The following is a 55,692-nucleotide window of genomic DNA, read 5'->3' as shown; positions in this document are numbered from 1 at the left end:
CCATGAGGAAGTGCAGGCCGCCGGGCTGGCCGTCTCGGAATGGCGCATCCTGGCCACGCTCTCGGACGGGCGCGCATGCACCATCAGCGAACTGGCCGACATTGTGCTGGCCAAGCAGCCCACGGTGACCAAGGTGGTCGACCGGCTAGAGAACGCGGGTCTGGTAGTGCGCCAGCCCGGCACCGTCGATCGCCGTCAGTCGCTGGTAAGCGGAACGCCCGCCGGTCGTCGCTTGGCCGCACCGCTGGTGGCCAGCGCAAAGGCGCATGAGGAACGCTTGCTGCAGCACTTCGGCACGGCAGAATCGGCGCAGCTCAAGGCCACGCTGCGTGCGCTGATCGACGAATTGAGCCCGCGCCGATCGTAGCGCCTGCTCAGGCGCGCGCCACGGCCGACAGCAGTTCGGCCGGCACGCCGATTTCATCCTTGAGCTTTTGCAGCACGATGTTCGAGCGGATGTCCATAACGCCGGGCGCCTTGTAGAGTCGCTGCAAAACGAAATCGGAATAGTGCTTCAGGCTCGGCGTGAGCACACGCAGCACATAGTGGCTCTCACCGGTTACCACGAACGCGCCGACAACCTCCGGCCATTCCTGAATGGTGCGCGCGAATTTCTCGTGCCAGCTCTCCAGGTCGTGGCGCAGCGATACGTGCACGAAGGCCTCGAGTTCGAACCCCAGCTTCTCGTGGCTCAGGCATGCCTGATAGCGGGCAATCACCCCCTGCTCTTCGAGCAGGCGCAAGCGCCGCAGACACGCCGACGGCGACAGCGCGATATGCTCGGCCAACTCGAGATTGCTGATCCGGCCGTTGGCCTGGAGCAACGACAAAATCTTGCAGTCCAGCGTGTCGAGAGAAATCGATTGCATATTATTTCTTAAAAATTAATTTAACAAGAATTATATTCTAATCAATCGAATTTAATTAGCGCATTTAGCAAGCACTTTCGAATAATTTTCTTCTATCATGCGCTAACAATTAACTTTCCAGGCAGGTTCGCGCATCGTGAACACCCCCCGCAAAATTTGGGATATCAGCCCGCCCATCAATCCGCAGACGCCAACCTGGCCGGGCGACACGCGCGTCACCGAAGAACGCGTATGGAAGATCGGCCCCGATTGCCCGGTCAACGTCGGCCGAATCATGCTGTCGCCGCATACCGGCGCCCATACCGATGCGCCGCTGCACTACGATGCGGCCGGTGACGCCATCGGCGCGGTCGCGCTGACGCCCTACCTGGGGCCGTGCCGCGTCATCGATTGCACCGGAGCGCAGCCGCGCGTCGAACCCGATCATCTGGACGGGCGCCTGGCTAACGTCCCGCCGCGCGTGCTGCTGCGTACCTACGACCGCAGCCCGGCCGATTGGGACGAAGCTTTCTGCGCGGTGGCGGCAGCCACCGTCGACCTGCTCGCCGCGCATGGCGTGCAACTGATCGGCATCGACACCCCATCACTGGATCCGCAAGCCTCCAAGACCATGGATGCGCACCAGCGCGTGCGCGCCCATCGCATGGCGATCCTCGAGGGCATCGTGCTCGACGACGTCGCGCCTGGCGATTACGAACTGATCGCCCTGCCACTCAAATTCACCAACCTCGACGCCAGTCCGGTCAGAGCCATACTGCGCGCGCTTTGAATTTCTTCGATAAGGAAAATGCCATGACGATAACCCGCCAGGATTGCGAGCAACGAGATCGCCACGACCCGCTGGGCGCGCTGCGCCAGCACTTCGATCTGCCCGAGGGCGTGATCTACCTCGACGGCAATTCGCTGGGCGCCCTGCCACGCCAGGCCGGGGCGCGCGCGCAGCAGGTCATCGCGCAGGAATGGGGGAACGGCCTCATTCGCAGCTGGAACGACGCCGGCTGGTTCGCTCTGCCGCGCCGCCTGGGCGACCAGTTGGCCCCGCTCATCGGCGCGGGCGCCAATGAAGTCGTGGTCACCGATACCACCTCGGCGAATCTGTTCAAGGTACTCGCCGCGGCGCTGCATCATCAGAAGCAGCATGCGCCGCAGCGCAAGATCATCGTCTCCGAACGCAGCAACTTCCCTACCGATCTGTACATCGCGCAGGGGCTGGCGAACCTGCTCGACGATGGCTATGCACTGCGCCTGATCGATACGCCGGAGGAGCTGCCGGCGGCGTTGCGCGAGGACGTCGCCGTGGCGCTGCTCACTCATGTCAACTACCGGACCGGCGCGATGTACGACATGGCCGCGCAAACCTCTCTCATCCAGGCCGCCGGTGCGCTGGCGATCTGGGATCTGAGTCATTCGGCCGGCGCGGTGCCGGTCAATCTGAACGGCGCGGGCGCCGACTATGCGATCGGCTGCACCTACAAATATCTGAACGGCGGACCCGGCGCGCCGGCTTACGTGTGGGTGCATCCGCGCCATCAGGCAACGTTCTGGCAGCCGCTGTCGGGCTGGTGGGGGCATCGCCAGCCGTTCGCGATGTTGCCCGACTATCAGCCCGACGAGGGCATCGGCCGCTATCTGTGCGGCACGCAGCCGATGGTGTCGCTGGCGCTCGTGCAATGCGGTCTCGATATCTTCGGCAAAACCGACATGCAGGCGATCCGGGCCAAATCACTGGCGCTGACCGATCTGTTCATCGAGCTGGTCGAGCAGCACTGCGCAGGCTTCCCGGTGACGCTGGTCACGCCGCGCGCACATGATTCGCGCGGCAGCCAGGTAAGCTTCGAGCATCCCCAGGGGTTCGCCATCGTGCAGGCGCTGATCGCCCGCGGCGTGATCGGCGATTACCGCGAGCCAGGCATCATGCGCTTCGGCTTCACGCCGCTGTACACCCGTTTCGCCGACGTGTGGGACGCGGTCGCCATCCTGCGCGATATTCTCGCCACGGGCAGTTGGGACCGGCCGGAATTTCACCGTCGCGGCGCCGTCACCTGATCGATCGACCGGAAACCTCAACTCTCGCGGAGTAAAAACACCATGAATCACCCGTCCACCCCTCGCGGGGAAGACAAGGCCGCCGAGGGCGGCTGGCACAGTGCAAAACTGGATTTTTCGACGTCGATGAGCTACGGCGACTACCTGTCGCTCGACGCGATTCTATCTGCGCAACATCCGCGCTCGCCCGATCACAACGAGATGCTTTTCATCATTCAGCATCAAACCACCGAGCTCTGGATGAAGCTGGCGCTGTTCGAGCTGCAAGCCGCGCGCGAAGCGGTGCGGCAGGATGACTTGCCGCCCGCTTTCAAAATGCTGGCGCGCGTCTCGCGCATCATGGAGCAATTGGTTCAGGCCTGGAGCGTGCTGGCGACCATGACGCCATCGGAATACTCGGCGATGCGTCCGTACCTGGGCACGTCATCGGGCTTTCAGTCTTACCAGTACCGTGTGCTGGAATTCATACTGGGCAATAAAAACGCCGCCATGCTCAAACCGCACGCGCACCGGCCGGACATACTCACGCACGTGCAGACCGCGCTTCAGACGCCATCGTTCTACGACGAGGTCATTGCGCTGCTTGCCCGGCGAGGCTTTGCGATTGCGCCAACGCGGCTCGAGCGTGACTGGACGCAGCCGACGCCGCATGACGCGTCGGTAGAGGCCGCGTGGCTGGCCGTCTATCGCGACCCCTCGCACCACTGGGATCTCTACGAAATGGCCGAGGAGCTGGTGGATCTGGAAGACGCCTTTCGTCAGTGGCGCTTCCGGCATGTCACCACCGTCGAGCGCATCATCGGCTTCAAGCAGGGCACCGGCGGCACCAGCGGCGCTCCTTACCTGCGCAAGATGCTCGACGTGGTGCTGTTTCCGGAATTGTGGCAAGTACGCACGACGCTGTAAGCCTCAGCGATGGCCGCTCAGGCGCGCGGCCATTGCCTTGAGACGCGGGCCGATCTCGAGACGGAACTTGTCTTCCGGGATCGACGAGGCCGGCCCGCTGCAACTGATCGCCAGCCAGCGCTGCTGGCGCGTGTCGCGCACCGGCACCGCGACCGCATTGACGCCCTCGTGCCATTCACGAAACGAATAGCAGCATCCCTCGCGCTGAAACGTCTCCACCGCGCGCTCGACTCCCGCGCTCAATTGTTCCCAGTTGTCCGGGTGCGCCTTGCGCAGTGCCGCGAGCGTCGCGCTGCGCTCACCGGGCGACATCACCGCCAGGCAGGTGCGCCCCATTGAACTGGTCAGCATCGACAAGCGCGAGCCAGCGGTCAGCCCGAGCGTGAGCGCGGCCTCGCTGCGGATCGTCTCGAGATAGACCATCTCCAGGCCTTCCCGGCAACCCAGCGATACCGCGCTTTGCATCTCGCGGGCCAGCGCACGCATATGAGGCCGCGCCAACGTGAGAATGTCGGCGCCGCCAAGGAACGCATAGCCGAGCGCCAGCACCCCGGCATCGAGCGCATATTTGCCGACGTCGACGTCGTAGCGCAGGTAACCGAGCTCGGTCAGCGTGTACACCAGCCGGCTGATGGTGGCTTTGGGCAAACCGGTGCGATCGGCGATCTCGCGGTTGCCGAGCAAGCCATCCCCGGCTCCGAAGCAGCGCAGCACGTCGAGGCCGCGCGCGAGCGCGGTCACGAATTTACGCTCGTCCACCGCCAAGGCATCGATTTGCGGCAAGCGTGCCAACGATTTCATAATGACTTCCTCCGATAGCCCTACTTTGCGTTTGTCGCACAAATACTTTAGTGTTAAACTAAAACGAATTTCAGAACATTGTTCCGCATTGCGGAACTTCCGTCAAGCCGCAATTTTTCATCTGATGTCGAAGGAAAAAGGAGAGTGGGTATGAGTCAGGCGCAATTTCACTGGGAAGATCCGCTGTTGCTGGACATGCAGCTGACCGACGAGGAGCGGATGGTGCGCGATGCCGCGCAAGCGTACGCACAAGACAAACTGGCCCCCCGCGTGCTGGAGGCATTTCGTCACGAGCAAACCGATCCGGCGATCTTTCGTGAGATGGGTGAGCTCGGCCTGCTCGGCCCGACCATTCCCGAGCAATACGGCGGCCCGGGGTTGAATTACGTCAGCTACGGCCTGATCGCGCGCGAGGTCGAACGCATCGATTCGGGTTACCGCTCAATGATGTCGGTACAGTCCTCGCTGGTGATGGTGCCCATTTATGAATTCGGCAGCGAAGCGCAAAAACAGAAATACCTGCCCAGGCTGGCCACCGGCGAGTGGATCGGCTGCTTCGGCCTGACCGAACCGAATCATGGTTCGGATCCTGCCGGCATGACGACCCGCGCGAAAAAAGTCGCCGGCGGCTTCGAGTTGAGCGGCAGCAAAATGTGGATCAGCAATTCGCCTATCGCCGATGTGTTCGTGGTATGGGCCAAGCTGCAGGGCGACGACGGCAAGGACGCGATCCGCGGGTTCATTCTCGAAAAGGGCTGGAAGGGCTTGAGCGCACCGGCCATTCACGGCAAGGTCGGCCTGCGTGCTTCGATCACCGGTGAAGTGGTGATGGATCAAGTGTTCGTGCCGGAAGAGAACCTGATGCCCGGCGTGAGTGGCCTCAAAGGTCCGTTCACGTGCCTGAATTCAGCGCGCTACGGCATCGCCTGGGGCGCGCTTGGCGCGGCCGAGTCCTGCTGGCACACCGCACGCCAGTATGTGCTCGATCGCCAGCAATTCGGCCGCCCGCTCGCCGCCAACCAACTCATCCAGAAAAAGCTGGCCGACATGCAGACCGAGATCACGCTGGGCCTGCAAGGCTGCCTGCGGCTGGGCCGCATGAAGGACGAAGGCACGGCTGCCGTCGAGATCACCTCGATCATGAAACGCAACTCGTGCGGCAAGGCACTCGACGTGGCCCGCCTGGCGCGCGACATGCTGGGCGGCAATGGCATTTCCGACGAGTTCGGCGTGGCACGCCACCTGGTCAACCTGGAAGTCGTCAACACCTACGAGGGCACCCACGATATCCATGCGCTTATCCTGGGGCGCGCGCAAACCGGCATCCAGGCGTTTTTCTGAAACACAAATAAAAATGGCCCACCGCATGACGCGGTGGGCCCGAAATGCGGCATGGATCACACGCCGCAAAACTCGATACCGAATTACTTGTTGGGTTGCGGTGTCATGCGCAGGTAGGGACGCACAACCTTGTAGCCCTTCGGGAATTTCTGTTTCAGCACTTCCGGATCCTGCAGCGAGGGCACGATCACGACGTCCTCGCCCTCTTTCCAGTTGCCGGGGGTTGCGACCGAGTAGTTATCGGTCAACTGCAACGAATCGATGACGCGCAACACTTCATCGAAATTGCGGCCGGTGCTGGCCGGGTAAGTGATGATCAGGCGCACTTTCTTTTTCGGATCGATCACGAACAGCGAGCGCACCGTCAGCGTTTCATTGGCGTTCGGGTGAATCATGTCGTACAGATTCGACACCTTGCGGTCCTTGTCCGCCAGAATCGGAAAATTCACCGATGTGCTTTGGGTTTCGTTGATGTCGTTGATCCAGCCCTTGTGCGACTCAACGTCATCGACCGACAATGCAATAGCCTTGACGCCACGTTTTTCGAACTCGCCCTTGAGTTTGGCGGTCAGACCGAGCTCGGTCGTGCACACCGGCGTGTAATCGGCCGGATGGGAAAACAGCACGCCCCAGCTATTGCCGAGCCACTCGTGGAATTTGATGCGGCCTTGCGAGGAATCCTGTTCGAAATCGGGAGCGGTATCGCCCAAACGCAAACTCATGACATGGTCTCCTTGAGATGCTTCATTGCGGTGTTGAAAGATTATAGGATGCGGGTGGCGGGCAAAAGGAATATAAAATCAGTAGCAAATAATTTTTTGCTATATGGGCCCGCGCTGGTTGTTGTTTCGTGGCAACGCATGCCAACCCGGGGTAGCATAGGGACTGACGTATTCGTATTCATGCGGGAAAGACCATGTCGCAATCGCAAGTCAATAAGGAGAAGCTCATGACCGATATCAAGGCAGTACTCGCCGACGCGGAAGACCTGCTCAAGCAAGCCACCAACGCCACCGGCGAACGCGCCACCGAATTGCGCGAGAATGCCATGGCGCTGCTCAAGCAGGCCAAGGAAAAAGCCTCCGACGTCCAGGTCGTGGTCGTGGAGAAAAGCAAACAGGCGGCACGCGCCACTGACGACTACGTGCACGATCATCCCTGGCAAGCGGTCAGTATCGCGGCTGGCGTCGGCCTGCTGCTCGGCTTGCTGATCAATCGCAAATAAGGCGGGCCACGCGGCCGACACCGATGACCGATTACGACCGCTCCGCCTCGGGCCGTCCCTCGCTGCGCCGCACGGTCGGCGTAGCGCTCGAGATCGTTCAATCCCGGCTGGAATTGATCGGCATCGAACTGAGCGAGGAAAAGGACCGCCTGCTGACGATTGCCTTTCTCGGGCTCGCCGGCATGCTATTCGGCCTGCTGGCCCTGATCACCTTGACTGCGCTGGTCGCCGTACTGTTCTGGGACACCTATCGCTGGCAAGCCCTGTGTGCGATCGCGCTGGCCTATGTGCTCGCCGGGCTGGCATGCGCGGCGCTGGCGCGGCGCATGCTGCGCGAGGCGCCGCTGCCGTTCGAGGCAACGCTCAACGAATTCCAGAAAGACCGCGATGCGCTGCGCGGAGATTGAACGCCATGGCACCAGACTCGCCCGATCCGTCTCGCTTGCCGCCGCGTCCGCGACGCCCTGCGCGCCGCTCGCGCTACGCCCGGCGCGACTTGCTGGCGCTGCGCAAGGAACTCGTGCTGACCCGCATCACCGTCGAGCGGGCCGAGCTGGGCGAGGCCGTCGACCAATGGCGCCACGCCGCGCGAGGCTTCGGCTGGGTGCGTCTGTTGGCGCGCGGCCGCGGGCAATCCGCCGCACAGAGCCTGTTGTCTCTGAGTGGGCTGCTGCAGCGTTATCCGTACCTGAGCTCGGTGGCCTCGCTCGCCCTGACCGGGTTGACGCGTACGCGGCTAGGTAAAATCGTGCGGCCAGTGGCGAAATGGGGGGCGTTCGGCATGCTCGCCTGGAAAGGCTACACGCTCTGGCAAGCGGCGAGCGCTCGCGGCGACATATCGACGGCGACACGCACGACACCGGACAGCGACGACGACTTCTCGCCGCCGTGAGCGCGGCGGCGACACCCCGCCCCGCTCACGATGGGACGGGGTCGAACGGCAATCAGAATGCCATGCGCTGCAGAATCCGCTTGCCCACCAGCTGATGCTTGAGCACGCCGGCAACATGCAGGAAGACAAAGCCTGCCAGCAGCACATTGGAGTAGAAGTGGATGGATGCCCACATCGCCAGAGCTCGCGGATCGTGCAGCGGCTGGGGAATGTGGATCAGATTGAAGATATTCACCGGCCGCGACATCATCAGCCAACCCGACACAAACGACAGCAACGCCATCGAGTAAATCAAAACCTGCACACTCTTGGCCAGTACGATATTGGGCGTGCTGAGTTGCGTGAGCGGCGGCGCGCGAAAGGTCATCCGGTAAATCACGCGAAAGAAGAACAGCGGCGTGAACAGCGCGGTGGCCGACACGTTGATAAACGAAATCCAGTTGAATACCGCCTGGCTGGGCTTACCGAGCGCAGCGTAAAAGCCGGAGAAAATACCCCAAAGAATCAGAACGGCAAACAGCCAGTGGAGCACGACCGCCAGCGGCGGAAATTTTTGAGTTCTCATGATCGATTGATTCATCCAAAAAATAATTGCCGTCATGAACAACGCCGTAATGGCTGCGATCGCATGCGCGGGCAACAGGTCAGTGATTTCACCGCTCGCATTGTGCTGGCGAGACCGGGACTGCTGAACGAGAAAAGGGGGGAACGGCGGCAGAACGTCGCCGCCCCGCGTTAAGACAATTCCCAACCGCCTACCCAAAAATGCAATCTGGATAAACCGTCCAGCCCGGCGCATGACAAATTGACGGGGTCGCAAACATTCCGAAGCCGGGACCGACAAATTCTTATCTCGCAGGTGACGCCTTCCTGCCGCGACCAGCGGCGCATGTCGGTACATTCGTGGCCGACCCAGTCCCTCCGAATCCGTACCATGTTTGCATCGAAAGCTGCCGAACCGGCCCTCTGGCGCCTCCTGTCGATCGTTACCCTATTGATTATTGCGCTCTGGTGGCTCAGCGCCCCGCGCGATCTATTCTCTGCGCCGCTGAGCGTTACCGAGATCGCGCGCGAAGCGATCCTGCTCAGCGGCGTTTGGGCCTATGTGCTGCTGACGCTTGCGATCGTTGTGGTGATGCGTTGGCGCTGGATCGAAAGGCCGCTGGGCGGACTCGACCGTTGCTATCGACTGCACAAATGGGCCGGCATCGCGACCGGCGCGGTGGTGTTGCTCCATTGCGTCCTGGAATGGCTTCCCGGCGGGCTCGCCCGGGCTCGCTCGCAACCGTCAGCCGACGCGTCGAGACAGCTCGGCCTGGACTGGAACGCAGCGACGCAGGAAATGGCTGAGCTGGCCAACGGCACGATGCTGTGCGCGTTGATCGCCATTGCGCTGTTGCGCAGCATTCCTTACCGCTGGTTCCGCAAGACGCATCGGCTATCGGCCTTGCTTTATTTGGCAACGACCTGGCATGCGCTGCTGTTATTGCCGCCGCAACTGCGATTCACACCGTTGGGCGCCCTGATCGGCCTGAGCGCGCTATTTGGCTGTGCGGCAGCGGTCGTTTCCGTTACCGGCGGGGTCGGGCGGCGCCGGCGCGTGCGCGGAACGATCACCGGGCTTGAAGCCCATAACGGCATACTGGAAGTCGAGTGCACCCTGGCCGCGCGCGGCCTGCCGCATCGCCCCGGCCAATTCGCCTATGTCTGCTTCGATCCCGCCGAGGGCCCCCATCCATTCACAATTGCCGGCGCCGACCCCGGAGCGAGGAAAATCCGCTTTGTCATCAAGGCGCTCGGTGACTACACCGGGCAGCTTGCCAATCGACTGGCCGAGGGACAGCAAGTGACAATCGAAGGGCCCTACGGCGGTTTCGATTTTCGCGGCACCGCCCGGGAGCAAGTCTGGGTGGCCGGCGGCATCGGCTTGACGCCATTTCTGGCACGCCTCGAGTATTTGCGCTGGCTCGGCCGCCGCTCGCCGTCGGTGACATTTTTCTACTGCACACGCAACGCCGCCACGGACCCGTACGTGTCGCGGTTGCGCACGCTTTGCACGCAAACCGGCGTGACGCTCGCACTGGTCGACAGTGCGCGCCAACGGCCACTCGACTTCGATGCGATCGCCGCGGGGCTGCGCGATCCGAGCGGCGCCGAGTTGTGGTTCTGCGGCCCGGCCCGCTTCGGCGCCACGCTGCAGCGCGCCTGGCGCACGACCGGGTTGCCCGGTCGGCGGTTTCACCGTGAATGGTTCGAAATGCGCTGAAGGCGGCTCACGGCGCTCACAACTTGTTTTCGCCAGGCCTCGGGTTGATTGGTGGCGATGCGGGTGCCGTATCGGTCAGTCTGGCGCGACCGAGTGCATTGACCACGACGGCACGAGCTTTGTCGCCGCACGTAAATGTGACCGTTCCCGACAACCAGTTCCAACGGCCCGCACGGGTATAGCCATTGGCCGCATAGGCGATAAAGGGCATCGCCTCACCGCCGCTCTGACGCGATGTCGCGGCAATGCCGCCACGCAGCGCCAACTGGCGTATCAGTATGGCCTCGCCCGGATCGTGCCGGTTGTTCAGGTTATTGTCGACGAACGTCATCCAGCCCGAAGACCAGTCGGCGCCGTCGAGCGGCGCAACCACCACGCGCGCTTGACGAGAAAGCGCGGCCGCGCGCGCGTGGTGCAGCGTCGCCAGAAAATCGTGGGCGGCGCTACGCAGGGCCAGGCGGCCCACCACATTTTGCAGGGAAGGTGTCACGGCCAACGCGAGCAAGCCGACGATGGCCAACACGATCAGCAATTCGACCAGAGTCACGCCGCGCGCCCGGATCCGTGGACATACGCATGCATTGCGCACCGGCATCACCAGCAGCCGGCCGGCCCCGGCAGGCGCCCCGCCGCGCCACGTTGGCCGTCGCTTTGCAACAGCAGTTCCCCGCAGATGCCGTCGTCAAACCCGTGCGGTATCGCGCGCACACGCACGCACAATCGATAAGACGCCTGCTCGCCATTGCCAGCATCGCCCGGGGCTGAGCCGGTGCAAGGTGCCATCGCCACCCGGTAAGCGCTGCGCGTCGGCGTATCGGATGAATAAGCATCGAGGCCCGGCCATGGTTCCTCGGGCTTGTCCCGGCTGTGGCCGTAGGTGCCGCTCACCAAATAGTGCTGCTCGAGCCGCTGCAAATTGCGCAGCAGCGCCGCCTGGCCCTCGGCACGCTTTGCACGCAACACATAGGTCGTGTAACCGCTGTATGCGAACGATGCCAGCGCGGCGACAATCGCCACGGCAATCAGTAATTCGATCAGGGTGAATCCCGCGGTATATCGTTTCATCTCTCGTCGATCTCGTTAATCGGCTGTGCCATCGACTGGCAGCACGACGCGAATCGCATCGGCACGCATCTCGTCCCAGGTGGTGATTTCGCGCCAACTCAAGCGCCCCGTGGGCGGCCGTTGGGTCGCCGAGCCCGCTTCGCTTGGTGCGGCTGGCCGCGCGCGGCGATACACGCTTTGCAGAATCACCGGTTGCCGCAGCGTCGGCCCGTAGCCGGCTGCCGTGATGCGATATAGTCCATCGAGTGACGTCTCGTCCGGCGCGCGCGGGATCGCCGGCAGTGCCTCGATGACATAGCGCGGCAGCCGCGCAACCGGCAGACGCGCCCCGGTGAAGGTGCCATGGGCGACACTTGGCGCGGTCACGGAATCGTCGTCGAAATTTATCGTCAGCCAGATGGGCGGCTGTCCGGGCGCGCTTTGGCACAGCCCCTGGCGCGTGCCGTTGCGCTGACAGATGCCGGGGACGAACGGCTCGCGCGTGTACGCGGCGTCGGTGCGAGCCACCGCTACTGGCGCCGATGCCGGCGGCTGCGCGAACAATGTTGCCCGCGAGCCATGCACGATATCGCGCTGCGCATCGGCCAATGCCGCTTCGGCCGCATAAAATGCGTGCGTGCGTTCACGCTCGGCGTGTGCAATGCGCGTGCTCAGTTGCACGACACGCAGCGCCGACATGCCGAGCATCATCATGCCGGACAACGCCAACAGCGTCACGACCAGCGCCAGGCCGCGCTGTGCGGCGAACGCTCGACACCCTATGCCACGCCTGCTCACGACGGATGGCGCACGGCGTTGCGCAACTGAATCGTGGCAGTCACCAGATGCCGCGGCCGCGTCACGTCAACGTCCGGGCGATAGATGCCGTCGGTCTCGGGGTAATGGCGCCCGAACAGATAAAAGACGCCGGGCGGCTCCACCGAGCCGAGCGCGATCGGACTGCGCAGCACCAGCGCCAGTTGCACCGCTACCACCTGGTGCCATTGCGCGGCCTGCAGCTGGCGCGCCGGCAAGAACCGCTCCGGTACGCCATCGCCATTCGCGTCGATGCCGTAGATCACCTGAAAATTCTCGACTCCTTCGACCAATGCCTCCGCGCGGCTACCGTCCGGCGAGCGGAAATAACGGCAATACAATGCCGGCTCGCCGTTGCTGCTGCGCGTTACGTAAAAGACGCTGCGACCACGCTCATCGGCCGAGGCTGAACCGCCGACACGGGGCCCGGCCACGCGCCGGCCGGCACAATCGAGCACACTGCCGTCGCCCTCCCCCGCGCCACTGCCTTCGTGCCTGACCTCAAGCAAATCGCTGCCGTTCACGCTCGGCCCGCAGGCGGCAAACGCCAGCGCGCAGTTATCCTTGCCGCGAATGGCCGGCACCCGCTCGCGCAATGGCGGCCAGGCGACGCGGCCGGCATCGGGATCCCAGTTGCGATATCCCGCCATGCGCACCACACGCCTGAGAATCGTCAACGCGAACGCGCCGCGCTCGTGCAACGCGGCAAGCTCCATCTGGTACACATACGCCCGCTGCGAGGCGAGCAGCATGGCAGCAGCGGCAAGCAACAGGAGTGATCCCAGGCTCAGCGCGATCATCAATTCGATCAGCGACGCGCCACGCCAACGCTGGTGCTCGAGCGCCCGTGTCATGCGATATCAGGCTGGAAAATAAAAAGGCGCGGGCAGGTGAAATACCCGCAAATGCTCGGCCTGCGTTCCCACCCGCCAACCGATGCCAAGCGAAGGCGCCGGTGCGCCAAGATCGCCGCATTGCCACTGGGCACCCGACACCGCCAATTTGCCATGCGGACAAAGCACGCCATGCGCGGCGCTCAGACGCAAGCGCAGCGCCGCTTGCCACGAGCTCCACTGGGCCGCCGCAAGCACATCGGGCTGGCAAGGGCCGGCATGACATTCAGCCGACGAATCACCGTGACCGCCGAGGGCCGCCGCATGCGCCAGCGCCGGGTTGACGAGCATGGCCTCGGCCAGATCGCCGGCCAGCTCTGCCGCCGCCATATGGTGGGACGCATCGCGGTGAGCGTGCAGCACCAGCGCCTGGAGTTTCGCGGCACCCAGCAGGCCGACCGTCAGGATCGCCATGGCGATCAGGATTTCGATCAGCGAGAACCCATGCATTGACGCGCCTTCTCCGACTGGACTGATTCAGGAAGGCGCATTGTGCGGAGAAGCGGAATCTTCGTCAAAGGTGAAGATTCCGAAATGCAACGGCGTTGTGAGCGACTGGCGCTCATGCAAAAGCAAACGGCAGCCAAAGCTGCCGTTTGCAGTGAGACCGGTAGTGTCGGTATCTCAATGTTTGAGCGATTCGATCAGTTCGATATAACTGGTCATCGCGGCGTCTGGCGTGACCCCTTTGAGCATGGCCCAGGCGTCGAATTTGGCACGCTCGACCATCGCCGTCATGCCAGGACGCTCGCCTGCCGCATCACCCTGGGTCGCCTGTTTGTACAGCGCATAGATGCGCAGCAGCGTGAGATTATCGGGGCGCTCGGGCAGCGTCTTGGACGCGGCCACGGCCTCGTCGAAACGCATTTTCAGATCGCTCATTGGAAGCTTCCTCCATAAAGAATCGACAGGATGTGATGAGCTCGAGCATAGCCGCGATTGCCGCGCGCACCTAGCGCGCGGCTAGATGCATGCCTCTAGTCGGACGCAGCGCGAGCGCCGCCGGATGCGCCGACCTGCACCGGTGCGTCCGCGGGCCGTGGCGCATCGCCGGTATGCGCGATCCAGCCGCCGCCCAGGTACTGGTACAGATCGACCAGATTGGTCAGGCGCTGCATGCGGGCGGTAATCAGCGACTGCTGGGCCGAGTACAGATCGGTTTGTGCCGTCAGCACCGTCAAATAGCTGGCTGCGCCGTTCTTGTAAAGCAGATTGGACAAATCGAGCCGGCGCTGCTGAGACACGACATACTGCTGCAATGCCGCGATCTGGTCGTCATAAGTACCGCGCGCGGCCAGTCCATCCGAGACTTCCCGAAAAGCCGTTTGGATCGCCTTTTGGTACTGGGCAATTGCCACATTCTTCTGCAGATGCGCGAGGTCCAGATTCGCCAGGTTGGTGCCCGCATCGAAGATCGGCAGCGTGATCTGCGGCGCGAACGCCCACGCTGTCGAGCCCGCCTTGAACAACCCGCCGAGCGTGGCGCTCTCGGTGCCATACTGAGCCGTCAGCGCGATCTTCGGAAAGAATGCCGCGCGCGCCGCGCCGATATTCGCGTTGGCTGCGCGCAACCGCTGTTCCGCGGCCATAATGTCGGGCCGGCGCGTGAGCAAATCGGACGGCAGCCCGGCTGGAATGTCGGCCAGGATGTGCTGGTCGTCGAGCGGCAACGGCGCCGGCAGATCTGCCGGCAGCGGCTCGCCGACCAGCAGCGTCAATGCGTTCCCGGCCTGCGCGCGCAAACGTAACTGGCTGGCCAGGCTGGCGCGCGCCTGCTCGACCACGCCCTGGGCTTCGCGCAGGGTCAGCTCCGAACCGGTACCGACATCGAATTGCAGCTTGGCCAACTGGTAGGAAGCCTGAGCATTGCGCAGCGTCTCGCGTGTGACCTCGAGTTGTTCGTCGTAAGCGCGCACCACGAGATATTGGTCGGCGACCTGGGACACCAATGAGATTTCCGCCGCCTTGCGCGCTTGCGCAGTCGCCAGGTATTGGGCCAGCGCCTGTGCCTTGAGGCTACGGATGCGCCCCCAGAAATCGAGCTCCCACGATGCGGCGCCCAGCCCGACCGAATATACACCGGAGATCTGCTTGCCCGACGAGCTCAGGTCAGCCGGCACGTGCGAGCGCGTATCGCTGGCCGTCGCGTTGACGGTCGGAAACAGGCCGGCACGCACGATCCGGTATTGCGCCGCCGCTTCCTGCACCTGCAATGCCGAGACGCGCAAGTCGCGGTTATTGCGCAGCGCCAGCGCCACCAATGCGCGCAGGCGCGGATCGCCGAAGAAATTCTGCCAGCCGATGTCGACCGCGGGCAGTTGCCTGGCCGTATCGGCGGGCGGGCTGGTCCGATATGCGTCGCCGGTCGGAAAGGCCGCGGCCACGGCGGTTGCCGGGCGCTCGTAATGCGGCTGCAGCGAGCAGCCCGCCATCAGCGCTGCCGCCACCAGAGGGAATGGCAGAGAAAGCCTGTTCATGAGTGATCTCCTTCGGAATTCCGCGCATCGCTATCGGGCGTTGCTGCGCCTCGCGAGTCCGGATTGCGTTTGGAGAATTTCTCGCGAATCACCACGAAGAACATCGGAATCATGAAGATAGCCAGGAAGGTCGCCGTCACCATGCCGCCGATGACGGCCGTACCGATCGCGTGCTGGCTGGCCGACCCGGCGCCATTGCTGATCGCCAGCGGCAACACGCCGAGAATGAACGCCATCGACGTCATCAGAATCGGCCGCAGCCGCAGGCGCGCCGCCTCCACCGCCGCGGCCATCGCCGACATGCCCTGCTCCTGGAGGCTCTTGGCGAACTCCACGATCAGAATGGCGTTTTTCGCCGACAACCCCACCGTGGTCAGCAAGCCGACCTGGAAGTAGACGTCGTTCGAGAGGCCCCGCCCGGTCGCCGCCAGCAAGGCGCCGATAATGCCCAGCGGCACTACCATGATGACCGAAAACGGAATCGACCAGCTTTCATACAGCGCCGCCAGGCTGAGGAACACCACCAGAATCGAAATGGCGTACAGCGCCGGCGCCTGAGAGCCCGACAGACGCTCCTGATAGGACAGGCCGGTCCACTCGTAACCGATGCCCTTGGGCAGCTTGCTGGCGAGCTTTTCGATTTCGTTCATCGCCTGGCCCGAGCTTTTGCCCGGCGCGGCGCTACCCTGGATTTCCACCGACGATACGCCGTTGTAGCGCTCCAGTTTGGGCGATCCATAGGTCCAGGAGGCGTTGGCAAACGATGAGAACGGCACCATCTTGCCTTGCGTGTTGCGAACGTACCAGCGGTCGATATCGCTTGGATTCATGCGATACGGCGCATCGGCCTGCACATAGACGCGCTTGATACGGTTGTCGGTATCGAGAAAGTTGTTGACGTAGGCCGAGGCCCAGGCAATCGAGAAGGTCTGGTCGATCGAGGCGAGCGGCACGCCAAGCGCGCTGGCCTTCTCGCGGTCGATATGCACCTTGAACTCGGGCTGGTCGTCCAGGCCATTGGCCCGCACCAGCGCCAGATCGGGGTCCTTCGCGGCCGTCCTCAGCAGTTCGTTGCGAGCGGCCATCAGCGCCGCGTGCCCGAGGCCCGCGCGGTCCTCCAGTTCGAAGTCGAACCCCGACGCCGTGCCAAGCGATGGGATCGGCGGCGGATTGATCGGAATCACCACGGCATTCTTGTATGAGGAGAAATGCGCGAAGATCCGCCCGATCAACGCCTGCATCTTGTCCTTGTCGGCCGTGCGCAGACTCCAGTCCTTGAGCCGCACGAATACCAGCCCGGAGTTCTGGCCTCGCCCGGCGAAGTTGAACCCCGCGACCTCGAAGGTCGACTGCACCACGTCACGTTCCTGATTCAGGAGGTAGTGACTGACGTCGTCGAGCGCCTGCTCGGTGCGTTGCTGCGTCGTCCCCGGCGGCGTCTGCACCTGAATGAACATGGTGCCCTGATCTTCGTTGGGCAGGAACGATGTCGGCATGCGCACGAACAGCAGCGCGACCGCGCCGATCAGCAGCAGGTACAGCAGCAGCCAACGGCCCGAGCGCTTGAGCACATGCTGCACGCCCGTGTGATATTTCTGCCGGCCATTGTCAAAGGTGCGGTTGAACCACCCGAAAAAACCCTGTTTTTCGGCATGATGCCCTTTCGGAATCGGCTTGAGCAGCGTCGCGCAAAGCGCCGGTGTGAGAATCAACGCCACCAGCACGGACAGAATCATGGCTACCACGATGGTCAGCGAGAATTGGCGATAAATCGCACCGACCGCACCGCCGGAAAAGGCCATCGGCACGAACACCGCCGAGAGCACCAGCGCCACGCCGACTAGCGCGCCGGTGATCTGCCCCATGGCCTTGCGCGTCGCGTCGCGCGGCGAGAGACCCTCCTCGGCCATCACCCGCTCGACGTTCTCCACCACGACGATCGCATCGTCGACCAGCAACCCGATCGCCAGCACCATGCCAAACATCGAGAGGGTATTGATCGAGAAGCCGACCAACGCCATCACGCCGAAAGTGCCGAACAGCACGACCGGCACGGCGATGGTCGGGATCAGGGTGGCGCGCAGGTTCTGCAGGAACAGATACATCACCAGGAATACCAGCACGATCCCCTCGAGCAGCGTCTTGACGACCTCCTCGATGGAGATTTTCACGAACGGCGTGGTGTCGTACGGATACTCGACCTTCAGGCCATGCGGGAAATACCGCGACAGCTCGTTGATTCTCGCGCGCACCGCGTCGGCTGTCTGCAAAGCATTGGCCCCGGTGGCCAGCTGGACGCCCAGGCCGGCCGCGGGCGCGCCGTTGTATTTGGTGTCGGTGACATAATTCTCGCCGCCCAGCGCCACGCGCGCCACGTCCTTGACGCGCACTTGCGAGCCGTCCGGATTGACCTTGAGCAGCACGTCGCCGAACTGTGCCGGCGTACGCAGCAGGGTCGCCTCGCTGATGGTCGCCGTCAGTGACTGACCCGGCACCGCCGGGGTGCCGCCCAGCTGTCCGGCGGCGACCTGAACGTTCTGGTCCTTGAGCGCGTTGACCACATCCACCGGGGTCAGGCCCACGCGAGCCAGCTTGTTCGGATCGAGCCAGATGCGCATCGCGTATTGGGTGCCGAACACGGTCACCGTTCCAACGCCATTGACCCGGCTGATAGGATCCTGCACATGCGAGACCAGGTAGTTCGCCAGGTCGTACTTCGTCATGCTGTGATCGGTCGAGACAAACGCCATCGCCATCAGAAAGCCGGTGCGGGATTTCGTCACGCTGACCCCCGCCTGCTGCACCGCCTGGGGCAACAACGGCGTGGCCAGTTGCAGCTTGTTCTGCACCTGCACCTGAGCGATATCCGGATTCGTTCCGGGCGCGAAGGTCAGGGTGATTTCCGCCGTACCGGAATCGTCGCTGGTCGAGGAGATGTAGAGCAGATTATCGAGTCCATTCATCTGCTGCTCGATGACCTGCGTCACCGTGTCCTCCACCGTCTGCGCGGACGCGCCGGCATAGGATGCGCGAATCTGCACCCCGGGCGGCGCGATGGTCGGATATTGCTCGACCGGCAGCGTCTTGATCGACAGCGCGCCGGCCAGCATCAGGACAATCGCGATCACCCAGGCAAAAATAGGGCGATCGATAAAAAACTTGGCCATGAACCGGGCTCCCGCTTATTGTGCCTGCCCCGGCGCGGCAGCCGCCGCGCCGGAGGCATTCACCGGCGGCATCGGCTGCTCGACCGGTTTGACCGTCATCCCGGGCTGCACCTTCTGCAGGCCGGCTACGATGACCTTATCGCCCGGCTCGAGGCCGCTATTGACAATCCAGTCGTTGCCGTAGGTCTGGCTGGCGCTCAGCGTGCGCAGTGCCACCTTGTCATCGGCGCCGACCACCAGCGCGGTGGGCGTGCCCTTGGCATCGTGCGTGACGCCGATCTGAGGCACCAGGATCGCGCGGTCGTTGACACCCTCTTCCAGGCGCGCCCGCACGAACATGCCGGGCAGCAATTCATGCTTCGGATTCGGGAAAACCGCGCGCAGCGTGACCGTGCCGGTGGTCTGATCGACCGTGATGTCGGTGAATTCGAGTTTGCCCTCAAGCGGATAAATCGAACCGTCGTCCAGCACGAGCTTTACCCTGGCCTCGTTGGGGCCGGCCGATTGCAGCCGGCCGTCGGCCAGCGCGCGGCGCAGGCGCAGCAGATCGACCGTCGATTGCGTGACGTCGACGTAGATCGGGTCGGTTTGTTGCACGGTCGCCATCAGCGTCGCCGCGCTCGCCTGCACATAGGCGCCTGGCGTGACGTTCGACACACCGATGGTGCCGGTGATAGGGGACGTCACGTCGGTGTAGCCGAGATTGATGCGCGCGGTTTCCACCGCCGCCTTGCCTGCGGCGACGTCGGCGGCTGCCTGTTCCTGCGCGGCTGCGGCATTGTCGTAATCCTGCTTGCTGACCGCGTGCGCGGCCACCAGCACTTTATAGCGGGCCGCCAGCGCCGAGGTCGAGGTCAGATTCGCGCGCGCCTTTTGCAGCGTCGCGCGAGCGCTGTCCAGCGCCGCCCGATAGGGTGCCGGATCGATCAGATAAAGACGCTGGCCGGCCTTGACCTGACCACCCTCGGTAAATTCGCGACGCAGCACAATGCCATCCACGCGGGCGCGCACCTGTGCCACCAGGTAAGCCGAGGTGCGCCCCGGCAATTCCGAGGTCACCGGCACGCTCTGCGCGTGCACCGTGACCACGCCGACTTCGAATGGCTTCGGCGACGGCGCCTGTTTCCTGGCACAGCCGCCCAGCAGCAGAGCCGAAACCGCGGCAACGGCGTAGATCAAACGCGTGGAAATCCGACCAAAACGCATAGAGCGACCTCTGTGTCTAGGCTGAGTTATTCAGTAACGGGATAAGCGGCAGCATCGTGATCGCCAGGGAGCGCCCGGCGCCGTGGCGCCGAGGAACGAGACGTGTGTCGCCTGGCGCTGCCCGGGCTTGCCTGGCAATCCGGCTACTGGCGGCGACGCCGTCATGCGTGTGGCAATTGGTATGGCTCGTCCGTTGTGCGGCTGCTATTATATATACATTCATTAATGAATGTTTTAATTGAAATACGTTGTAATGATCGGTTCCGCATAGTAAAAAGCCGTTTGACGCAAATCCCGGCGGCATAACGACACGACCCGGAGAACCGCAAAAATGGTCCGCCGAACCAAGGAAGAGGCCCTCGAAACCCGCCACCAGATTCTCGATGCCGCCGAACAGGTGTTTTTCGAGCAGGGTGTCTCACGCACCTCGCTGGCCGATATCGCGACGGCCGCCGGCGTCACGCGCGGCGCGATTTACTGGCATTTCAAGAACAAGGCGGATCTGTTCACGGCCATGTTCGACCGCATCCGCCTGCCGATGGAGACTATGGTCGAGCGCTGCCGGACCAGCGACCCCGACTCCGACCCGGCTCGGACGCTGCACCGCGTATTCACCCAGGTGTTGTGCGAGACCGCGCGCAATCCGCACCGCCGCCGGGTGCTCGACATCCTGTTTCATAAATGCGAATACACCGAGGAAATGGGCCCGGTGATGGAACGCCACCAGGAGGCCTGCGCCGATGGGCGCAGCCGCATGGAGCGTTGCTTGTGCGACGCGGTGTCTCTGGGGCAATTGCCAGCCGACCTCGATACGCGGCGCGCAGCTGTGCTGATGCACGCGATGCTGACCGGCCTGATCGGCAACTGGCTGTTCATGCCGGGCAGCTTCGACCTCGAGGCCGAAGCCGGCGCAATGGCCGATGGCTTCTTCGATATGTTGCGCTATAGCCCGGCACTGCGCGTGACCGCGGCGAAATGAGGCAGGCTCACGCCGAACGGTCGGCGCACGCCGGATTGAGCAGCGGCGCAAACGCCGCTGCGCGGGTGTCGAGCTGTTTGCGCAGATCGGCCTCGAGGCGCGCGTAAGCCTCCAGCACGGTGTGGCCGAACGGCGTGACGTTCGCGCCGCCGCCGGCTACGCCACCGATGTGGCGCGTCACCACCGGTTCGCGAAAATCCCGGTTCATTGCCTCGACCAGCAGCCATGCACGGCGGTACGACATCCCCAGTTGCCGCGCCGCGGCAGAGATCGATCCGGTTTGCTCGATGGCCTGCAGCAATTGCACCTTGCCGGGCCCCAGCACGCGCGCCTCGCCACAACGAATCCGCACCCGCAAGTCATAGCCGATCTCACTCATGGCACGGCATACCTAACGCACATGACCGCCATACAGCACCGCAACGACGACGGCAGCGGCCAGCGCAACCCACAGCCACAGCCGCCGCACCGCCGGCGTGGGCTGGCGCGCGGCCGTCTCGGCTTCGGTTGAGGCAGCCTCGGCCTGAGGGGAACCCGGTGCACCGGAGGCAACACCCAGCGCGTCAGTAAAGCGTGAGAAAAAGTCGTCCGCCAGCTTGCGCGCAGCCCCATCGACCAGCCGCGAACCAAGCTGGGCCAGCTTGCCGCCGACCTGGGCCTTGACGTGATAAGTCAGCAGTGTCTCGGCCGCACCCTGCGCGGCAAGCGTGACCTGCGCCTCGCCGCGGCCGAAACCGGCGGCCCCGCCCTGCCCGTCGAAGCGCAGTACGTAAGAGGTAGGGGGCACCACGTCGGCCAGCGTCATGCGCCCCTTGAAATGGGCCTTGACGGGGCCGACCGAGGCAAGCATTGCGACGTCGTAGGTGTCGTCGGCGGTGCGCTCCAGCGATTCGCACCCGGGAATGCACTGGCGCAGCACCGCCGGGTCGTTGAGCGCCTGCCACACGGCCTCCTGCGACACGGGCAGCACGCGGGAATTCTGCATTTCCATGACCAACCTCCTTGGCTTGAACGGATTGCGGCGCCGCTGCTCACGCGCCGCGCAGCACCTGCGCCAGTTGCGCGAGCGAATCGAGATTGTGCGCCGGCAGATGCCGGTCGACCAGCGGTAGCATGACACGAATGCCGGCGGCCTTGGGTTCGAACCCGTCGTACCGCAGCAGCGGATTGAGCCACAGGATTTGCCGGCTGGCCAATCGCAAGTGTTGCATGGCGGCCTGCAACACGCCCGGTTCGGCACGATCGAGGCCGTCGGTCACGAGCAGCACCGCGGCCCGCTGCGTGAGCACGCGCCGGGCCCAGGCACGATTGAACTGTTCGAGGCAGGGGCCGATGCGCGTGCCGCCGGACCAGTCCGGCACCGCACGGCTGACCGCGCGCATCGCATCATCCACGTCGCGTGCGCGCAGACAGCGGGTGATGTTGCTCAGGCGCGTGCCGAACAGGAACACCGACAGCTTCTGCTGCTGCCCGAGCGCATGAAGGAAATGCAGCAGCACACGGGTGTAGCGATGCATCGAGCCGGAAATGTCGCACAGCGCCACCAGCGGCGGAGTGCGACGTATCTGGCGGCGATGGCGCAACAGCACCGGTTCGCCTGCGCACCGCAGGCTCGCGCGCAAAGTCTGCCGCATGTCGACAGCACCTGGCTGGCCGGGTCGCCAGCGGCGCGTGATCACGGGTCGCAACGGCAGCGCGAGGCGCCCTGCGCAGCGCTGCGCCACTTCCCATTCCGCCGGCGTCATCTGCTCGAAATCGCGCGACTGCAATCGCTCTCGTGCGGAGAATTCGAGCACCGCGTCGAATTCCTGCTGTTCGGCAGGTGCCCCAACGGCCGGCTGCTCGAGTCCGTTCGGCGCGAAAGCGTGGGCCAGGCGCGGGCTGAGCTCGCGGGTGCGCGGCAGGCGCCCGGCAATCTGCGGCAACAGCAGGCGCTGCGCCTGGCCAAGCAGATCGGGCGCACGCCAAAATACATGGAAAGCCTGATCGAACAGCGGCCGCTGCTCGTGCCGCGTCAGGAACAGCGCCGCCAGCGCCACGTACCAGTCGTCGCGCCGCTCGACCCCGACCAGCTGCACGGCAACCAGCGCATCGGCAACCTGTGCCGGGCCCACGGGCACGCCCGCCGCGCGCAGCACGCGGGCGAAATGCAGCAGGTTCTCGGCGAGCTTGCCGGCGGGCGCCACTGCGTCGATCACGATAAAGCGCCCAGCGGTGCCTGCGCCAGGCCTGCCTGGATGTCCCGCAACATATCGGCGGCGACCTGGCCCTGCACGCGCAGCAGATCGTCCTGATACTTGAGCAGCGCGCCGAGCGTGGCATCGATCGTTTCCGGATCGAGCACCAGTTGGTCCAGCGTAGTCAGCGCACGCGTCCAATCGATGGTCTCGGCCACGCCGGGCGATTTGAACAGATCGGCGCCGCGCAGGCGCTGCACGAACGCGACCACCTGGCGCGACAGTGCAGCCGGCGCATCCGGCACCTTGCGCTGCAGAATCTCCAGTTCGCGCGCGGCACTCGGATAATCGACCCAGTGATACAGGCAGCGGCGTTTGATGGCGTCGTGGATCTCGCGGGTGCGATTGGAGGTCAGCACCACCACCGGCGGCACGGCCGCGCGGATCGTGCCGAGTTCGGGGATGGTCAACTGGAAGTCCGACAGGACCTCCAGCAAAAAGGCCTCGAAGGGCTCGTCGGCCCGGTCCAGTTCGTCGATCAGCAGAATCGGCGGACCGGCCGCGTCGGCCTCCAGCGCTTGCAAGAGCGGCCGCTTGAGCAGGAATGTCTCGCTGTACAGATGTGCGCTGAGCGCGTGGTTGTCCAGCGTGGGTGCGGCGCGCGTGGCCTCGGCCAGACGGATCTCGAGCATCTGGCGCGCGTAGTTCCACTCGTAAGCCGCGGCCGAGATATCAAGCCCTTCGTAGCATTGCAAGCGGATCAGCCGTCGCCCCAGCATGCGGGCCAGGGCCTTGCCGACCTCGGTTTTGCCAACGCCAGCCTCGCCCTCGAGAAACAGCGGGCGGCCCATGCGCAGCGCCAGAAAAATCGCGGTCGACAAATTGCGCGGGGCGATGTAGCCGGCCTCGCCCAAAGCCGCCTGCACCGCCTCGACTGTCGCGGGCAAGCCCGGCGAGCCTTCCGCGCGACTCATGCAGCCAGCGCCGCGGTGACGGCGCGGCCGGCCAGCACCGGGATCAAGTGCGCGCGATACTCGGCGCTGGCATGCATGTCCGAGTTCAGCGTGGCCGGATCGAACGTAGTGCCGCGCAAGGCGTCGGCGCTGAACTGCCTGCCCAGCGCGGCCTCGAGCGCGCTCGCGCGAAACACGCACGGACCTGCGCCAGTGACGGCCACGCGCACGCCCTGCGGTCCGTCGCTGACGAACACGCCAACCAGCGCGAAGCGCGACGCCGGCTGGCGAAACTTCAGGTACGCGGCGCGGCGCGGCACGGGGAACGCCACCGCCGTGATGATTTCGTCGGGCGCCAGCGCGGTCTCGTACATGCCGAGGAAGAAGGCGTCCGCGGCGATCTCGCGCCGGTCGGTGCGCACCACCGCGCCCAGGCCAAGCACCGCGGCGGGATAGCATGCGGCCGGGTCGTTATTGGCCAGCGAGCCGCCGAGGGTGCCGCGATTGCGCACCTGCCGGTCGCCGATACCGTCGGCCAGCGCCGCCAGCGCGGGGATTGCCCGCCGCACCTCGGACGACGCGGCAACCTCGGCGTGCGAGGTCATCGCGCCGACCACCACCTGCGTGCCGTCGACGCGGATGCCCTTGAGCGCGGCCAAAGCCCCCAAATCAATCAGATCGGAGGGTGCGGCCAATTGCAACTTCATCGCCGGTAACAGGCTTTGACCGCCGGCCAGCAGGCGGGCCTCGGGATGCGCGGCAAGCCACTTCGCCGCATCGGCAAGATCAGCCGGACGACGGTAGTTGAATGATTTCATCGGGGCTCCCTCGCTTCAAGCATGGCCATTGGACGACATTTGCAGCGCACGCCACACGCGTTCGGGCGTCGCCGGCATATCCAGATGCAGTACGCCCAGCGCATCGGTGATCGCGTTGATGACGGCCGGCGGCGAGCCGATCGCGCCGGCCTCGCCGCACCCCTTGACGCCCAGCGGATTGTGCGTGCACGGGGTACAGGTGGTGTCCACCGAGAAGTTGGGCAGATCGTCGGCGCGCGGCATGGCGTAATCCATGTAGGAGCCCGTGAGCAGCTGTCCGCTGTCGGAGTCGTAGACGCACCCTTCGAGCAGCGCCTGACCAATGCCCTGCGCCAGGCCGCCATGCACCTGGCCCTCGACGATCATCGGATTGACGATGTTGCCGAAGTCGTCGACTGCCGTCATGGCGACGATCTCGGTCTGGCCGGTATCGGGGTCGACTTCGACCTCGCAAATATGACACCCGGCCGGATAGGTGAAATTGGTCGGATCGTAGAATGCCGACTCGTCGAGCCCAGGCTCGAGCGATTCGAGCGGATAGTTGTGCGGCACGTAGGCGGACAGGGCGATCTGTGCGAACGGCAGCGCCTTGTCGGTACCCGTGACGCTGAATTTGCCATCTTTGAATTCGATGTCGCCTTCGGCCGCCTCAAGCATGTGCGCAGCAATTTTCTTGCCCTTGGCGATCACCTTGTCGAGCGCCTTGACGATCGCCGAGCCGCCCACCGCGAGCGAGCGCGAGCCATAGGTGCCCATCCCGAACGGCACGCGCCCGGTGTCGCCATGCACGATGTCGACATCCTCATAGGCGATGCCGAGCCGATCGGCAACGATTTGTGTGAAGGTTGTCTCGTGTCCCTGCCCATGGCTGTGCGAGCCGGTGAATACGGTCACCTTGCCGGTGGGATGCACGCGCACTTCGCCGGCCTCGAACAACCCGGCGCGCGCGCCGAGCTGACCGGCGATATTCGACGGTGCCAGGCCGCAGGCCTCGATGTAGCAGGAATAACCCAGTCCGCGCAGTTTGCCGCGTTGCCGGGCCGCCTCGCGGCGCGCCGGAAAACCCGCGACATCGGCCAGTTGCAGCGCCTTGTCGAGACTGGCGCCGTAATTGCCGGTGTCGTAGCACAAGGCCACGGGCGTTTGATAGGGGAACTGCGTGACGAAATTGCGACGCCGCAGCTCGACCGGATCGATTTTCATCTCGCGCGCCGCGGTCTCGACGATGCGCTCGACCACATAGGTCGCCTCGGGGCGGCCCGCGCCGCGATAGGCGTCGACCGGCGCGGTATGCGTGAAAACGCCCGTGACTTCGCAGAAGATCGCCGGCGTGGTGTACTGGCCGGCCAGCAACGTCGCATACAGGATGGTCGGCACGCTCGAGGCAAAGGTCGACAGGTAGGCGCCCAGGTTGGCCTTGGTGTGCACCCGCAGGGCGAGAAACTTGCCATTCGCGTCGAGTCCGAGTTCGGCCGTGGTCACGTGATCGCGCCCGTGCGCGTCGGAAAGAAACGATTCGGAGCGCTCGGCGGTCCACTTGATCGGGCGGTTGATTTGCTTGCTGGCCCATACCAGCGCGGTTTCCTCGGCATACAGGAAGATCTTCGAGCCGAAGCCGCCGCCCACGTCGGGCGCCACCACGCGCAGTTTGTGCTCGGGCAGGTTCAGCACGAAAGCGGCCATCAGCAGACGTTCGACGTGCGGGTTCTGGTTCGCGACATAGAGCGTATAGCTGTCGTCGGCGCGGCTGTAGTGCGCCACCGCGGCGCGCGGTTCGATCGCATTCGGAATCAACCGGTTGTTGACAAAGTCCAGGCGCGTGACATGCGCTGCCTTGGCCATCGCCGCGTCGACCGCCGCCTGGTCACCCAGACTCCAGACGTAGCATACGTTGTCCGGTGCGATATCGTGGACCGCCGGCGCACCGGCGCGCACCGCGGCATCGGGTGCGACCACCGCATCCAGCGGCTCATAATCGACATCGACCAACTCCGCGGCGTCGCGCGCCTGCGCCAGCGTCTGGGCGATCACCAGCGCGACCTGGTCGCCGACATAGCGCACCGTATCGATGGCCAGCACCGGGTGCGGCGGCTCCTTCATCGGCTGGCCGTGCACGTCGGTAATCAGCCAGCCGCACGGCAGGCCGCCGATGCCCGCGCGCTTGATATCTTCGCCCGTGAAAATTCCCACCACGCCGGGCGCTTGCCGCGCGGCGTCGAGCCGGTAGCCGCGAATGCGCGCGTGGGCGTAGGGCGAGCGCACGAAGCACGCGTGTGTCTGTCCTTCCATCTGGACATCGTCAGTGTATTGGCCGGCACCGGTGAGAAAGCGATAGTCTTCCTTGCGGCGCACGGCGTGGCCGATGCCGCCCGCGAGATCGGTCGTCATGGTGTCAGCCCTCCATCGCCGCCAAGCCGGCCTGCACCGCCTTGACGATATTGTGGTAGCCGGTGCAACGGCACAGATTGCCCTCCAGGGCGCGGCGAATTTCCGCTTCGCTCGGCGCCGGCTTGCGCCCGGCCAGCTCGCACGCGCTCATCACCATGCCCGGCGTGCAGAAGCCGCATTGCAGGCCGTGATGCTCGCGAAATGCCGCCTGCATCGGATGCAACGCGCCGTCTGCGGCGGCGAGCCCTTCAATGGTGGTCAGCGCGGCGCCGTCGGCCTGCACCGCCAGTACTGCGCACGACTTGACCGCGCGGCCGTCGAGCAGCACCGTGCACGCACCGCATTGCGAGGTGTCGCAACCGACGTGGGTGCCGGTCAGGCGGAGGTTGTCGCGGATGAGTTGAACCAGCAGGGTTTCGGGAGGAACTTCAGCGGTCACGGCGCGGCCGTTGACCGTTAAGGACACCTTGACTGTCATGCGTGTCTCCTCAGGTTTTAGTGAAGGCATGAACCGACAAGCAGATTTCATTGTTGCCCCAAGCCTGCTGCAACGCAAGCGCATTTTCCCGGGTACCGGCCACCGCCTCGTGCTGCCGACCCCGTATATTCCACGGTATACAGCGAGAGATTTGCCGCTATACTGGTTCGAATGGGACGTGCAGCCGCCAGGCTGCGTACGTCGATTGTGCTGCGGAGCGCCTCGTCGGCAGGCGAACTCCGGCGGGAGAAACGCATGGACAGTGTCGATCTGGAGGTCCTCAAAACAGCAGCGGCGTGGGCCGAGGCAGGCTATTTCGTCACCCTCGGCACGGTCGTGCGCACGTGGGGATCGGCGCCTCGCCCGGTCGGCTCGATGCTGGTGATTCGCGAGGACGGCCACTTGAAAGGATCGGTCTCGGGCGGCTGCGTCGAGGATGACATGATGGATCGCGTGCGCGGCGGCCAGTGGCCGGGCACCACACCCGAGCTGACGACTTACGGCGTGTCGGCCGAGCAGGCGCAGCGCTTTGGTTTGCCGTGCGGCGGCACGCTGCAGATCGTGCTCGAACCGATCAGCGCGAAATCGCGGCTGCGGGATCTGCTGGTGGCGATCGCCCAGTACCGCCTGGTGGTGCGCGAGCTGGATATGGCCAGCGGCGAGGTTCGCATCGTGCCTGGCCACCACACGCCCGCGCTGGAATTCGACGGCCAGCGCCTGATAACGTCGCACGGGCCGCGCTTTCGCCTGGTCGTGATCGGCGCCGGTCAACTGTCCCGTTATGTCGCCGGCATGGCCGTGGCACTCGATTATCACGTGATCGTCTGCGATCCGCGCGAGGAGTATGCCGAAGAATGGGATGTGCCGAATACCGAACTGGTACGCGAGATGCCCGACGACCTGATCGTGCGTTTGCGACTCGACGCGCACAGCGCCGTCGTCACACTCACGCACGACCCAAAGCTCGACGACATGGCCTTGCTCGAGGCGCTCAAGTCGCCGGCGTTCTACATCGGCGCGATCGGTTCGCGTATCAACAATGAAAAGCGCCGCGAAAGATTGTCGCTGTTCGATCTGAGCAGCAGCGAAATCGCCCGGCTGCACGGTCCGATCGGGTTATATCTCGGCGCGCGCACACCAGCCGAAATCGCCGTGGCGATCATGGCGGAAATGACCGCCATCAAGAACGGCATTGCGGTGCTGCAGACCTTCTCCGCCAAGGATTCGGCATCGCTCGGCACGGGTTGCGCGACGGTGGCCTGAACGCCGCGCATCGCCGGCTGCACGCCGGTTGTGGCCCTAAAAAAACGCCGCCCGCGGGCGGCGTAAGTTCGCGTTGGAGACTCACTTCGATCTGCCGTGCCTACCAGAAGAACGTGGCCCTGGCATGTCCGGTCCTGGAAATCGACACGTTGCGGCTGAGTTTCCTGCCATCGTGCTGCGCCGTCACGGTGTAGCTGCCGGGCGGCAGCTTGACCAGCATGAAAGGCCCTTGAGACGACGCATCGAGCACCACCGTGCCATGATTCGAGGTGATCGTGACCGGCACGTCGGCGAGGTATACGTTGCCGCTTTTCCTCTTGCCGTAGAACTCGAGGGCCAGCGGATAGTCGGGCGTGACCGCTTTGATCGCGGACGATTCGTCGCTGCCGACGCCGCCGGACAGATAGCTCACCGCGCCCGAGTGATGCACTTGCGGCAATGCCGCCGGCTCCGCCCATGCGATCTGCGCACCGCCTGCCAGCACCAACGTCGCACATGCGGCCCACCGTACCATTCCCTGTTTCATGTTCGACTCCTTTTTTAGAACATCGCCTCGCGGGGCCGGCGTGGGCCGGCCCCGCCCCAAGGTTCGACAGCGGCTCGCGGCTGCTCAACCGAGGCCCAGATCGACCGGGATGAAGATCTGCTGGCCATCGCGTTGAATCAGCAAGGCCACGTTTTCACCGGCCGTCTTGATCTTTGCGCTCAGTTGCGCCGCGCTCCTGACCGGCGTGCCGTCGATCGACAGAATGATGTCGCCGGCCTGCACGCCCGCCTGTTCGGCCGGACCGCTGCTGCGCTCGACCAGCAGGCCGTGCGTGACCTGGGCCTCGCTCATTTCGTTCGGCGTCAGGCTGCGCACGCTCACGCCTAGCTTCGTATGAGTCGTTTGACCGCTGCCGTTGGACGCAAGTTCGGTCCCGTTATACGAACCGAGCTTGACGCTTACGTGATGCTTCGCACCGTCATGCCAAACCAGCAGGTCGGCGGTATCGCCCGGACGCATGTCGGCAATCATCGCGGGCAACTGTGTCGAATCGTCGACCTTGCTGCCATTGACTGCCAGAATGACGTCACCCGGCTTCAGGCCCGATTTCGCGGCAGGGCCGGTCTTGTCAATGGAACTGACCAGCGCGCCGGTGGGCGACGACAGTCCGAACGATTTCGCCAGCGGCTGGCTGACCTCCTGGATCGCCACCCCGAGTCGGCCGCGCGTGACCTTGCCGTATTGCTGCAACTGCGTCTTGACCTTCATCGCCAAATCGATCGGGATGGCGAACGAAAGGCCCTGGAAGCCGCCCGTGCGGGTGTAGATCATCGAGTTGATGCCGATCACCTCCCCATTCAGGTTGAACAGCGGCCCGCCCGAGTTGCCGGGGTTGACAGGCACGTCGGTCTGGATGAATGGAACGTAGTTCTCGTCAGGCAGCGAACGCGACTTGGCGCTGACGATGCCCGAGGTGACCGTGTTGTCGAACCCATACGGCGAGCCAATGGCCAGCACCCATTGGCCGACCTTGGTATCGGCCGGATTGCCGATCTTGACCGTTGGCAGTCCGGTGGCATTGATCTTGAGCAGCGCGACGTCGCTGGCCTTGTCGCTGCCAACGACCTTGGCGGTGTATTCGCGCTTGTCGGTGAGCTTGACGGTGACATGCTGTGCGCCGTCAACGACATGCGCATTAGTCAGGATATACCCATTCGGGCTCACGATAAAGCCCGAGCCGAGATCCTCCGAAGGCTGGCTATTTTGCGGCTGCTGTTGCAGACCGCCGTAAAACTGCCGGAAGAACTGATAGAACGGATCGTTCTGGTTCATCCCCGGCGGCATTTGAATCGTGTTCGACTGGCTCGCGGCGCTAGCGTCATGCAAAGCGCTGATGTTAACCACCGCAGGACCGTAGTGCTGCACGATCGACGAAAAGTCCGGCACCATCATCCGTGCCGCCGGTTGCGACGTGGTCGCGGTCGCGGTTGCTGCCGCGGCCACCGCCGGCGTGACCATGGTGGTTTGCCAGTGTTGCCGTCCTGCCAGATAACTCGCCGATAGCGCGGCGATCACCCCGCCGGCCACCAGCGCGCGCGTCAATTTCCTGGTTTGCATGGGCCTCTCCTCTAACAAAGCAGTTCGAATGACTGCAGCGTAGCGAGGCAGACTTAAGGCAACCTTAACGACAAGCTTGAACTTCGGGGCGGGCCAGGCGGCTACCGACAGGCGCCGCCTGCATCCTCGCCTGACGCGGGCCGGCCCGGCCTTCCCGTGACCCGCTCACAGCAGCGGTGCAGCGGCGGGTTCGGCGAATCGCACACTCACGCACAAGCCACGCCCATCGGCGCCGTCGCTCAGGACCACGGCGGCATGGTGAGCCTCGGCGATACGTTTGACGATGGCCAGGCCCAGGCCGCTGCCGTCGCCGGTTTGCCCAGTGCGACGATAAAAGCGGTCGAACACACGCGGCCGCTCGTCGGCCGGAATGCCCGGCCCGGTATCGATCACGTCGACCCGCCGCGAGGCGAGCCGCACGTCGACGCGCCCGCCGCCGGGCGTGTACTTGATCGCATTGTCGATCAGGTTGCCGAACAAGGTGCGCAGCGCGTCTGCGTCACCCGACACCTGCGCTTGCATCTCATCCGGCGCGGCTCGCTCCAGCCCCAGATCGATGTGGCGCGCCTCGGCCAGCGGTGCATAGGACGCGACGACGGTCTGCAACACGTCGTCCAGACTGATTTTCTGAAGATTGCTGGGCGCTTCGGGGTCTTGCCGCGCCAGGGTCAGCAACTGTTGCACCAGTCGCGTGGCACGCTGCATGCCGTGCCGCAAGTCGGCCAGCGCGCCGCGCCGTTCCTCGTCGTCGCCGGCGCGCTCCAGGATTTGCAACTGCAGTTGCAGGGCGGTGAGCGGCGTGCGCAGTTCGTGCGCGGCATCGGCGACGAACGCCTTTTGCTGATCCAGTGCATGCGATAGACGTTCGAGCAGACTGTTGAGTGCCTGCACCAGCGGCCGCACCTCATCGGGCAGACGGGTATCCGGCAGCGGCTCGAGCGCGCCCGGCGCGCGCTGATCGAGCGCGTGCGTGACTCGTCTGAGCGGACGCAAGCCGCGTCCGACGATCAGCCACACCAGCAGCGCCAGGACCGGCACGAGTACGACCAACGGCAGCAGCGTTCGCACCGCCAGCGCGGCGGCCAGCGTATCACGCACACTCATCGGCTGCGCCAGCTGCACGACGTTGTGACCCACCACGGCGCCATAGACGCGCCAGTCGCCCTGGGGTGTGCTGATGGTGTTGAAGCCCAGTTCGGCCCGATGCGGCAGCGGCGCGCGCGGATGCGAATAGTAGAGCTGCACGCCGTTGCGGCTCCAGATCTGAATGACCAGCCCGCCCTCGCTGTCATGCATGCCGGGTACCGACGAGAACGCTTCCGGCGGCAGTGACAGGGCCATCTGCTGCAATTGAAAATCGAACAGCTCATTGGCTTGCCACAACGCTTGCCGATAGATGGCCACGCCAGCCAGCACCAGGGCCAGCAGCATCGTCAGCAACAGGCTGACCAGCAATTCGCGCCGGATCGAACGCATCGCGCGCATCATTGCCCGGCGCCGGCTGGCGCCACCATGTAGCCGACACCGCGCACGGTGCGGATCCAGTCTCCACCGAGTTTCTTGCGCAAGCCGTGAATATAGACCTCGACCGTATTGCTGCTCACTTCCTCGCCCCAACCATAGAGTTTTTCCTCGAGCTGGCTTTTCGACAGCACTGCGCCGGGGCGCATCAGCAGCGCCTCGAGCAACGCATATTCGCGCGCCGAGAGCGACACCGGCCGCTCGTCGAGACTGACCGTGTGCGCCGCCGGGTCCAGCGTCAGCGCGCCGTGACGGATCACCGGTTCGCTGCGCCCGGCGTGGCGGCGCAGCAGCGCCCGCATGCGCGCGGCCAGCTCGTCGAGTTCGAACGGCTTGACGAGATAGTCGTCGGCGCCGGCGTCCAGGCCCAGCACGCGCTCCTTGACAGCGTCGCGCGCGGTCACGACCAGCACCGGCAATGTCTTGCCCGCCGCGCGCAGCGTTCTCAGCACATCGATACCGTCGCGCTTGGGCAGCCCAAGGTCGAGCAGCACGCCATCGTAAGGCTGGAGGTCGACGGCATTGAGCGCCTGCTGCCCGTCGGCCACCCAGTCGATCGTCCAGCCGTCCTGGCGCAAGCCTTTGCTCACCGCCTCGGCAATCATGCGATCGTCTTCCACCAGCAAAATCCGCATCGCCTTTGCTCCCATCGCTTTATCGTATCGTCAGTTGCCGGCCATTTTATCTACAATGGCGGCTGCCCCAGTCAATCCATTCGATCCGCCGATTTGTCCATGCGTTCCAAATTCCTGCTTGCCTCCTTGCTCTGCGCCGTCTGCGCCCTTGGTCTGGTCGGCGCGCCGCAAAGCCAGGCCCACGGCAAGCAGGCGCGCCATCATCCGCGTCACGCGCCCGCGCAGCGCAACGGGCTGCCGCCGCAACTGGCTGGCCTGCTGGCCGCCTCGCGGCTGCCGGCCGCGCATGTCAGTCTTTACGTGGCGCGCGTCGGCGACGCCGATATGACACGCCGCTCGAACCCGCGGCCGTTGCTGGCCCTGAACGCCGATTTGCCGCGCAACTCAGCCTCGACCATGAAGCTGATCACCACGGCTGCCTCGCTCGACCTGCTCGGTCCGGATTATCGATGGCGCACGGCCACCTACACCGACGGCGTGATCGAGAATCGCGTGCTGCATGGCAATCTCTATGTGCGCGGCACGGGTGACCCCAAACTGGTGCCCGAAGAGATGGTCAAGCTGGTCGCCGACATCCGCGACGCCGGCATCGACCGGATCGACGGCGACCTGGTGCTCGATCGCAGCTATTACGGCTCCGGCATCCGCGATGGCGGGCCGATCGACGACGCGCTCGACCGCCCCTATAACGTGTCGCCGGATCCTTTGCTTTACTCGTTCAAGGCGCTGTCGTTCACTTTCAATGCCGGCCCGGCACAAGGCGTCGATATCAGCGTATTGCCGCCGCTGTCGCCGCTGACCATCGACAACAGCCTGACGGCGGTCGGCGGGCCCTGCGGCGATTGGCTCAGCCGGATCCATCCGCGACTCGAAACAGATTCGAGCGGCGCGCTGGTAGCGCATTTCTCCGGCGGCTACCCGGTGTCGTGCGGCACCCAGCAGTGGAATGTCGCCGCGCCTGACGCCAATCAGTTTTTCCTCGACGGTTTCCGCGCGCTCTGGTTAGCCGCCGGCGGACAGCTCGACGGCGGCGTGCGCGACGGCGTGGTGCCGCCCGGCGCCCGCCTGGTTGCTTCGTATCGCGGCCAGACCCTGGCGCAGGCGATCTACGACATGAACAAGTTCAGCAACAACGTGATGGCGCGCCAGATCTTCCTGACCCTCGGAGCGCGCGAAGAGAAGCCGCCCGCGACGCTCGACAAGGCGCGTCAGGCGGTGCGGAACTGGCTGGCGCAAGCCCATCTGTCGATGCCGGGCCTGGTGCTGGACAACGGCTCGGGCCTGTCGCGCAACGCACGTATTACCGCGGCCGACATGGGCCGGCTGCTGCAATACGCGATCAATCGTCCGACCGGCCAGCAGTTCATGCAGAGCCTGCCGCTGGTGGGCGTCGACGGCACGATGCGCAATCGGCTCAAAGACGACGGGGTGAGCGGCAATGCCTACGTCAAGACCGGCACGCTCGACGACGTGCGCGCGATCGCCGGCTACGTTGGCACCGCCGCGGGCGACAGCTATGTGGTCGTGGGCATCATCAACGATCCGCAGGCAGGCGCCGGTGTTGCGCTGCTCAATGGCTTGCTCGACTGGGTTTATCACCACGCGCCGTAATAGCGCCGTAATATTTCGGCACGCGAGCGACGATATTTCGAGGCATTACTCTAAACGCCGCATCGCGCGCGGCCGTATCGGCATGCCATCATGCAGGCAGCCCGACAAGAACGACGAGCGGCAAGACGAGCCGCCAGGAGACGCGCTTGCATTTCGATCCCGAATTCATTTTGCTGGCCCTGGCGCCGGTATTCCTGCTCTGCATCGGGTGGGAGGCGTGGTATTGGCGGCGCCGTGAGAAGCCCATCTACTCGTTGACCGACACCGTCAGCAATGCGGCGCTGGCGCTGATGCATCAGGGTGCCGACAAACTGGCGTGGCTCTTCGCGATCCCGGTCTATACCTGGATCTACACGCACTGCCGGATTTTCACGATGCGACCCGGCTGGATCGAATTTCTGCTGTTGTTCCTCGTGCAGGACCTGCTGTACTACGGCTTCCATCGGGCCAGCCACCGCGTACGCTGGTTGTGGGCCGCGCACGTCGTGCATCATTCTTCGATGCGCCTGAATCTCTCGACCGCGTTCCGTCAGAGCCTGATGTATCCGGTGGCCGGCATGTGGCTGTTCTGGGCGCCGATGGCGCTGCTGGGCTTCCCGCCGCGGCAGATCGTCGCCATCGTCCTGCTGAATCTGGCGTTTCAGTTTTTCGTGCATACCCAGGCCATCCCCCGACTTGGCTGGCTCGAATACGTATTCAACACGCCTTCGACGCATCGCGTCCATCATGCGCGCAATCCCGGCTATATCGACCGCAATTACGCCGGCGTGCTGGTGATCTGGGATCGCCTGTTCGGCTCGTTCGTCGCCGAGAACGACGCGGAGCCATGCGAGTACGGTATCGTCGAGCAAATTCACTCGCACAATCCGATAACGCTCACATTCCACGAATGGCGCGCTATGCTGCGGGATTTTTTCATACTGACGGGCTGGAAAAATAAATGGATGGCCGTGTTCGGACCACCCGAGTGGCGTCGCCAGCGCGCCGACCTGCCGTCGTGAGCCACGGGGAGAACTGATTGGAATACGGGGAATATGTCCGCTACGACGGACTCGGACTGGCCGATCTGGTGCGCCGGCGCGAGGTCAGTGCGGGCGAATTGCTGGAAACGGCGCTCGCACGCGCCGCAGCGGTCAATCCTGCGCTTAATGCAATCGTCATCCCGATGACCGAGGTTGCCCGCCATAGAACTCGCGACGCGTTGCATGGCCCGTTCGCCGGCGTGCCATTTTTGCTCAAGGACCTTTTGCAGGATTATGCCGGCGTGCCAAGCACCTCCGGTAGCCGCGCCTTCAAGGACGCCAATTACCGGCCGGCCGTGCACGCCGAGATCGTCAAGCGCTGGTTGAGCACGGGGGTGGTGATATTCGGACGCACCAATTCGCCCGAATTCGGCAGCAAGGCCGTCACCGAGCCGCTGGCCTGGGGCCCGACGCGCAATCCCTGGAATCTCGCGCACGTCTCGGGAGGCTCCTCGGGTGGCTCGGCCAGTGCGGTGGCCGCCGGCATCGTGCCGGTCGCCGGCGCCAGCGATGGCGGCGGCTCGATCCGTATTCCTGCCTCGTATTGCGGCCTGTTCGGCTTCAAGCCCGGACGAGGGCGCACGCCCTGGGGCCCCGATCTGGGCGAGCAGATGCACGGCGCCGCAATGACGCACGTGCTCACGCGTTCGGTGCGCGACAGCGCCGCCATGCTTGATGCGACCCATGGCCCCGAACCGGCCTCGCTGTATGTGCTGGCGCCGCCAGCGGGCTCGTATCTGGCCGACGTCACGCGTGAGCCCGAACCGTTGCGCATCGGCTTCATGACACGCTCGCCGATCGATACGCCCGTGCATCCCGAGGCCATCGACGCGGTGGAGCGCACCGCCAGCTTGCTCGACTCGCTGGGGCATCATGTCGAGGCGGCCGCGCCGGCCATCGACGGACACCAGTTGGCGCGCGATTTCATGACGATATGGTTCGCCGTCACCGCCCATGTTCTTGGTCAGGCGCAGACCCTTCTTGGGTGCGGCAGTCATGGCTTCGAGCCCGACACGCTGTCGCTCGCGGCGATGGGTCGCGCCACGCGCGCCGATGAGTATTACGGTGCATACGAACGTGTCAATCGTGTGGCTCGCCAGTTGGGCGAATTCCACCAGCGCTTCGATCTGCTCTTGACGCCTACCGTGGCCCACCCGCCGCCGCATATCGGCGAAGTCGCAACGCCGGCCTGGCGGGGTATGGCGCTGCGCCTGCTTGCGGCGCTGGGGCAGGCGCGTCCGGTCTTGCGCTCGGGCGTGGTGCACGATATCGCACTGCGCAACCTGCGCTGGGTGCCATTCACTCAACTGGCCAATATGACGGGCGTGCCGGCGATGTCGATGCCATTGCATTGGACTGCCGACGGACTGCCGATGGGTGTGCAATTCATCGCGCCAGCCGGCGCCGAGAGCATGCTGTTTCGCCTTGCTGGGCAATTGGAGCGAGCCCGGCCATGGTTCGACCGCCTGCCGGAGGTGGCGAGCTCAGTCGGCTGAGAAGGCTGCGGCCGCACGCTGCAGGCGATCGTCGACCGCCGCCCACTCGGGGCGTGCCGGCAAGCGCTCGAACAGGATGTGGGATACGCCGGCCGCATCGAGCTGCCGCAGCAGCGCGTAGAGGGCGCTGGCCAGCGCGGCTGGCTCGGCCGGCAACCGCACGGCGAGAATGTCGCCGCCGCGCACTGTCGCCAGCGTTGCCTCGAAGGCCGCAACCGCAACCCGCTCGCCGGGGCGGCGCACCGACAACGCCGCCGGCAAGGCGGGCGCATCGAACAGGAACAGCGGCGTGCGCGGCGCGTAATGCGCCTTCAGGGTGCCGGAGGCGCGCGGCGCATCGCTGTCGGTATGCGGCATGCGGGGCGACTCGCCAATGACCGCGGCAATCTGCTCGGGTGTGATGTGCCCCGGGCGCAGCAGCGCAGGGAATCCGCGCGACAGATCGAGGATGGTCGACTCGATGCCGACCGGCGTGGCGCCGCCGTCGAGCACGTGCACTTTGACGCCGGGCAAGCCGTCGAATTCGTCACGCACGTGCTGCGCGGTGGTCGGGCTGATGCGCCCGAAGCGATTGGCCGATGGCGCTGCCACGCCGCCGCGGCCCTGCCTGAATGCGCGCAGCAGCGCCTGGGCGACCGGATGCGACGGGCAACGCAAGCCGACCGAGTCCTGACCGCCGCTGACAGCCGGATGAATGTGCGGCGCGCGCTTGAGGATCAACGTCAGCGGGCCCGGCCAGAACGCATCGATCAGCGCCCGCGCGGCCGGCCCGATCATATCGCTCCAGTAGCCGGGGTCGGCACCGGGCGCCAGGTGCACGATCACCGGATGGTCGGCGGGCCGCCCCTTGGCCGCGTATATCGCGGCGACTGCCTGCGGATTCTCGGCGTCGCCGCCCAGGCCGTAAACCGTTTCGGTGGGGAATGCGACGAGTTCGCCCGCTTCCAGGAGATCGGCTGCCTGGCGAATCTCGTCCGAGGTCGGCATCATAAGGGATCGGCTCTCATGCATCCAAAGGAATGCACAGCAAGCGGGCGGCGTCGCGCGCAGCCTCGCATGCCTGGGCAAGCGTCTGCGCGGCAAAGGTAATGTGGCCCATTTTGCGGCCCGGCCGCGCCTCTTCCTTGCCATACAGATGCAGGCGCGCCGATGGCAAGGCCGTTACTTCGTGCCAGCGCGGCGTGATCGCGCGGTCGTGCTCAAACCACACGTCGCCCAGCACATTGAGCATTACCGCCGGGGAATGCTGGCGCGTGTCGCCCAGCGGCAGCCGCGTCATCGCCCGCACCTGCTGCTCGAACTGACTGGCAGCGCACGCGTCGATGGTGTAATGCCCGCTGTTGTGCGGGCGCGGCGCCATTTCGTTGGCCACCAGCGAGCCGTCGCGCAGCACGAAAAACTCCACGCACAGCACGCCGACGTAATCCATGCGGGCTGCGATCGCCTGCGCGGCATCGCGCGCAGCCTTCTGTACGATCTCGCTCGCATCGGGCGCCGGCACTGTGGTGGTGGCCAGAATGCCGTTGGCATGGACGTTCTGCGCAAGCGGGTACACGGCCATCGCACCATCAGCGCCGCGCGCAATCAGCACGGATACTTCGAACGCCAGCGCCAGGCGCTTTTCGAGCACGCACGCCACGCCGTTCATCGCCGCATGCGCGGCGCGCACGTCGGCCGCGCTCTCGACGCGAACCTGCCCCTTGCCGTCATAGCCGAGGCGGGCCGTCTTGAGAATGCCGGGCAGCACGCTGGCGAGCGCGGCATCGTCGAGCGCGGCCAGCGCTTCACCCGATTCAATCACCAGATGCGCAGCGACCGGCACGCCGCACCCGGCGATAAAGCGCTTTTCGGCAATGCGGTCCTGCGCGATGGCCACGCAACGGCCGGCCGGGCTGACGTTGACCTGGCGCGCCAGGAAATCGAGCGCCTGGGCCGGCACGTTTTCAAATTCGGTCGAGACGGCCTCGCACAGCGCCGCCAGCTCGGCCAGCGCTGCTTCATCGAGGTACGGCGCGCACAGATGGCGGTCGGCCACGGCGCTGGCCGGGCAGCGCGGATCGGGATCGAGCACGCAGACCTTGTATCCCATGGACTGGGCCGCGAAGCAGAACATGCGCCCTAATTGGCCGCCGCCCAACATGCCGAGCCAGGCACCCGGAAGAATCGGTTCAGGTTTCATCGTTTTTACGTGTGGGGTCGCCGCCTCCCGCGAGGCGGACGGTCAAACCGCCAACCTCAGGGCTGCGGCAACTGCATGGCGCGCGCCGCTTCGGTCTGGCGCGCGCGAAACTGTTCCAGGCGCTCGGCCAGATCGGCGTCGCCGGCGGCCAGCAAGGCGATCGCGCACAGCGCCGCATTGGCCGCGCCAGCCTCGCCGATGGCGAAGGTCGCCACCGGAATCCCTTTGGGCATTTGCACGATCGACAGCAGCGAGTCTTCGCCGCGCAGGTATTTGCTGGGCACCGGCACGCCCAGCACCGGCACGATCGTCTTGGCCGCCAGCATGCCCGGCAGGTGCGCGGCGCCGCCGGCGCCGGCAATGATCGCGCGCAGGCCGCGCGAGCGCGCCTGCTCGGCGTAACGGTACATGTCGTCGGGCATGCGGTGCGCCGAGACGACGCGCGCCTCGAACGGTATGCCGAATTCGCGCAGAATCGCGGCGGCGTGTTGCATCACGTCCCAGTCGGAACTGGAGCCCATCACGACGCCGACCAGCGGCGCCTGGGCAGACTGCGCCGCAGGTGCGGTGGCTTGTTCAGTAGCAGTCATGTTGGCGCCGCCCATTACTTCAAAGCCTGCCCAGTCAGCCGCTCGAGCGCTTCGCGGTATTTGGCGGCGGTCTTCTCGATCACATCGGCCGGCAGCTTGGGCGCGGGCGGCTCCTTTTTCCACGGCTGGGTTTCCAGCCAATCGCGCACGAACTGCTTGTCGAACGACGGCGGATTGCTGCCCACGGCGTAGGAGTCGGCAGGCCAGAAGCGCGACGAATCGGCGGTCAGGATTTCATCCATCAGATACAGCTGGCCCTGATCGTCCAGACCGAACTCGAACTTGGTATCGGCAATCAGGATGCCGCGCGTGGCCGCGTATTCGGCCGCCTCGCGATACAGCCGAATGCTGATGTCGCGGATGCGCTCGGCCAATGCCTGGCCGATGCGCCGTTGCATTTCGTCAAACGTGATGTTCTCGTCGTGATGCCCCATTTCAGCCTTGGCCGCCGGGGTGAAGATCGGCTCCGGCAAGCGCTGGGCGTTTTGCAGACCAGCCGGCAGCTTGACGCCGCAAACCGCGCCACTGGCTAGATAGTCTTTCCAGCCGCTGCCGGCCAGATAGCCGCGTACCACTGCCTCGACCAGGATCGGCTTGAGCCGCTTGACCACCATCGCCCGCCCTTCGACCTGGGCGGCTTCGTCGGCCGTGACCACACTGCGCGGCGCAATGCCCGTCAGGTGATTGGGCACGATGTGCCCCAGCCTGTCGAACCAGAACTCGGCCATTTGGTTGAGCACGCGGCCCTTGCCAGGAATCGGCTCGCCCATCACGACGTCGAACGCCGACAACCGGTCGGTGGTGACGATCAACAGTTTGTCGTCGCCGACGGCATAATTGTCGCGGACCTTGCCGCGCGAGAGCAGCGGCAGGCTGGTGAGGTGGGATTCGTAGAGAGCGGGGATGGCGTTGGCAGTCACGGCGGGCTCGTTCAAGAGGGAGCAAAGAGCGAATTATACTCGTCAGCCGCCAAAATGCCGCCCGCGCCTGGACTGCAGCGCTGGCGAAAAACCCCTCGCAGGCCGTCCGCCCGGGAGGGATCTTCCTGCGTGGCCGGGCGCGCTGCCCGGCCGCGATCTGCTGCTATCGAGTTACTGGACGATCTGCGCGAGCTCGCCCTTGGCATAGCGCTCGGCCATTTTTTCGAGCGCCACCGGTTTGATCCGGGCACCTTGCCCTTCGCAGCCAAACGCCAGATAGCGCGCCTTGCAAATTTGCTTGGCGGCTTCGCGGGCCGGCTTCAGATAGTCGCGCGGATCGAACTTGCCCGGATTCTCGAACATGAAGCGGCGCACCGCACCGGTCATCGCGAGGCGGATATCGGTGTCGATGTTGACCTTGCGCACGCCGTGCTTGATGCCTTCCTGGATTTCCTCGACCGGCACCCCGTAGGTTTCCTTCATGTCGCCGCCGAACTGGCGAATCTCGGCCAGCAGTTCCTGCGGCACCGACGACGAGCCGTGCATCACCAGATGGGTATTTGGGATGCGGCGGTGGATTTCCTTGATGCGCTCGATGGCGAGAATGTCGCCAGTCGGCTTGCGGCTGAATTTATAGGCGCCGTGCGAGGTGCCGATGGCGATGGCCAGGGCGTCACATTGCGTCTGCTTGACGAAATCGGCGGCCTGGTCGGGGTCGGTCAGCAATTGCTCGCGGGTCATCGTGCCCTCGGCGCCGTGCCCGTCCTCCTTGTCACCCTTCATGGTTTCGAGCGAGCCCAGCACGCCCAGTTCGGCTTCGACCGTCACGCCGATCGCGTGCGAGAACGCCACCACCTGGCGCGACACCTCGACGTTGTATTCATACGTGGCAACCGATTTGCCGTCGGCCTGGAGCGAACCGTCCATCATCACGCTGGTAAAGCCGCTGCGGATCGCCGCCATGCAGACCGCCGGCGACTGGCCGTGATCCTGGTGCATCACGACCGGCACGTGCGGATAGGCTTCGACCGCAGCATCGATCAAATGACGCAAGAACGCCTCGCCGGCGTATTTGCGAGCTCCGGCCGAGGCCTGCATGATGACCGGCGCGCCGACTTCATCGGCCGCGGCCATGATGGCCTGCACCTGCTCGAGGTTATTGACGTTGAAGGCCGGCAAGCCGTAGCTGTGCTCGGCGGCGTGGTCAAGCAGTTGCCGCATGGATACGAGAGGCATGGTTATCTCCTTGATACAAATAAATTCAGTCGCGAATCGGCCAATGGCGCTCGTGCGCGCGTTTCAGACTCGCCCGACCTGGACGATTTTCAGGGTGTTGCTGCCGCCCGGCTGCCCCATCGGTTCACCCACGGTGAGCACGACGGTATCGCCGCGCCGCACGATACCGTGCTCGAGCAGCAATTGCTCGGCCTGCTTGAGCGCGACATCGCGATCAAGGCTGGCGTCGGCATGCAGCGGCCGGACGTTGCGATATAGCGCCATCTTGCGTTCGCTGGCAACCTGCGGCGTGAGCGCGAAGATCGGCACGTGGATCTTGTGACGGCTCATCCAGAGCGCGGTGGCGCCGGATTCGGTGAGCGCGACGATCGCTTTGGCGCGCAGGTGGTGGGCGGTGAACAAGGCGCCTGCCGCAATCGATTGGTCGATGCGGGTAAAGGTCTGGTCCATGAAATCGTGATCGAGTTCCACGTGCTCCGACTTTTCGGCTTCCAGGCAAACCGCGGCCATGGTCTCGACGGTTTCGATCGGATACTTGCCCGCGGCGGTTTCGGCGGAGGTCATGACGGCATCGGTGCCGTCGAGCACCGCGTTGGCGACATCGGACACTTCGGCGCGCGTGGGCACCGGATTGTGGATCATCGACTCCATCATCTGGGTCGCCGTGATGACCACCTTGTTGGCCTCCCGCGCCATGCGGATCATGCGTTTTTGCAGCGCCGGCACCGCCGCGTTGCCGACCTCGATGGCCAGATCGCCGCGTGCGACCATGATGCCGTCGGACGCACCGAGAATTTCCGCCAGCGCCGGAATCGCCTCGGCGCGCTCGATCTTGGCGATCATGTGCGGCCTGATGCCATGCGGCGCACCGGCGATATTGGCCAGTTGCCGCGCCATCTCCATGTCGGTGGCACTTTTCGGAAACGACACCGCGACGAAATCGGCCTTCAGGGCCATCGCTGTCCTGATGTCTTCCATATCCTTGGCCGTCAGCGCCGGCGCGGTCAGCCCGCCGCCCTGGCGATTGATGCCCTTATTGTTCGACAGCTCGCCGCCCACCTTGACGGTGGTGAAGATCTGGCTGCCCATGACGCGCTCGACCACCAGTTCGATCAGGCCATCGTTGAGCAGCAGCTTGTCGCCCGGCTTGACGTCGCGCGGCAAATCGACGTAATCGAGCCCAACCCGCTCCTGGTCGCCGAGCTCGCACGTTGCATCGAGAACGAAGCTTGCCCCCGCCGCGAGCACGACCTTGCCGTGCTCGAACTTGCCGACGCGGATCTTGGGCCCCTGCAGGTCGGCCATGATCGCCACTTCACGCCCAACCCGGCGAGCGGCGTCGCGCACCATCGTGGCCCGATCGATATGGTCCTGCGCGGTGCCGTGCGAGAAGTTCAGCCGCACCACGTCGACCCCAGCGGCGATCATGCGTTCGAGCACATCCGGTGCGCTGGAGGCCGGTCCGATGGTGGCAACGATCTTGGTGGCGCGTTTCAATACGTCAACATCCATCTTGTCGTCCTCATGGTGCACTGCGGGAAACCGGCACGAAGCGCCGGCAAAGCGTTCAAGCACGTTTTTCCAGGATTTCGACGGCCGGCAGTTTCCGACCTTCGAGGAACTCCAGGAATGCGCCGCCGCCAGTTGAAATATAGTCAATTTGGCCGGCGATCCCGTATTTGGCAATCGCCGCCAGCGTGTCGCCGCCGCCGGCGATCGAGAAAGCCTGTGACGCGGCAATCGCGCGAGCCAGCGTTTCGGTCCCGTGACCGAACTGATCGAATTCGAACACGCCGACCGGGCCGTTCCAGACGACCGTGCCCGCTTTGGCGAGTTGTTCGGCAAGCGCTTGCGCGGATTTCGGACCGATGTCGAGAATCAAGTCGTCAGGCGCGACGTCGGGGGCGTCCTTGACGGTAGCTGCCGCGTCGGCGCTGAACTCCTTCGCACACACGACGTCCACCGGGATCGGCACGGACGCACCGCGCCTGGCCATGGTGTCGATGATCGACCTGGCCTGTTCGACCAGATCGGCCTCGGCCAGCGACTTGCCGATCGGCAGGCCCGCGGCCAGCATGAAGGTGTTGGCGATGCCGCCGCCGACGATCAGTTGATCGACCTTGTCGGCCAGCGACTGCAGGATGGTGAGCTTGGTCGACACCTTGGAGCCGGCGACAATGGCCACCAGCGGCCTCGCCGGCTGGTCGAGCGCCTTGCCCAGCGCATCGAGTTCGGCCGCCAGCAGCGGGCCGGCACAGGCTACCGGCGCGTATTGGGCGATGCCATAGGTCGTGGCCTCGGCGCGATGTGCCGTGCCGAACGCATCGTTCACATAGATATCGCACAGCTTGGCCATCTTGCGTGCCAACTCGTCGTTATTCTTTTTCTCGCCCTTGTTCAGCCGGCAGTTTTCCAACAGTACCACTTGCCCTGGCGCGACCTCGAAACCGCCGTCGACCCATTGGCTGACCAGCTTGACCTCACAGCCCAACAGTTCGGACAGCCGCACCGCCACCGGCGCCAGGGAGTCTTCGGGCTTGAACTCGCCCTCGGTCGGGCGGCCCAGGTGCGAGCTCACCATCACTGCGGCACCCGCCTTGCGGCACATCTCGATGGCCGGCACCGAAGCGCGTATCCGCGTATCTTCGGTAATGTTGCCATGATCGTCTTGCGGCACATTCAGGTCGGCGCGGATAAAGACACGTTGGCCGGCAACTTTGCCCTGGGCAATCAAATCGGAAAGACGCAAAACAGTGGACATGGCAAGGAAAGGAGATGAGTCGAAAAAACGACCATTTTACCTGAACCCCTATCCATAAAACGCGAATCGGGGCGACATATCGTCGTCCCGGAATCTGCTACAGATAAAGACGGGCGACGGTAAATACGGTCATGCCGAGCAGAATCATCTCGAGCATCTTGCGCCGCCACGCGTACCAGGCGATCGCAAACACGCCGCTGATCAGTTGGGGATTGCCGATCGAGAACATGAATCGGTCGTGCCAGAGCAACGTATCGGGCACCACAATGGCCGCGAGCGCGGCCGCCGGGGCGTAACGCAGCGCCCGCTGCACGCGCGCCGGCAGCACCACGCGTTCGCCCGCCAGCAAAAAGCCGGCACGAAGCAGAATCGTCACCACCATCATGGCGACGATGGCCAGCCAGATCTCCCAGGTACTCATGAACGCTCCTCCAGCTTTTTGCCGGATGTGGCCATCGCATTGATCTGGCGCAGCCTGGCGCGCTCTATGATCTCGTCGCAGGCCATGCCGGCGGCGATCGCCGCGGCTACCGCGAGCAGCAGACTGAGCCGGTAAGGCAGGTTGAAGGCCAGCAGCACCAGCACCGACGAGACCACCACGGCCAGTGCGGTCGAGCGATTGACGATGGTGTGCACCAGTACCGGAATCAACGCCAGCGTACCGGCGAATTCGAGCCCCCAGGAATTCGGGATGGCGCTGGCCAATAGAATGCCAAGTATCGACGAGACCTGCCAGGCGAGCCAATTCGTCAGCGTCACACCGTAATAGAAGCTTTCCTTGCCTGGCACCGGGCCTGGCTCATACCCCTGGCGCATGAACATGACGAAAGCGATGTCGCCGTTGAGAAAACCAAGGATGATGCGTCGCCACATCGGCAAATGCGCAAAGTGAGGCTGCAGACCCGCGCTGAAGATCAGAAAACGCAGGTTTACCATCGCCGAGGTCAGCAAAATCATCCACAGTGGCAGGTTGGCGGCAAATAGCGGCAACGTGGCCAGTTGGGCAGAGCCGGCATACACCAGCAGCGACATACCGATTGCCTGTCCCAAGGTCAGCGAGGATTTGCTCATGGCGATGCCGGTCACCAGCCCCCATGAGAAAACTGCCATCGCCGTGGGAGAAATCACTCGCATGCCGGCCAGGAAGGCGCGGCGTTCAAATTCGGGCAGGCGGTTCAGCATAGGGTGGCCGGCGGCACGCGGCCCGAGCGGGTGGGCGCGGCAGGTGGGACGGCTTGTCTCGTTTCATTGTGAGCGGAATGTCGGGCATTATAGCGAAGGTAAGCGACCGCTTAATAGCGTTCGCCGCTATGTTGTCGCACGCTGGCAACGCCCGGCGCGGGCAGGCCAAGCGGCGACAACCAGCCCGCAAGGCGGGCGGCTGTTTTACAATAGCGGTCTACGGAATCGCGCGCTCGACGCGCGTTCCAACGATCAAGATACCGCCCCCTTTCACTGGAGATCACTATGTCAATGGCCGACCGCGACGGCAAAATCTGGATGGACGGCAAGCTCATCGAGTGGCGCGATGCGAAGATTCACGTCCTGACCCACACTTTGCACTATGGCATGGGCGTCTTCGAGGGCGTGCGCGCCTACCAGACCACCGAGGGCACGGCGATCTTCCGCCTCAAGGAACACACCCGGCGGCTGTTCAACTCCGCCAAGATTTTCCAGATGGTCGTGCCGTTCGACCAGGCCACCATCGCCAACGCGCAACTCGAGGTGGTGCGCGCCAACCAGTTGCAATCCTGCTACATCCGACCGATCATCTGGGTCGGCTCCGAAAAGCTCGGCGTCTCGGCCAAGGGCAACACCATCCACGTGGCGATTGCTGCCTGGCCGTGGGGCGCCTACCTGGGCGAAGAAGGCATGGCGCAGGGCATTCGCGTCAAGACCTCATCGTTCCAACGCCATCACGTGAACGTATCACTGGTGCGCGCCAAGGCCTGCGCCTGGTATGCGAACTCGATTCTGGCCAATCAGGAAGCGACCACCGACGGCTACGACGAAGCGCTGTTGCTCGATACCGACGGCTATGTCTCGGAGGGCTCTGGCGAGAATGTGTTCATCGTGCGCGACGGCAAGATCTATACGCCGGATCTGGCCTCCTGCCTGGACGGCATCACGCGCGACGCGGTGATGACGCTGGCACGCGATCATGGCATTCCGGTCATTGAAAAGCGCATCACGCGCGACGAAATGTACTGTGCCGACGAAGCCTTCTTCACCGGCACCGCCGCCGAGGTCACCCCGATTCGAGAACTGGACAACCGCACGATCGGCGAAGGCCGGCGCGGCCCGATCACGGAGAAGCTGCAAAGCGCCTTTTTCGACGTGGTGGGAGGCAAGAATCCCAAATACAAAGAGTGGCTCACTAAAGTCTAACCAATAACAAGCAGCCGGCGACATCTCCGATGCGCCGGCCATTCCGTCCTTTTCTCGAGGCCCCCAATGAGTGCTGTAAAAGAAATGCCGCTGGTCGAAGTCGGCGCCGAAGATTTGCCTGTACATTGCCCGAATCCCCGCATGGAACTGTGGAACGAGCATCCGCGCGTGTTCATCGACGTGATGCACGGCGAAGCTGCCTGCCCCTATTGCGGCACGCGTTACCGCCTGAAAGAAGGCGCCGTAGTGAAAGGCCATCATTGAAAGCCTATCGCCCCTCCAGCCGGACACGTGCTGCGAGGCACAATGCATAAAGCTCTGGTAATCGCCCCCAATTGGATCGGCGATGCACTGATGGCCCAACCGCTGTTCGTGCTGCTCAAACGGCTTCACCCCCGCTTGCAGATCGACGCCATTGCGCCGGGTTGGGTGGCTCCCATCCTCGAGCGCATGCCGGAGGTCGACCGCGTCGTCGCGACCGATCTGGCGCATGGCAAACTGCAGCCGCTGGCTCGCTGGCAGCTCGCCGGCGCCCTGGCCGACGAGCAGTACGACGCGGCCTATGTACTGCCGAATTCGTTCAAGTCGGCGCTGATTCCGTGGCTCGCTCGTATCCCGCTGCGCATCGGCTACACCGGTGAGCAGCGCTACGGCCTGCTCAATGTGCGGCATGCCAATCCGCCCAAGACCGAACGCCCGCCGATGGTGCGTCATTATGCAGCGCTGGCGTTCGCGCCAGGCGCCAGCCTCCCGGCCGACTTGCCGACACCGCGCATCGAGTCCGACCTGAACGAGTCGGCGCGCGTTTATCAGCGTTTTGGCCTGGACTTGCGCGTGCCGCTGGTCGTGTTTTGCCCTGGTGCCGAATATGGTCCGGCCAAGCGCTGGCCAAGCGGGCATTTCGCGGCACTGGCGCAATTGGTCAGGCGCTCGTTTCCCTATACGCAGATTATCGCGCTGGGGTCCGCCAAAGATGGGGCGCTGGCGCAGGAAATCGCCGCCGCGGCCCCGTTCGTGCAAAATTTGTGCGGCCAGACCTCTTTATCGGAAGCCTGTGCGATACTCGGACGGGCGAATGCCGTGGTCAGCAATGACTCCGGGCTGATGCACGTGACGGCCGCCCTGCGGCGGCCGCAAATCGCGCTGTTCGGTTCTTCCGACCCGCGTCACACGCCGCCGCTGTCGAGCGCCGCACACGTGCTTTGGCTCCACTTGGATTGCAGCCCATGTTTTGCACGCGAATGCCCGCTCGGTCACCTGCGCTGCCTGAACGAGCTCACGCCGGAGCATGCGTTCGCCAACCTACGCAATTTGCTCCTGACGCAACGGTAACCACCATGCCTCGCTTCGTTCGCCTCTTCGACGCCGCCACAGACACGATCACCGCCTTTTACGACGCGCTGCGCCGCGGCCAGACCGACCAGGCGATGCTGCTTTGGGCCAACGAGGATTTCGTCAGCTATATCCGCCCCGACGGCATGCGGCTGGCAGGCCTCGAACAGATTCGCCAAGGCCTGGCCGAGCAACTTTCGCAAAGCGTCATCCTGATCGAGCCGGTGGAGACCGCCGAGTACGATACCGTCGGCACGGTGGTCCACACCGCCACCGAAGCGCTGCGCAGTGGCACCAGCGGGGGCGAGAGCGCGCCGACGGCGCCTACGCGCTTGATTCATACCACCTATGTATTGGTGCATGACGGCGGCGACTGGCGTTTCGCCCACATCCATTCCAGCCCGCTGCCGCAACCCGCGATCGAGCAATTCGGCTCGCTGATGCGCTCGCGCCCCGACGGGTTGCACTGACATGTCGGGCGTGTCGCCGAAGTATCTCACGGCACGAATCGATTATCGTGCGCCAGGCTGGCTGCCCGACGCCCACAGTCAAACGATCTACCCCGCCCTGTTCGGCCGCACGCCGACGGTCACCTACCGGCGCGAGGAATGGCACACACCGGACGGCGACTTCATCGACGTCGACTGGCTCGTGACACAGGGTGCGCCCACCCAGGAAACACCACTGGTAGTCCTGTTTCATGGGCTCGAGGGCGGATCCGGCAGCCATTACGCGCGCGCGCTCATGGCGGCGGTCAGTGCGCGCGGCTGGTGCGGCGTGGTACCGCATTTTCGCGGCTGCAGCGGGCGCTTGAACCAGGCACCGCGCTTTTACCATTCGGGCGACAGCGCCGAGGCCGATTGGATCCTGCGGCGACTGCACCGCCAGCATGCCGGCCCGATCTTCGCCGCCGGCGTCTCACTCGGCGGCAATGTGCTGCTGTGCTGGCTCGGGCGCCATGGCGCCGATGCCAACACAATCGTCGACGCAGCGTGCGCAATTTCCGCGCCGCTCGACCTGAATGCCGGCGGGACCGCGCTCGGGCAGGGCTTCAATCGCATTTACACACGCAATTTCCTGGCCACACTCAAGAAAAAGTCGCTCGCCAAACTGCTTCAGTATCCCGGCCTGTTCGATCGCGAGGCCATGCTGGCCGCGCGCGATCTGGCCGCCTTCGATAACGTCGTCACCGCGCCACTGCATGGTTTTCGCGATACCCTCGACTATTGGACGCGAGCCTCCAGCAAACCCCTGCTGCCCGCCATTACCTTACCGACGCTGGTGCTCAACGCCCGCAACGATCCGTTCCTGCCTGGCGCGCACTTGCCCGGTCCGGCCCAAGTCGGTGCGCACGTCGAGTTGCTGCAGCCGGCTCAGGGCGGACACGTCGGATTCATGACGCCTCCTTTTCCGGGACGTCTGTCGTGGCTACCGGGCACCGTGCTCGACTACTTCGGAAAATTCATTCGCGATGGACGAGATCGTCAAGCAAGCGCTGGCCAAATGGCCTAACGTACCTCACTGCTTTGGCTGGCTGGCGCTTGACCGGCGCGGCGTCTGGCGCATGCGAGACGAAGCCGCGCAGCGCGCCGGCCATCTGGGCGAGCCGATCCGGCACACCGCCTTGAACGGCTTCATCAATCGGAACTACGGCCGCGATGACTCGGGCCAGTGGTATTTCCAGAATGGCCCGCAGCGGGTCTACGTTGAATTGGCTTACACGCCGTTCGTGCTGCGGCTCGATTGGCGCGACGAAACACCCACGCTGACCGATCAGACAGGTGAGCCCTTCGAGCCTGTCGCGTGCCTGCTCGACGATGAAGGGAATGTGCTGTTCGAGAGCGCGGCCACGGCGGGCGCATCGGCACACATCGGCGTGCTGCACGATCACGATCTCGGGTTGTTGGCGGAACACGACGCCCTGCCCGACGAGCTGCCCGCGCCGCCCCATGAGGCGCGGCTGCGCTGGGGAGCCATCCGCACGCTGCCGTTGCGCGCCGTCGCGCGTGCCAGTTTGCCTGCGCGCTACGGCTATGAGCCGCACCCCGCGGCGAAACCGCCGCAGACTATCGACACGCCTGAATGAACCGCGCGCCAATGCGCGCTGTTATGATGAGCGCCATCCGAATCGCCTCCGCACAACTTCAGTTCCATGGCAAATCTCACCCATTTCGACGCCGCCGGCCAAGCCCACATGGTCGACGTTGGCACTAAAGACGTCACGCACCGCGTCGCGGTCGCGCGCGGCACGATCGTCATGCAGCCGCAAACGTTGCAACTGATCCGCAGCGGCTCCGCCAAAAAGGGCGACGTTCTTGGCGTGGCGCGCATCGCAGCGATTCAGGGGGCCAAACGCACCGCTGACCTGATCCCCCTGTGCCATCCGCTGGCGCTCACGCGCGTGACGGTGGAGTTTTTGCTCGACGACGCAACCAGTGCCGTACACTGCCGCGCCCAGGTCGAAACACTGGGCCGCACCGGCGTGGAGATGGAAGCGCTGACGGCCGTGCAGGTTGGGCTGCTCACCATCTACGATATGTGCAAGGCGGTAGACCGGGGAATGACCATGACCGATGTGCGCGTGCTGGAGAAGCACGGCGGGAAGTCGGGAGATTGGGTAGCGACAGCGTAGCGTTCGCTGCGACACGCCTCAAAAAGCGGCACATAAAAAAGCTCGCGTTCTCACGCGAGCTTTTTCATGACTGGGGCGCCTGTTGCCAGCCGCCCCCGGCACATGCCGGATATTACATATCCATGCCCATGCCGCCCATGCCGCCCATGCCACCGGGCATGCCGCCGGGCATACCGGCATCTTCCTTCGGCAATTCTGCGACGGCGCAGTCGGTCGTCAGCAGCAAGCCGGCCACGGAAGCGGCGTTTTGCAGCGCGGTACGGGTAACCTTGGTCGGGTCAACCACGCCCATTTCCACCAGATCACCGTACTCGCCGGTCGCGGCGTTGTAGCCGAAATTACCCTTGCCTTCGATCACGCGAGCCACCACCACGCTGGCTTCTTCGCCACCGTTGCTCACGATTTGGCGCAGCGGTTCTTCCATCGCACGCAGCACGATCTTCACGCCGGCATCCTGATCGGCATTGTCGCCCTTGACGGCCGCGATCGCGGTACGGGCGCGCAGCAGCGCAACACCGCCGCCGGGGACGATACCCTCTTCCACGGCTGCACGGGTAGCATGCAATGCATCTTCCACACGCGCTTTCTTTTCCTTCATCTCGACTTCGGTAGCAGCACCGACCTTGATCACTGCCACACCGCCAGCCAGCTTGGCCACACGTTCTTGCAGCTTTTCGCGATCGTAGTCGCTGGTCGCTTCTTCGATCTGCACGCGCACTTGCTTGACGCGCGCCTCGATGCTCTTGGCGTCGCCCGCACCGTCGATGATGATGGTGTTTTCCTTGCCGATTTCGATGCGCTTGGCCTGGCCGAGGTCTTGCAGCGTCGCTTTTTCGAGGGTCAGGCCCACTTCTTCAGCGATCACCGAACCACCGGTCAGGATGGCGATGTCTTCCAGCATGGCTTTGCGACGATCGCCGAAGCCCGGGGCCTTGACGGCGCAGGTCTTCAGAATGCCGCGGATGTTGTTGACCACCAGCGTCGCCAGGGCTTCGCCTTCGACGTCTTCAGCGATGATCAGCAGCGGACGACCGGCCTTGGCCACTTGCTCCAGGATCGGCAGCAGATCGCGGATGTTCGAAATCTTCTTGTCGAACAGCAGCACAAACGGGTTTTCCAGAACGGCGACTTGCTTGTCCGGATTGTTGATGAAATACGGCGACAGGTAGCCACGGTCGAATTGCATGCCTTCGACGACATCCAACTCGTCAGCCAGCGACTTGCCGTCTTCAACGGTGATCACGCCTTCCTTGCCGACCTTGTCCATCGCTTCGGCGATGCGCTCGCCGATCGACGAATCGCTGTTGGCCGAAATCGAGCCGACCTGCGCGATTTCCTTGCTGGTCGTGCAGGGCTTGCTGGCCTTGTGCAATTCCTCGACTGCTGCAGCGACCGCCTTGTCGATGCCGCGCTTCAGATCCATCGGGTTCATGCCCGAAGCCACATACTTCATGCCTTCGCGAACGATCGACTGAGCCAGCACGGTTGCCGTGGTGGTCCCGTCACCGGCGTTATCGCTGGTCTTGGAAGCCACTTCCTTGACCATTTGCGCGCCCATGTTCTGCAGCTTGTCTTTCAGTTCGATTTCCTTGGCGACCGACACACCGTCCTTGGTCACCGTCGGACCACCGAAGCTGCGCTCCAGCACAACGTTACGACCCTTCGGGCCGAGCGTCACTTTCACTGCGTTCGCGAGGATATTGACGCCTTCGACCATCTTGGCGCGCGCGGCATCACCAAATACGACTTCTTTTGCTGCCATAACATTAACTCCTTGAATTCTTTGCGAAATAGGTCAAGTAGACGCTTACTTGTTGACCACGGCCATCAGATCTTCTTCGCGCATCACCAGCAACTCCTGGCCGTCGATCTTGACGCTTTGGCCGGCATATTTGCCGAACAGCACACGATCACCGACTTTCACGTCCAGCGCCATCAAATTGCCCTTGTCGTCTTTCTTGCCCGGGCCGACAGCCAGGATCTCGCCCTGATCAGGCTTTTCGGCGGCTGCCTCGGGAATAACGATACCGGAAGCGGTCTTCGTTTCATTGTCCAGGCGCTTGACGATGACGCGGTCATGCAAGGGACGAAGGTTCATACAAACTCCTCTTCTCTAGTGAAATTGCCAAACCGGAATATGCAAAATAATGCACATTCATTGAATTCAGAATTGTTAGCACTCTACGCCAACGAGTGCTAATTATAGGGACGGGGTTTTGCAATTTCAAGGCAAGAAGCAGGGGAAAGTGCAAATTCTTTTGTTGTCGAGATTCATGTCGAGATTCACTTAACTTTGAACTCTGTTCACTTAACTTTGAACTGCCGGGCTGGACTTAGTAGCTCGGCAAAATCACATTTCTCATTAAAAACAATAATTTACGGTGGAACTTAGTGGTCAACCGGGTGCGAACATCGCCTGACGCAGGGCGCCATCCACCTATTGTCGAGATTCACCCGACATTGAGCTACCTGCTTTCCCGTTCATTCAACGTTGAAATTTGAAGAGCACCTCGGCCAATTCGCGCACTGGCGAACGGCTCTCATCGGTAGAGTCGAGATGTGGCGCGGTAGCGGTAGGCTCGGTTTGTCTGTTGCCGCCCCTTTCGTCTGGCGGTGCCCGAGTAACGTCGCCGTAACCCCGTTTCCACATCCCGCTCATCGAACCCAGCGTGCAGATCTCCCGCACTGGGCTCTCGGACAAGACTTCACACCTTCGTACACGGCAGGTTACCGCCAAGGCCCCGTCAGACGCACGAGACCGAAGTGTCCGTAGAGGTGCGAGGATGGATAGCTCCCGCCCCTGCGACGCCTGAGCTTGTACTTGTTGCGTAACCACCGGCGCAACCGCGCAGCAGTGTAGTTGTCGAGCGCCCGATACGCGCGCCGGTCCGTTCCTACGTTGAAGTAGTTCGCCCAGCCGCGTAGCGTGCGATTCAACTTGTCCACCAGCTCCGTGGTCGCCTGCCACACCGTCTTGAGGGCAGTCATTGCATGAATCTTTTCGACCATGCGCCGGATACTCTTCTTCGACGGGCGCATACCCATACGGGCCTGGCCAGTCGTCGGTGAGTACATCTGCCCAAACGTGTAACCCAAGAAGTCGAATTCACCTTCCGGGACCTTGCAGATTCTTGTCTTCTCCTCGTTGACCGTCAACTTTAGTTTGCCCATGATCTCGCGCAGTTTCAGCAGAGCCTCTTCGGCCTTGCCTCTCTTGCACAGGATCACGAGATCATCCGCGTAGGTCACGATGCGGCTGCCAAGACTGCGCTGAAGTCCGAGCTTCTTCCATGCCAGCACGAACCGGCGCATGTAGACATTTGCCAGCAGTGGTGAGATGGGAGAGCCCTGTGGGATACCTCGCCGGCTGTCTCTGGCCTCCGTCGTGCGTTTCTTCCGGCCTCGGTTGTCGGTTTCTTCAACGGGGCATTCCAGCCACATCTTGATCAGATGCAGCACACGCCGATCAACGATGCGTCGCGTGAGCGACAACATCAATTCGGCATGTGGAATACTTCCGAAGTAGTCCGCCAGGTCAGCGTCAACGACGTCCGTTTGCCCTCGGTGCAGCCGCTCCTCCACCTCGATTACCGCTTGCTGGGCGTTTCGCCCTGGGCGGTAAGCGTACTGCTCTGGCGGAAGGTCCGCTTCGAAGATCGGTTCGAGCACCAGCATCGCTGCTGTCATGCACACCCGATCCCGCAGGGTCGAGATCCCTAGCGGCCTCAGCTTGCCATTGGCCTTCGGGATAAACACTCTTCTGATAGGGTCCGGCCGGTAAGTCTCCTGCCTGAGCGCAAGCGCCAGTTCGCCGAGCCATTTCTGCACCCCGTACGCTTCGACCTCCGCGAAGTCCTGACGATCGACACCCGGTGCGCCCTTATTCGAGCGGCATTGGGCGTACGCATGCGCCAACACATCCTCGCGGTAGATTTTGTCGTACAGCGCGTAGAAGCGATACCCGGCTTCTGCCTTCGCTTTCGCGTGTAACGCCATCTGCAGCTTCTGAACACGAATCGGAGTTGATAGGTTGCCCAATCTCCACGTCCTCACTACGTATTGCGTCTGTCTTGAACTGAGGCCCCTTCCCTCCACCAGCATTACACCGGCTTCAGCGGTATTACGAGCCTCTCCGTCATCCCAAGGCGCCCGGCCTGTCCCTCACGGGCGTCCGGTTGGTCATCCCTGACCACGCCAAGGGACTTCCCGTGTTGCGTACGCTTTCCTTGTGTACATGCTGTCGCCACTACCCCGGCGCAG

The 55,692-nt window shown here is 64.0% G+C and carries 56 protein-coding genes and 1 pseudogene (1 of these 57 only partly in view); 21 read left to right on the top strand and 36 right to left on the bottom strand.

The genetic code is table 11. From position 1 onward, the window contains the following. Window positions 1-367: the 3' portion of a MarR family transcriptional regulator gene (locus tag EPN80_RS06755; RefSeq protein WP_293025057.1), read on the top strand. 86 nt of this gene lie to the left of the window's left edge; 367 of the gene's 453 nt are visible here — the last part of the coding sequence; its start codon lies off the left edge, out of view; the stop codon is at window positions 365-367. A gap of 7 nt (window positions 368-374) precedes the next feature. Here EPN80_RS06755 and EPN80_RS06750 read toward each other — a convergent pair whose 3' ends face one another. Beyond that, complete coding sequence (locus tag EPN80_RS06750) at window positions 375-869, bottom strand: Lrp/AsnC family transcriptional regulator (protein ID WP_047216170.1); 495 nt, start codon at window positions 867-869, stop codon at window positions 375-377. Between the two features lie 136 nt (window positions 870-1,005). On the opposite strand from EPN80_RS06750, the gene kynB reads away from it, so the two are divergent. The 3 genes and pseudogenes from kynB to kynA form a co-directional block, all read left to right on the top strand. Continuing rightward, window positions 1,006-1,638 (top strand): arylformamidase, encoded by a 633-nt coding sequence (gene kynB / locus EPN80_RS06745; protein ID WP_293025054.1) that lies wholly within the window; start codon window positions 1,006-1,008, stop codon window positions 1,636-1,638. A 23-nt stretch (window positions 1,639-1,661) separates the two neighbouring features. Further along, a complete protein-coding gene (kynU, locus tag EPN80_RS06740) occupies window positions 1,662-2,915 on the top strand; it encodes a kynureninase (RefSeq protein ID WP_293025052.1) in 1,254 nt (417 codons plus the stop codon). A 66-nt stretch (window positions 2,916-2,981) separates the two neighbouring features. Next, a pseudogene (kynA, locus tag EPN80_RS06735) lies at window positions 2,982-3,821 on the top strand (tryptophan 2,3-dioxygenase); the annotation flags it as partial. Between the two features lie 3 nt (window positions 3,822-3,824). Here kynA and EPN80_RS06730 read toward each other — a convergent pair. Further along, window positions 3,825-4,622: an IclR family transcriptional regulator gene (locus tag EPN80_RS06730; RefSeq protein ID WP_293025048.1), complete on the bottom strand. Its 798-nt coding sequence runs from the start codon at window positions 4,620-4,622 to the stop codon at window positions 3,825-3,827. A 150-nt stretch (window positions 4,623-4,772) separates the two neighbouring features. Here EPN80_RS06730 and EPN80_RS06725 point away from each other — a divergent pair, with 150 nt between their 5' ends. Then, complete coding sequence (locus EPN80_RS06725) at window positions 4,773-5,963, top strand: acyl-CoA dehydrogenase (protein ID WP_293025046.1); 1,191 nt, start codon at window positions 4,773-4,775, stop codon at window positions 5,961-5,963. An 83-nt stretch (window positions 5,964-6,046) separates the two neighbouring features. On the opposite strand, the gene EPN80_RS06720 is transcribed toward EPN80_RS06725, so the two are convergent. Continuing rightward, entirely contained in the window at window positions 6,047-6,685 is a 639-nt protein-coding gene (locus EPN80_RS06720) for a peroxiredoxin (RefSeq protein WP_047216166.1), read from the bottom strand. A gap of 194 nt (window positions 6,686-6,879) precedes the next feature. On the opposite strand from EPN80_RS06720, the gene EPN80_RS06715 reads away from it, so the two are divergent. Genes EPN80_RS06715 through EPN80_RS06705 form a run of 3 tightly spaced genes read left to right on the top strand, consistent with a single transcriptional unit; the run spans window position 6,880 to window position 8,080 of the window. After that, on the top strand, window positions 6,880-7,188 hold the full coding sequence (locus EPN80_RS06715) for a DUF883 family protein (RefSeq protein WP_293025042.1): 309 nt from the start codon (window positions 6,880-6,882) through the stop codon (window positions 7,186-7,188). Between the two features lie 23 nt (window positions 7,189-7,211). After that, window positions 7,212-7,595 (top strand): phage holin family protein, encoded by a 384-nt coding sequence (locus EPN80_RS06710; RefSeq protein ID WP_293025040.1) that lies wholly within the window; start codon window positions 7,212-7,214, stop codon window positions 7,593-7,595. A gap of 5 nt (window positions 7,596-7,600) precedes the next feature. Continuing rightward, on the top strand, window positions 7,601-8,080 hold the full coding sequence (locus EPN80_RS06705) for a DUF3318 domain-containing protein (RefSeq protein ID WP_293025038.1): 480 nt from the start codon (window positions 7,601-7,603) through the stop codon (window positions 8,078-8,080). Between the two features lie 52 nt (window positions 8,081-8,132). Here the strand turns inward: EPN80_RS06705 and EPN80_RS06700 are convergent, their stop codons facing one another. Then, window positions 8,133-8,981 (bottom strand): cytochrome b/b6 domain-containing protein, encoded by an 849-nt coding sequence (locus EPN80_RS06700; protein ID WP_293025036.1) that lies wholly within the window; start codon window positions 8,979-8,981, stop codon window positions 8,133-8,135. A 33-nt stretch (window positions 8,982-9,014) separates the two neighbouring features. On the opposite strand from EPN80_RS06700, the gene EPN80_RS06695 reads away from it, so the two are divergent. Then, window positions 9,015-10,346, top strand: a complete 1,332-nt coding sequence (locus tag EPN80_RS06695; RefSeq protein ID WP_293025034.1) for a ferric reductase-like transmembrane domain-containing protein — start codon at window positions 9,015-9,017, stop codon at window positions 10,344-10,346. Window positions 10,347-10,362: 16 nt separating this feature from the next. Here the strand turns inward: EPN80_RS06695 and EPN80_RS06690 are convergent, their stop codons facing one another. The 9 genes from EPN80_RS06690 to EPN80_RS06650 form a co-directional block, all read right to left on the bottom strand. Next, entirely contained in the window at window positions 10,363-10,941 is a 579-nt protein-coding gene (locus EPN80_RS06690) for a GspH/FimT family pseudopilin (RefSeq protein WP_293025032.1), read from the bottom strand. Further along, entirely contained in the window at window positions 10,941-11,411 is a 471-nt protein-coding gene (locus tag EPN80_RS06685; protein ID WP_293025030.1) for a type IV pilin protein, read from the bottom strand. Before EPN80_RS06685 ends, EPN80_RS06690 begins: the two co-directional genes overlap by 1 nt. A 15-nt stretch (window positions 11,412-11,426) precedes the next feature. Further along, entirely contained in the window at window positions 11,427-12,188 is a 762-nt protein-coding gene (locus EPN80_RS06680) for a PilX N-terminal domain-containing pilus assembly protein (protein ID WP_293048399.1), read from the bottom strand. Continuing rightward, window positions 12,185-13,060 carry a PilW family protein gene (locus EPN80_RS06675; protein ID WP_293025026.1) on the bottom strand — a complete coding sequence of 292 codons (876 nt, stop codon included), beginning with the start codon at window positions 13,058-13,060 and terminating at the stop codon, window positions 12,185-12,187. The genes EPN80_RS06680 and EPN80_RS06675 overlap by 4 nt, the downstream gene beginning before the upstream one ends. Before the next feature lie 6 nt (window positions 13,061-13,066). After that, window positions 13,067-13,549, bottom strand: coding sequence for a type IV pilus modification protein PilV (gene pilV / locus EPN80_RS06670; RefSeq protein WP_293025024.1), 483 nt, complete (start codon window positions 13,547-13,549; stop codon window positions 13,067-13,069). A 174-nt stretch (window positions 13,550-13,723) separates the two neighbouring features. Beyond that, window positions 13,724-13,981: an acyl-CoA-binding protein gene (locus tag EPN80_RS06665; RefSeq protein WP_293025022.1), complete on the bottom strand. Its 258-nt coding sequence runs from the start codon at window positions 13,979-13,981 to the stop codon at window positions 13,724-13,726. 95 nt (window positions 13,982-14,076) lie between these two features. Beyond that, a complete protein-coding gene (locus tag EPN80_RS06660; RefSeq protein WP_293025020.1) occupies window positions 14,077-15,576 on the bottom strand; it encodes an efflux transporter outer membrane subunit in 1,500 nt (499 codons plus the stop codon). Continuing rightward, the gene (locus EPN80_RS06655) at window positions 15,573-18,743 is read right to left on the bottom strand and encodes an efflux RND transporter permease subunit (RefSeq protein WP_293025018.1); all 3,171 of its coding nucleotides are present in this window, start codon (window positions 18,741-18,743) and stop codon (window positions 15,573-15,575) included. Before EPN80_RS06655 ends, EPN80_RS06660 begins: the two co-directional genes overlap by 4 nt. A gap of 15 nt (window positions 18,744-18,758) precedes the next feature. After that, window positions 18,759-19,949, bottom strand: coding sequence for an efflux RND transporter periplasmic adaptor subunit (locus EPN80_RS06650; protein WP_293025016.1), 1,191 nt, complete (start codon window positions 19,947-19,949; stop codon window positions 18,759-18,761). Window positions 19,950-20,280: 331 nt separating this feature from the next. Here EPN80_RS06650 and EPN80_RS06645 point away from each other — a divergent pair, with 331 nt between their 5' ends. Next, window positions 20,281-20,928 carry a TetR family transcriptional regulator gene (locus EPN80_RS06645; protein WP_293025014.1) on the top strand — a complete coding sequence of 216 codons (648 nt, stop codon included), beginning with the start codon at window positions 20,281-20,283 and terminating at the stop codon, window positions 20,926-20,928. 7 nt (window positions 20,929-20,935) lie between these two features. On the opposite strand, the gene EPN80_RS06640 is transcribed toward EPN80_RS06645, so the two are convergent. From EPN80_RS06640 to EPN80_RS06610, 7 genes are read right to left on the bottom strand one after another with little or no spacing between them, the layout of a single operon-like run. Further along, window positions 20,936-21,307, bottom strand: coding sequence for a LysR family transcriptional regulator (locus EPN80_RS06640; protein WP_293025012.1), 372 nt, complete (start codon window positions 21,305-21,307; stop codon window positions 20,936-20,938). Window positions 21,308-21,319: 12 nt separating this feature from the next. After that, window positions 21,320-21,919, bottom strand: coding sequence for a CoxG family protein (locus EPN80_RS06635; RefSeq protein WP_293025010.1), 600 nt, complete (start codon window positions 21,917-21,919; stop codon window positions 21,320-21,322). Between the two features lie 40 nt (window positions 21,920-21,959). Continuing rightward, entirely contained in the window at window positions 21,960-23,126 is a 1,167-nt protein-coding gene (locus tag EPN80_RS06630; RefSeq protein ID WP_293025008.1) for a VWA domain-containing protein, read from the bottom strand. Further along, a complete protein-coding gene (locus EPN80_RS06625) occupies window positions 23,123-24,079 on the bottom strand; it encodes a MoxR family ATPase (RefSeq protein ID WP_293025006.1) in 957 nt (318 codons plus the stop codon). The genes EPN80_RS06630 and EPN80_RS06625 overlap by 4 nt, the downstream gene beginning before the upstream one ends. After that, on the bottom strand, window positions 24,076-24,876 hold the full coding sequence (locus EPN80_RS06620; RefSeq protein ID WP_293025004.1) for a xanthine dehydrogenase family protein subunit M: 801 nt from the start codon (window positions 24,874-24,876) through the stop codon (window positions 24,076-24,078). Before EPN80_RS06620 ends, EPN80_RS06625 begins: the two co-directional genes overlap by 4 nt. 15 nt (window positions 24,877-24,891) lie before the next feature. Further along, window positions 24,892-27,264 carry a xanthine dehydrogenase family protein molybdopterin-binding subunit gene (locus tag EPN80_RS06615; RefSeq protein WP_293025002.1) on the bottom strand — a complete coding sequence of 791 codons (2,373 nt, stop codon included), beginning with the start codon at window positions 27,262-27,264 and terminating at the stop codon, window positions 24,892-24,894. Window positions 27,265-27,268: 4 nt separating this feature from the next. Continuing rightward, a complete protein-coding gene (locus EPN80_RS06610; RefSeq protein WP_293025000.1) occupies window positions 27,269-27,742 on the bottom strand; it encodes a (2Fe-2S)-binding protein in 474 nt (157 codons plus the stop codon). 255 nt (window positions 27,743-27,997) lie between these two features. On the opposite strand from EPN80_RS06610, the gene EPN80_RS06605 reads away from it, so the two are divergent. Then, window positions 27,998-29,005: an XdhC family protein gene (locus EPN80_RS06605; RefSeq protein WP_293024998.1), complete on the top strand. Its 1,008-nt coding sequence runs from the start codon at window positions 27,998-28,000 to the stop codon at window positions 29,003-29,005. Window positions 29,006-29,105: 100 nt separating this feature from the next. Here EPN80_RS06605 and EPN80_RS06600 read toward each other — a convergent pair whose 3' ends face one another. The 4 genes from EPN80_RS06600 to EPN80_RS06585 all read right to left on the bottom strand — a co-directional run bounded on the left by EPN80_RS06600 (window position 29,106) and on the right by EPN80_RS06585 (window position 33,265). Beyond that, window positions 29,106-29,531 (bottom strand): carboxypeptidase regulatory-like domain-containing protein, encoded by a 426-nt coding sequence (locus EPN80_RS06600; RefSeq protein ID WP_293024996.1) that lies wholly within the window; start codon window positions 29,529-29,531, stop codon window positions 29,106-29,108. A gap of 84 nt (window positions 29,532-29,615) precedes the next feature. Then, entirely contained in the window at window positions 29,616-31,109 is a 1,494-nt protein-coding gene (locus EPN80_RS06595) for a DegQ family serine endoprotease (protein ID WP_293024994.1), read from the bottom strand. A gap of 165 nt (window positions 31,110-31,274) precedes the next feature. Further along, window positions 31,275-32,585 carry an ATP-binding protein gene (locus tag EPN80_RS06590; protein WP_293025082.1) on the bottom strand — a complete coding sequence of 437 codons (1,311 nt, stop codon included), beginning with the start codon at window positions 32,583-32,585 and terminating at the stop codon, window positions 31,275-31,277. Between the two features lie 8 nt (window positions 32,586-32,593). Then, window positions 32,594-33,265 (bottom strand): response regulator transcription factor, encoded by a 672-nt coding sequence (locus EPN80_RS06585; RefSeq protein ID WP_293025080.1) that lies wholly within the window; start codon window positions 33,263-33,265, stop codon window positions 32,594-32,596. Between the two features lie 99 nt (window positions 33,266-33,364). Between EPN80_RS06585 and dacB the strand changes: the two genes are divergently transcribed. From dacB to EPN80_RS06570, 3 genes are all read left to right on the top strand, one after another. Next, the gene (gene dacB, locus EPN80_RS06580; RefSeq protein WP_293024992.1) at window positions 33,365-34,876 is read left to right on the top strand and encodes a D-alanyl-D-alanine carboxypeptidase/D-alanyl-D-alanine-endopeptidase; all 1,512 of its coding nucleotides are present in this window, start codon (window positions 33,365-33,367) and stop codon (window positions 34,874-34,876) included. Window positions 34,877-35,022: 146 nt separating this feature from the next. Beyond that, entirely contained in the window at window positions 35,023-35,877 is an 855-nt protein-coding gene (locus EPN80_RS06575; protein WP_293024990.1) for a sterol desaturase family protein, read from the top strand. Window positions 35,878-35,894: 17 nt separating this feature from the next. Then, window positions 35,895-37,394, top strand: coding sequence for an amidase (locus EPN80_RS06570; protein WP_293024988.1), 1,500 nt, complete (start codon window positions 35,895-35,897; stop codon window positions 37,392-37,394). Here EPN80_RS06570 and EPN80_RS06565 read toward each other — a convergent pair. The 9 genes from EPN80_RS06565 to EPN80_RS06525 all read right to left on the bottom strand — a co-directional run bounded on the left by EPN80_RS06565 (window position 37,383) and on the right by EPN80_RS06525 (window position 46,262). Then, window positions 37,383-38,384, bottom strand: a complete 1,002-nt coding sequence (locus EPN80_RS06565; RefSeq protein ID WP_293024986.1) for an L-threonylcarbamoyladenylate synthase — start codon at window positions 38,382-38,384, stop codon at window positions 37,383-37,385. The two genes, EPN80_RS06570 and EPN80_RS06565, sit on opposite strands and share 12 nt — an antisense overlap. Window positions 38,385-38,397: 13 nt before the next feature. Beyond that, window positions 38,398-39,573, bottom strand: a complete 1,176-nt coding sequence (locus EPN80_RS06560; RefSeq protein ID WP_293024984.1) for a 5-(carboxyamino)imidazole ribonucleotide synthase — start codon at window positions 39,571-39,573, stop codon at window positions 38,398-38,400. A 56-nt stretch (window positions 39,574-39,629) separates the two neighbouring features. Then, complete coding sequence (purE, locus tag EPN80_RS06555; protein WP_293024982.1) at window positions 39,630-40,163, bottom strand: 5-(carboxyamino)imidazole ribonucleotide mutase; 534 nt, start codon at window positions 40,161-40,163, stop codon at window positions 39,630-39,632. A gap of 14 nt (window positions 40,164-40,177) precedes the next feature. Further along, window positions 40,178-41,068, bottom strand: coding sequence for a phosphoribosylaminoimidazolesuccinocarboxamide synthase (locus EPN80_RS06550; protein WP_293025078.1), 891 nt, complete (start codon window positions 41,066-41,068; stop codon window positions 40,178-40,180). A gap of 186 nt (window positions 41,069-41,254) precedes the next feature. Beyond that, window positions 41,255-42,319: a class II fructose-bisphosphate aldolase gene (fba, locus tag EPN80_RS06545; protein WP_293024980.1), complete on the bottom strand. Its 1,065-nt coding sequence runs from the start codon at window positions 42,317-42,319 to the stop codon at window positions 41,255-41,257. Between the two features lie 63 nt (window positions 42,320-42,382). Next, complete coding sequence (pyk, locus tag EPN80_RS06540) at window positions 42,383-43,816, bottom strand: pyruvate kinase (protein ID WP_293025076.1); 1,434 nt, start codon at window positions 43,814-43,816, stop codon at window positions 42,383-42,385. A gap of 70 nt (window positions 43,817-43,886) precedes the next feature. Then, window positions 43,887-45,080 (bottom strand): phosphoglycerate kinase, encoded by a 1,194-nt coding sequence (locus tag EPN80_RS06535; RefSeq protein ID WP_293024978.1) that lies wholly within the window; start codon window positions 45,078-45,080, stop codon window positions 43,887-43,889. A gap of 97 nt (window positions 45,081-45,177) precedes the next feature. Further along, on the bottom strand, window positions 45,178-45,501 hold the full coding sequence (locus EPN80_RS06530) for an AzlD domain-containing protein (RefSeq protein WP_293024976.1): 324 nt from the start codon (window positions 45,499-45,501) through the stop codon (window positions 45,178-45,180). Beyond that, window positions 45,498-46,262: an AzlC family ABC transporter permease gene (locus EPN80_RS06525; protein ID WP_293024974.1), complete on the bottom strand. Its 765-nt coding sequence runs from the start codon at window positions 46,260-46,262 to the stop codon at window positions 45,498-45,500. Before EPN80_RS06525 ends, EPN80_RS06530 begins: the two co-directional genes overlap by 4 nt. Window positions 46,263-46,547: 285 nt before the next feature. On the opposite strand from EPN80_RS06525, the gene EPN80_RS06520 reads away from it, so the two are divergent. The 7 genes from EPN80_RS06520 (at window position 46,548) to moaC (ending at window position 51,432) form a co-directional block, all read left to right on the top strand. Continuing rightward, window positions 46,548-47,468, top strand: a complete 921-nt coding sequence (locus EPN80_RS06520) for a branched-chain amino acid transaminase (protein WP_293024972.1) — start codon at window positions 46,548-46,550, stop codon at window positions 47,466-47,468. A gap of 66 nt (window positions 47,469-47,534) precedes the next feature. Continuing rightward, complete coding sequence (locus EPN80_RS06515) at window positions 47,535-47,732, top strand: zinc-finger domain-containing protein (protein WP_047216135.1); 198 nt, start codon at window positions 47,535-47,537, stop codon at window positions 47,730-47,732. A gap of 42 nt (window positions 47,733-47,774) precedes the next feature. Continuing rightward, window positions 47,775-48,800, top strand: a complete 1,026-nt coding sequence (waaF, locus tag EPN80_RS06510) for a lipopolysaccharide heptosyltransferase II (RefSeq protein ID WP_293024969.1) — start codon at window positions 47,775-47,777, stop codon at window positions 48,798-48,800. Window positions 48,801-48,805: 5 nt separating this feature from the next. Continuing rightward, on the top strand, window positions 48,806-49,270 hold the full coding sequence (locus EPN80_RS06505) for a nuclear transport factor 2 family protein (RefSeq protein ID WP_293024967.1): 465 nt from the start codon (window positions 48,806-48,808) through the stop codon (window positions 49,268-49,270). Window position 49,271: 1 nt separating this feature from the next. Beyond that, window positions 49,272-50,312: a hydrolase gene (locus EPN80_RS06500; RefSeq protein ID WP_293024965.1), complete on the top strand. Its 1,041-nt coding sequence runs from the start codon at window positions 49,272-49,274 to the stop codon at window positions 50,310-50,312. Continuing rightward, complete coding sequence (locus EPN80_RS06495) at window positions 50,272-50,886, top strand: DUF2946 family protein (protein WP_293024963.1); 615 nt, start codon at window positions 50,272-50,274, stop codon at window positions 50,884-50,886. The genes EPN80_RS06500 and EPN80_RS06495 overlap by 41 nt, the downstream gene beginning before the upstream one ends. A 66-nt stretch (window positions 50,887-50,952) precedes the next feature. Further along, the gene (moaC, locus tag EPN80_RS06490; protein WP_293024961.1) at window positions 50,953-51,432 is read left to right on the top strand and encodes a cyclic pyranopterin monophosphate synthase MoaC; all 480 of its coding nucleotides are present in this window, start codon (window positions 50,953-50,955) and stop codon (window positions 51,430-51,432) included. A gap of 112 nt (window positions 51,433-51,544) precedes the next feature. Here the strand turns inward: moaC and groL are convergent, their stop codons facing one another. From groL to ltrA, 3 genes are all read right to left on the bottom strand, one after another. Continuing rightward, entirely contained in the window at window positions 51,545-53,194 is a 1,650-nt protein-coding gene (groL, locus tag EPN80_RS06485; RefSeq protein ID WP_293024959.1) for a chaperonin GroEL, read from the bottom strand. Between the two features lie 45 nt (window positions 53,195-53,239). After that, window positions 53,240-53,530: a co-chaperone GroES gene (locus EPN80_RS06480; RefSeq protein ID WP_293024957.1), complete on the bottom strand. Its 291-nt coding sequence runs from the start codon at window positions 53,528-53,530 to the stop codon at window positions 53,240-53,242. A gap of 629 nt (window positions 53,531-54,159) precedes the next feature. Next, a complete protein-coding gene (gene ltrA, locus EPN80_RS06475; RefSeq protein WP_366469019.1) occupies window positions 54,160-55,533 on the bottom strand; it encodes a group II intron reverse transcriptase/maturase in 1,374 nt (457 codons plus the stop codon). Between the last annotated feature and the right edge of the window lie 159 nt (window positions 55,534-55,692).

The organism is Pandoraea sp., from assembly GCF_004297875.1.
GTDB lineage: Bacteria > Pseudomonadota > Gammaproteobacteria > Burkholderiales > Burkholderiaceae > Pandoraea.
This window is presented reverse-complemented; position numbering and strand designations above follow the sequence as displayed.

What these genes read in the sequence shown, in the direction of transcription:
- EPN80_RS06525 (WP_293024974.1), bottom strand. Translation starts at nt 46,262, where the DNA reads ATGCTGAACCGCCTGCCCGAATTTGAACGCCGCGCCTTCCTGGCCGGC.
- EPN80_RS06685 (WP_293025030.1), bottom strand. Translation starts at nt 11,411, where the DNA reads ATGAAACGATATACCGCGGGATTCACCCTGATCGAATTACTGATTGCC.
- EPN80_RS06675 (WP_293025026.1), bottom strand. Translation starts at nt 13,060, where the DNA reads ATGACACGGGCGCTCGAGCACCAGCGTTGGCGTGGCGCGTCGCTGATC.
- EPN80_RS06705 (WP_293025038.1), top strand. Translation starts at nt 7,601, where the DNA reads ATGGCACCAGACTCGCCCGATCCGTCTCGCTTGCCGCCGCGTCCGCGA.
- EPN80_RS06585 (WP_293025080.1), bottom strand. Translation starts at nt 33,265, where the DNA reads ATGCGGATTTTGCTGGTGGAAGACGATCGCATGATTGCCGAGGCGGTG.
- EPN80_RS06505 (WP_293024967.1), top strand. Translation starts at nt 48,806, where the DNA reads ATGCCTCGCTTCGTTCGCCTCTTCGACGCCGCCACAGACACGATCACC.
- EPN80_RS06710 (WP_293025040.1), top strand. Translation starts at nt 7,212, where the DNA reads ATGACCGATTACGACCGCTCCGCCTCGGGCCGTCCCTCGCTGCGCCGC.
- EPN80_RS06500 (WP_293024965.1), top strand. Translation starts at nt 49,272, where the DNA reads ATGTCGGGCGTGTCGCCGAAGTATCTCACGGCACGAATCGATTATCGT.
- groL (WP_293024959.1), bottom strand. Translation starts at nt 53,194, where the DNA reads ATGGCAGCAAAAGAAGTCGTATTTGGTGATGCCGCGCGCGCCAAGATG.
- EPN80_RS06535 (WP_293024978.1), bottom strand. Translation starts at nt 45,080, where the DNA reads ATGTCCACTGTTTTGCGTCTTTCCGATTTGATTGCCCAGGGCAAAGTT.
- purE (WP_293024982.1), bottom strand. Translation starts at nt 40,163, where the DNA reads ATGACTGCTACTGAACAAGCCACCGCACCTGCGGCGCAGTCTGCCCAG.
- EPN80_RS06635 (WP_293025010.1), bottom strand. Translation starts at nt 21,919, where the DNA reads ATGGAAATGCAGAATTCCCGCGTGCTGCCCGTGTCGCAGGAGGCCGTG.
- kynU (WP_293025052.1), top strand. Translation starts at nt 1,662, where the DNA reads ATGACGATAACCCGCCAGGATTGCGAGCAACGAGATCGCCACGACCCG.
- EPN80_RS06560 (WP_293024984.1), bottom strand. Translation starts at nt 39,573, where the DNA reads ATGAAACCTGAACCGATTCTTCCGGGTGCCTGGCTCGGCATGTTGGGC.
- EPN80_RS06595 (WP_293024994.1), bottom strand. Translation starts at nt 31,109, where the DNA reads ATGCAAACCAGGAAATTGACGCGCGCGCTGGTGGCCGGCGGGGTGATC.
- EPN80_RS06720 (WP_047216166.1), bottom strand. Translation starts at nt 6,685, where the DNA reads ATGAGTTTGCGTTTGGGCGATACCGCTCCCGATTTCGAACAGGATTCC.
- EPN80_RS06715 (WP_293025042.1), top strand. Translation starts at nt 6,880, where the DNA reads ATGTCGCAATCGCAAGTCAATAAGGAGAAGCTCATGACCGATATCAAG.
- EPN80_RS06640 (WP_293025012.1), bottom strand. Translation starts at nt 21,307, where the DNA reads ATGAGTGAGATCGGCTATGACTTGCGGGTGCGGATTCGTTGTGGCGAG.
- EPN80_RS06625 (WP_293025006.1), bottom strand. Translation starts at nt 24,079, where the DNA reads ATGAGTCGCGCGGAAGGCTCGCCGGGCTTGCCCGCGACAGTCGAGGCG.
- moaC (WP_293024961.1), top strand. Translation starts at nt 50,953, where the DNA reads ATGGCAAATCTCACCCATTTCGACGCCGCCGGCCAAGCCCACATGGTC.
- EPN80_RS06590 (WP_293025082.1), bottom strand. Translation starts at nt 32,585, where the DNA reads ATGCGTTCGATCCGGCGCGAATTGCTGGTCAGCCTGTTGCTGACGATG.
- EPN80_RS06700 (WP_293025036.1), bottom strand. Translation starts at nt 8,981, where the DNA reads ATGTACCGACATGCGCCGCTGGTCGCGGCAGGAAGGCGTCACCTGCGA.
- EPN80_RS06750 (WP_047216170.1), bottom strand. Translation starts at nt 869, where the DNA reads ATGCAATCGATTTCTCTCGACACGCTGGACTGCAAGATTTTGTCGTTG.
- EPN80_RS06615 (WP_293025002.1), bottom strand. Translation starts at nt 27,264, where the DNA reads ATGACGACCGATCTCGCGGGCGGCATCGGCCACGCCGTGCGCCGCAAG.
- EPN80_RS06645 (WP_293025014.1), top strand. Translation starts at nt 20,281, where the DNA reads ATGGTCCGCCGAACCAAGGAAGAGGCCCTCGAAACCCGCCACCAGATT.
- EPN80_RS06565 (WP_293024986.1), bottom strand. Translation starts at nt 38,384, where the DNA reads ATGATGCCGACCTCGGACGAGATTCGCCAGGCAGCCGATCTCCTGGAA.
- EPN80_RS06660 (WP_293025020.1), bottom strand. Translation starts at nt 15,576, where the DNA reads ATGAACAGGCTTTCTCTGCCATTCCCTCTGGTGGCGGCAGCGCTGATG.
- EPN80_RS06520 (WP_293024972.1), top strand. Translation starts at nt 46,548, where the DNA reads ATGTCAATGGCCGACCGCGACGGCAAAATCTGGATGGACGGCAAGCTC.
- EPN80_RS06530 (WP_293024976.1), bottom strand. Translation starts at nt 45,501, where the DNA reads ATGAGTACCTGGGAGATCTGGCTGGCCATCGTCGCCATGATGGTGGTG.
- EPN80_RS06605 (WP_293024998.1), top strand. Translation starts at nt 27,998, where the DNA reads ATGGACAGTGTCGATCTGGAGGTCCTCAAAACAGCAGCGGCGTGGGCC.
- EPN80_RS06730 (WP_293025048.1), bottom strand. Translation starts at nt 4,622, where the DNA reads ATGAAATCGTTGGCACGCTTGCCGCAAATCGATGCCTTGGCGGTGGAC.
- EPN80_RS06515 (WP_047216135.1), top strand. Translation starts at nt 47,535, where the DNA reads ATGAGTGCTGTAAAAGAAATGCCGCTGGTCGAAGTCGGCGCCGAAGAT.
- EPN80_RS06650 (WP_293025016.1), bottom strand. Translation starts at nt 19,949, where the DNA reads ATGCGTTTTGGTCGGATTTCCACGCGTTTGATCTACGCCGTTGCCGCG.
- EPN80_RS06665 (WP_293025022.1), bottom strand. Translation starts at nt 13,981, where the DNA reads ATGAGCGATCTGAAAATGCGTTTCGACGAGGCCGTGGCCGCGTCCAAG.
- EPN80_RS06480 (WP_293024957.1), bottom strand. Translation starts at nt 53,530, where the DNA reads ATGAACCTTCGTCCCTTGCATGACCGCGTCATCGTCAAGCGCCTGGAC.
- EPN80_RS06695 (WP_293025034.1), top strand. Translation starts at nt 9,015, where the DNA reads ATGTTTGCATCGAAAGCTGCCGAACCGGCCCTCTGGCGCCTCCTGTCG.
- EPN80_RS06600 (WP_293024996.1), bottom strand. Translation starts at nt 29,531, where the DNA reads ATGAAACAGGGAATGGTACGGTGGGCCGCATGTGCGACGTTGGTGCTG.
- ltrA (WP_366469019.1), bottom strand. Translation starts at nt 55,533, where the DNA reads ATGCTGGTGGAGGGAAGGGGCCTCAGTTCAAGACAGACGCAATACGTA.
- EPN80_RS06610 (WP_293025000.1), bottom strand. Translation starts at nt 27,742, where the DNA reads ATGACAGTCAAGGTGTCCTTAACGGTCAACGGCCGCGCCGTGACCGCT.
- fba (WP_293024980.1), bottom strand. Translation starts at nt 42,319, where the DNA reads ATGCCTCTCGTATCCATGCGGCAACTGCTTGACCACGCCGCCGAGCAC.
- EPN80_RS06620 (WP_293025004.1), bottom strand. Translation starts at nt 24,876, where the DNA reads ATGAAATCATTCAACTACCGTCGTCCGGCTGATCTTGCCGATGCGGCG.
- EPN80_RS06495 (WP_293024963.1), top strand. Translation starts at nt 50,272, where the DNA reads ATGGACGAGATCGTCAAGCAAGCGCTGGCCAAATGGCCTAACGTACCT.
- EPN80_RS06725 (WP_293025046.1), top strand. Translation starts at nt 4,773, where the DNA reads ATGAGTCAGGCGCAATTTCACTGGGAAGATCCGCTGTTGCTGGACATG.
- EPN80_RS06655 (WP_293025018.1), bottom strand. Translation starts at nt 18,743, where the DNA reads ATGGCCAAGTTTTTTATCGATCGCCCTATTTTTGCCTGGGTGATCGCG.
- waaF (WP_293024969.1), top strand. Translation starts at nt 47,775, where the DNA reads ATGCATAAAGCTCTGGTAATCGCCCCCAATTGGATCGGCGATGCACTG.
- EPN80_RS06690 (WP_293025032.1), bottom strand. Translation starts at nt 10,941, where the DNA reads ATGCCGGTGCGCAATGCATGCGTATGTCCACGGATCCGGGCGCGCGGC.
- dacB (WP_293024992.1), top strand. Translation starts at nt 33,365, where the DNA reads ATGCGTTCCAAATTCCTGCTTGCCTCCTTGCTCTGCGCCGTCTGCGCC.
- pilV (WP_293025024.1), bottom strand. Translation starts at nt 13,549, where the DNA reads ATGCATGGGTTCTCGCTGATCGAAATCCTGATCGCCATGGCGATCCTG.